General features: G+C 54.2%; 51 protein-coding genes (1 of these 51 running past the window's edge). 29 read left to right on the forward strand and 22 right to left on the reverse strand.

Annotation, left to right across the window (positions count from 1 at the left end):
* Positions 1–63 precede the first annotated feature (63 nt).
* Positions 64–1,824: a phospho-sugar mutase gene (locus J2I47_RS18350; protein WP_207366062.1), complete on the reverse strand. Its 1,761-nt coding sequence runs from the start codon at positions 1,822–1,824 to the stop codon at positions 64–66.
* 52 nt (positions 1,825–1,876) lie between these two features.
* Positions 1,877–2,080, reverse strand: coding sequence for a hypothetical protein (locus J2I47_RS27085; RefSeq protein ID WP_510186176.1), 204 nt, complete (start codon positions 2,078–2,080; stop codon positions 1,877–1,879).
* A gap of 52 nt (positions 2,081–2,132) precedes the next feature.
* Between J2I47_RS27085 and J2I47_RS27035 the strand changes: the two genes are divergently transcribed.
* Both J2I47_RS27035 and J2I47_RS18360 read left to right on the forward strand, forming a co-directional pair.
* Entirely contained in the window at positions 2,133–2,249 is a 117-nt protein-coding gene (locus J2I47_RS27035; protein ID WP_207366063.1) for a helix-turn-helix domain-containing protein, read from the forward strand.
* 143 nt (positions 2,250–2,392) lie between these two features.
* Entirely contained in the window at positions 2,393–3,181 is a 789-nt protein-coding gene (locus J2I47_RS18360) for a hypothetical protein (protein WP_207366064.1), read from the forward strand.
* Between the two features lie 226 nt (positions 3,182–3,407).
* Here J2I47_RS18360 and J2I47_RS18365 read toward each other — a convergent pair whose 3' ends face one another.
* The 4 genes from J2I47_RS18365 to lepA form a co-directional block, all read right to left on the reverse strand.
* On the reverse strand, positions 3,408–5,078 hold the full coding sequence (locus tag J2I47_RS18365) for a D-alanine--D-alanine ligase family protein (RefSeq protein WP_207366065.1): 1,671 nt from the start codon (positions 5,076–5,078) through the stop codon (positions 3,408–3,410).
* Between the two features lie 149 nt (positions 5,079–5,227).
* Positions 5,228–6,466, reverse strand: a complete 1,239-nt coding sequence (locus J2I47_RS18370) for a NupC/NupG family nucleoside CNT transporter (protein WP_207366066.1) — start codon at positions 6,464–6,466, stop codon at positions 5,228–5,230.
* 202 nt (positions 6,467–6,668) lie between these two features.
* Positions 6,669–7,307, reverse strand: a complete 639-nt coding sequence (locus tag J2I47_RS18375) for a hypothetical protein (RefSeq protein WP_207366067.1) — start codon at positions 7,305–7,307, stop codon at positions 6,669–6,671.
* A 60-nt stretch (positions 7,308–7,367) separates the two neighbouring features.
* The gene (gene lepA / locus J2I47_RS18380; RefSeq protein ID WP_207366068.1) at positions 7,368–9,155 is read right to left on the reverse strand and encodes a translation elongation factor 4; all 1,788 of its coding nucleotides are present in this window, start codon (positions 9,153–9,155) and stop codon (positions 7,368–7,370) included.
* Between the two features lie 335 nt (positions 9,156–9,490).
* Between lepA and J2I47_RS18385 the strand changes: the two genes are divergently transcribed.
* The 5 genes from J2I47_RS18385 to J2I47_RS18405 all read left to right on the forward strand — a co-directional run bounded on the left by J2I47_RS18385 (position 9,491) and on the right by J2I47_RS18405 (position 13,479).
* Entirely contained in the window at positions 9,491–9,862 is a 372-nt protein-coding gene (locus J2I47_RS18385; RefSeq protein ID WP_207366069.1) for a VOC family protein, read from the forward strand.
* Between the two features lie 98 nt (positions 9,863–9,960).
* Positions 9,961–10,410 carry a MarR family winged helix-turn-helix transcriptional regulator gene (locus tag J2I47_RS18390; RefSeq protein WP_207366070.1) on the forward strand — a complete coding sequence of 150 codons (450 nt, stop codon included), beginning with the start codon at positions 9,961–9,963 and terminating at the stop codon, positions 10,408–10,410.
* Positions 10,411–10,514: 104 nt separating this feature from the next.
* A complete protein-coding gene (locus J2I47_RS18395; RefSeq protein WP_207366071.1) occupies positions 10,515–12,737 on the forward strand; it encodes a DUF5916 domain-containing protein in 2,223 nt (740 codons plus the stop codon).
* A 132-nt stretch (positions 12,738–12,869) separates the two neighbouring features.
* On the forward strand, positions 12,870–13,040 hold the full coding sequence (locus tag J2I47_RS18400) for a hypothetical protein (RefSeq protein ID WP_207366072.1): 171 nt from the start codon (positions 12,870–12,872) through the stop codon (positions 13,038–13,040).
* 106 nt (positions 13,041–13,146) lie between these two features.
* Positions 13,147–13,479: a DUF6169 family protein gene (locus J2I47_RS18405; RefSeq protein WP_262899029.1), complete on the forward strand. Its 333-nt coding sequence runs from the start codon at positions 13,147–13,149 to the stop codon at positions 13,477–13,479.
* A 19-nt stretch (positions 13,480–13,498) separates the two neighbouring features.
* Here the strand turns inward: J2I47_RS18405 and J2I47_RS18410 are convergent, their stop codons facing one another.
* The 6 genes from J2I47_RS18410 to J2I47_RS18435 form a co-directional block, all read right to left on the reverse strand.
* Positions 13,499–13,738 carry a hypothetical protein gene (locus J2I47_RS18410; RefSeq protein WP_207366074.1) on the reverse strand — a complete coding sequence of 80 codons (240 nt, stop codon included), beginning with the start codon at positions 13,736–13,738 and terminating at the stop codon, positions 13,499–13,501.
* A gap of 146 nt (positions 13,739–13,884) precedes the next feature.
* Complete coding sequence (locus tag J2I47_RS18415; protein WP_207366075.1) at positions 13,885–14,976, reverse strand: Gfo/Idh/MocA family protein; 1,092 nt, start codon at positions 14,974–14,976, stop codon at positions 13,885–13,887.
* Positions 14,977–15,505: 529 nt separating this feature from the next.
* Entirely contained in the window at positions 15,506–16,396 is an 891-nt protein-coding gene (locus J2I47_RS18420) for a sterol desaturase family protein (RefSeq protein WP_207366076.1), read from the reverse strand.
* A 180-nt stretch (positions 16,397–16,576) separates the two neighbouring features.
* The gene (locus tag J2I47_RS18425) at positions 16,577–17,662 is read right to left on the reverse strand and encodes an AI-2E family transporter (protein WP_207366077.1); all 1,086 of its coding nucleotides are present in this window, start codon (positions 17,660–17,662) and stop codon (positions 16,577–16,579) included.
* A 108-nt stretch (positions 17,663–17,770) separates the two neighbouring features.
* Positions 17,771–18,967, reverse strand: a complete 1,197-nt coding sequence (locus J2I47_RS18430; protein WP_207366078.1) for a class I SAM-dependent rRNA methyltransferase — start codon at positions 18,965–18,967, stop codon at positions 17,771–17,773.
* A gap of 55 nt (positions 18,968–19,022) precedes the next feature.
* Positions 19,023–20,822 (reverse strand): purple acid phosphatase family protein, encoded by a 1,800-nt coding sequence (locus J2I47_RS18435; RefSeq protein WP_207366079.1) that lies wholly within the window; start codon positions 20,820–20,822, stop codon positions 19,023–19,025.
* Between the two features lie 186 nt (positions 20,823–21,008).
* Between J2I47_RS18435 and J2I47_RS18440 the strand changes: the two genes are divergently transcribed.
* The 3 genes from J2I47_RS18440 to J2I47_RS18450 are packed head-to-tail and all read left to right on the forward strand — an operon-like array spanning position 21,009 to position 22,702.
* Positions 21,009–21,884 carry a sugar phosphate isomerase/epimerase family protein gene (locus J2I47_RS18440; RefSeq protein WP_207366080.1) on the forward strand — a complete coding sequence of 292 codons (876 nt, stop codon included), beginning with the start codon at positions 21,009–21,011 and terminating at the stop codon, positions 21,882–21,884.
* 52 nt (positions 21,885–21,936) lie between these two features.
* Positions 21,937–22,233: a hypothetical protein gene (locus J2I47_RS18445; RefSeq protein WP_207366081.1), complete on the forward strand. Its 297-nt coding sequence runs from the start codon at positions 21,937–21,939 to the stop codon at positions 22,231–22,233.
* A gap of 1 nt (position 22,234) precedes the next feature.
* Positions 22,235–22,702 carry a PDDEXK-like family protein gene (locus tag J2I47_RS18450; protein ID WP_207366082.1) on the forward strand — a complete coding sequence of 156 codons (468 nt, stop codon included), beginning with the start codon at positions 22,235–22,237 and terminating at the stop codon, positions 22,700–22,702.
* A 1-nt stretch (position 22,703) separates the two neighbouring features.
* Here J2I47_RS18450 and J2I47_RS18455 read toward each other — a convergent pair whose 3' ends face one another.
* Positions 22,704–23,621: a zinc dependent phospholipase C family protein gene (locus J2I47_RS18455; protein WP_229374786.1), complete on the reverse strand. Its 918-nt coding sequence runs from the start codon at positions 23,619–23,621 to the stop codon at positions 22,704–22,706.
* 222 nt (positions 23,622–23,843) lie between these two features.
* On the opposite strand from J2I47_RS18455, the gene J2I47_RS18460 reads away from it, so the two are divergent.
* On the forward strand, positions 23,844–24,242 hold the full coding sequence (locus J2I47_RS18460) for a Dabb family protein (RefSeq protein ID WP_207366083.1): 399 nt from the start codon (positions 23,844–23,846) through the stop codon (positions 24,240–24,242).
* A 109-nt stretch (positions 24,243–24,351) separates the two neighbouring features.
* Here J2I47_RS18460 and J2I47_RS18465 read toward each other — a convergent pair whose 3' ends face one another.
* The 4 genes from J2I47_RS18465 to J2I47_RS18480 all read right to left on the reverse strand — a co-directional run bounded on the left by J2I47_RS18465 (position 24,352) and on the right by J2I47_RS18480 (position 29,393).
* A complete protein-coding gene (locus J2I47_RS18465; protein ID WP_207366084.1) occupies positions 24,352–26,091 on the reverse strand; it encodes a serine hydrolase in 1,740 nt (579 codons plus the stop codon).
* 182 nt (positions 26,092–26,273) lie between these two features.
* Positions 26,274–27,350: a ferrochelatase gene (gene hemH / locus J2I47_RS18470; protein WP_207366085.1), complete on the reverse strand. Its 1,077-nt coding sequence runs from the start codon at positions 27,348–27,350 to the stop codon at positions 26,274–26,276.
* 60 nt (positions 27,351–27,410) lie between these two features.
* The gene (locus J2I47_RS18475; protein WP_207366086.1) at positions 27,411–28,517 is read right to left on the reverse strand and encodes a Gfo/Idh/MocA family protein; all 1,107 of its coding nucleotides are present in this window, start codon (positions 28,515–28,517) and stop codon (positions 27,411–27,413) included.
* A 120-nt stretch (positions 28,518–28,637) separates the two neighbouring features.
* Positions 28,638–29,393 carry a hypothetical protein gene (locus J2I47_RS18480; RefSeq protein ID WP_207366087.1) on the reverse strand — a complete coding sequence of 252 codons (756 nt, stop codon included), beginning with the start codon at positions 29,391–29,393 and terminating at the stop codon, positions 28,638–28,640.
* A 126-nt stretch (positions 29,394–29,519) separates the two neighbouring features.
* Here J2I47_RS18480 and J2I47_RS18485 point away from each other — a divergent pair, with 126 nt between their 5' ends.
* From J2I47_RS18485 to J2I47_RS18515, 7 genes are all read left to right on the forward strand, one after another.
* On the forward strand, positions 29,520–30,434 hold the full coding sequence (locus J2I47_RS18485; protein WP_207366088.1) for a hydrogen peroxide-inducible genes activator: 915 nt from the start codon (positions 29,520–29,522) through the stop codon (positions 30,432–30,434).
* Positions 30,435–30,890: 456 nt separating this feature from the next.
* Complete coding sequence (gene atpA / locus J2I47_RS18490) at positions 30,891–32,465, forward strand: F0F1 ATP synthase subunit alpha (protein ID WP_207366089.1); 1,575 nt, start codon at positions 30,891–30,893, stop codon at positions 32,463–32,465.
* Between the two features lie 106 nt (positions 32,466–32,571).
* Complete coding sequence (gene atpG / locus J2I47_RS18495; RefSeq protein ID WP_207366090.1) at positions 32,572–33,456, forward strand: ATP synthase F1 subunit gamma; 885 nt, start codon at positions 32,572–32,574, stop codon at positions 33,454–33,456.
* Positions 33,457–33,646: 190 nt separating this feature from the next.
* Positions 33,647–34,390: a LolA-like protein gene (locus J2I47_RS18500; protein ID WP_207366091.1), complete on the forward strand. Its 744-nt coding sequence runs from the start codon at positions 33,647–33,649 to the stop codon at positions 34,388–34,390.
* Positions 34,391–34,467: 77 nt separating this feature from the next.
* Positions 34,468–37,560: a sialidase family protein gene (locus tag J2I47_RS18505; RefSeq protein WP_207366092.1), complete on the forward strand. Its 3,093-nt coding sequence runs from the start codon at positions 34,468–34,470 to the stop codon at positions 37,558–37,560.
* Between the two features lie 428 nt (positions 37,561–37,988).
* Positions 37,989–38,570, forward strand: coding sequence for a DUF4136 domain-containing protein (locus J2I47_RS18510; protein WP_207366093.1), 582 nt, complete (start codon positions 37,989–37,991; stop codon positions 38,568–38,570).
* Positions 38,571–38,685: 115 nt separating this feature from the next.
* Positions 38,686–38,952 (forward strand): hypothetical protein, encoded by a 267-nt coding sequence (locus J2I47_RS18515; protein WP_207366094.1) that lies wholly within the window; start codon positions 38,686–38,688, stop codon positions 38,950–38,952.
* A gap of 23 nt (positions 38,953–38,975) precedes the next feature.
* On the opposite strand, the gene J2I47_RS18520 is transcribed toward J2I47_RS18515, so the two are convergent.
* The 4 genes from J2I47_RS18520 to J2I47_RS18535 all read right to left on the reverse strand — a co-directional run bounded on the left by J2I47_RS18520 (position 38,976) and on the right by J2I47_RS18535 (position 44,785).
* On the reverse strand, positions 38,976–40,316 hold the full coding sequence (locus J2I47_RS18520; protein WP_207366095.1) for a M23 family metallopeptidase: 1,341 nt from the start codon (positions 40,314–40,316) through the stop codon (positions 38,976–38,978).
* An 89-nt stretch (positions 40,317–40,405) separates the two neighbouring features.
* Positions 40,406–41,038, reverse strand: a complete 633-nt coding sequence (locus tag J2I47_RS18525) for a TMEM175 family protein (RefSeq protein ID WP_207366096.1) — start codon at positions 41,036–41,038, stop codon at positions 40,406–40,408.
* 214 nt (positions 41,039–41,252) lie between these two features.
* A complete protein-coding gene (locus J2I47_RS18530) occupies positions 41,253–42,716 on the reverse strand; it encodes an APC family permease (protein WP_207366097.1) in 1,464 nt (487 codons plus the stop codon).
* A 65-nt stretch (positions 42,717–42,781) separates the two neighbouring features.
* Positions 42,782–44,785 carry a fibronectin type III domain-containing protein gene (locus J2I47_RS18535; protein ID WP_207366098.1) on the reverse strand — a complete coding sequence of 668 codons (2,004 nt, stop codon included), beginning with the start codon at positions 44,783–44,785 and terminating at the stop codon, positions 42,782–42,784.
* Positions 44,786–44,973: 188 nt separating this feature from the next.
* Between J2I47_RS18535 and J2I47_RS18540 the strand changes: the two genes are divergently transcribed.
* From J2I47_RS18540 to J2I47_RS18580, 9 genes are all read left to right on the forward strand, one after another.
* Positions 44,974–45,585, forward strand: coding sequence for a DUF6134 family protein (locus J2I47_RS18540; protein WP_229374751.1), 612 nt, complete (start codon positions 44,974–44,976; stop codon positions 45,583–45,585).
* A gap of 95 nt (positions 45,586–45,680) precedes the next feature.
* Positions 45,681–46,961 carry a lytic transglycosylase domain-containing protein gene (locus J2I47_RS18545; RefSeq protein ID WP_207366099.1) on the forward strand — a complete coding sequence of 427 codons (1,281 nt, stop codon included), beginning with the start codon at positions 45,681–45,683 and terminating at the stop codon, positions 46,959–46,961.
* A 71-nt stretch (positions 46,962–47,032) separates the two neighbouring features.
* Positions 47,033–47,407, forward strand: a complete 375-nt coding sequence (locus J2I47_RS18550; protein WP_207366100.1) for an MGMT family protein — start codon at positions 47,033–47,035, stop codon at positions 47,405–47,407.
* A gap of 112 nt (positions 47,408–47,519) precedes the next feature.
* The gene (locus J2I47_RS18555) at positions 47,520–51,200 is read left to right on the forward strand and encodes a PAS domain S-box protein (RefSeq protein WP_207366101.1); all 3,681 of its coding nucleotides are present in this window, start codon (positions 47,520–47,522) and stop codon (positions 51,198–51,200) included.
* 106 nt (positions 51,201–51,306) lie between these two features.
* On the forward strand, positions 51,307–51,819 hold the full coding sequence (locus tag J2I47_RS18560; protein WP_207366102.1) for a DinB family protein: 513 nt from the start codon (positions 51,307–51,309) through the stop codon (positions 51,817–51,819).
* A 96-nt stretch (positions 51,820–51,915) separates the two neighbouring features.
* Positions 51,916–53,388 (forward strand): glycoside hydrolase family 30 protein, encoded by a 1,473-nt coding sequence (locus tag J2I47_RS18565; protein ID WP_229374753.1) that lies wholly within the window; start codon positions 51,916–51,918, stop codon positions 53,386–53,388.
* 124 nt (positions 53,389–53,512) lie between these two features.
* Positions 53,513–54,610, forward strand: a complete 1,098-nt coding sequence (locus J2I47_RS18570) for a DUF4932 domain-containing protein (RefSeq protein WP_207366103.1) — start codon at positions 53,513–53,515, stop codon at positions 54,608–54,610.
* Positions 54,607–55,683, forward strand: coding sequence for a sensor histidine kinase (locus tag J2I47_RS18575; protein ID WP_207366104.1), 1,077 nt, complete (start codon positions 54,607–54,609; stop codon positions 55,681–55,683). Before J2I47_RS18570 ends, J2I47_RS18575 begins: the two co-directional genes overlap by 4 nt.
* Positions 55,680–56,390: a LytR/AlgR family response regulator transcription factor gene (locus tag J2I47_RS18580; protein WP_207366105.1), complete on the forward strand. Its 711-nt coding sequence runs from the start codon at positions 55,680–55,682 to the stop codon at positions 56,388–56,390. Before J2I47_RS18575 ends, J2I47_RS18580 begins: the two co-directional genes overlap by 4 nt.
* A gap of 20 nt (positions 56,391–56,410) precedes the next feature.
* Here the strand turns inward: J2I47_RS18580 and J2I47_RS18585 are convergent, their stop codons facing one another.
* Positions 56,411–56,848, reverse strand: coding sequence for a WapI family immunity protein (locus J2I47_RS18585; RefSeq protein ID WP_207366106.1), 438 nt, complete (start codon positions 56,846–56,848; stop codon positions 56,411–56,413).
* A 237-nt stretch (positions 56,849–57,085) separates the two neighbouring features.
* Here J2I47_RS18585 and J2I47_RS18590 point away from each other — a divergent pair, with 237 nt between their 5' ends.
* Entirely contained in the window at positions 57,086–57,466 is a 381-nt protein-coding gene (locus J2I47_RS18590) for a response regulator (protein WP_207366107.1), read from the forward strand.
* A 133-nt stretch (positions 57,467–57,599) separates the two neighbouring features.
* Positions 57,600–57,671 carry the beginning of an MBL fold metallo-hydrolase gene (locus J2I47_RS18595; RefSeq protein WP_207366108.1) on the forward strand. Its footprint extends 690 nt past the window's final position, so only the first 72 of its 762 coding nucleotides appear in the window; its start codon is at positions 57,600–57,602; its stop codon lies off the right edge, out of view.

Genomic DNA, 57,671 nt, shown 5'->3' on the forward strand with positions numbered 1-57,671 from the left:
GACCTTAGACTTTAGACTTTAAACCTTGAACTTTAGACCTTAAACTTAAAACCCCCTTTCTCTTTACTTCAAATTCAACTCATCAACCACCTTCTGCACTTTGGTTTTGAGGGCGGCGTAGGTATCGTCGAAGGCTTCTTTATTGGGAAGGGGTTCGTTGACACTGACGTAGAATTTGATCTTCGGTTCTGTACCCGACGGGCGGGCAGACACCTTTGTGCCGTCGGCGGTGAAGATTTGCAGCACGTTTGATGATTCAATGCCGAGTTTGCCCGACTCGATTGCCGACGTTTTTCCCGATGCCATATCCAGACGAGTCAGGGCATCATAATCATCTACCCGCACTACGGGCGAACCGGCAATGGTCTTGGGTGGGTTGGCCCGGAAATCGGCCATCATCTGCTGAATTTCTTCGGCACCGGCCTTGCCTTTTTTGGTCAGTGACACCAGCGCCTCGTAGTAGAAGCCCGTTTGCTGATACATTTCCATCAGCAGGTCGAACAGGCTGAGGCCTTTGTCTTTAGCGTCGGCGGTTAGTTCGGCAATCATAGTGCAGGAGGCAATGGCGTCTTTGTCGCGCACAAAATCACCGATCAGGTAACCGTAGCTCTCTTCGCCGCCGCCAATAAACTGTTCCTTACCTTCCAGTTCCCGAATCACCTGGGCAATGTATTTGAAGCCCGTTAGTGTGTTGTAGCAGGTTACGCCATACTGTTCGCACAGCTTGTCGATGAGGTCGGTGGTGACAATGGTTTTGGCCACGAACTCTTTGCTCGTCAGCTTGCCCGCATCTTTCCAGGCCCGCAACAGGTAGTAGATGATAAGGCTGGCCATCTGATTGCCGTTGAGCAATTCGAAGTCGCCGTGGTGATTTCTGGCCCCAGCACCCACCCGGTCGGCATCGGGGTCGGTGGCAATGATGAGGTCGGCGTTTTGGTATTGGGCCTGATCCAGGGCCATTTGCATGGCTGCCTTCTCTTCCGGATTCGGCGACTTCACCGTCGGAAAATTGCCGTCGGGTTTGGCCTGCGCCTCCACCACGCTGACGTTTTTAAAGCCGAGTGCCTCCAGCGCACGGGGCACCAGCGTAATGCCCGTGCCGTGAATAGGTGTGTAGACAATGTTCAGATCAGCCTGCCGGGCAATGACGCCGGGGTTCACCGCGTTCGATTTCACCCGTTCAATATAGGGCGCGTCGATTTCTTCGTCGATGAGTTTGATCTTGCTTTCTACACCCTCAAACTTGATGTCGCTCACCGACTGAATGGCGCTCACCTCGTCTACGATGTTTTTGTCGTGCGGGGCTACCACCTGCGAGCCGTCGTTCCAGTACACTTTGTAGCCGTTGTACTCGGGCGGGTTGTGCGAAGCCGTTACAACCACGCCGCCCTGACAGCCCAGTTGCCGGATAGCAAAAGAGAGTTCGGGGGTGGGACGGAGGTCAGAGAAGAGGTATACCTTGATGTTGTTGGCCGAAAAAATGTCGGCGGCGATCCGGGCAAATTCGGGACTCATCCGCCGGCTGTCGTGGGCAATGGCTACGCTGATATCCTGCCCCGCAAACGACTTGTTGAGGTAATTGGCAAATCCCTGCGTGGCCGCGCCTACCGTGTAGCGGTTCATCCGGTTCGACCCTACGCCGATTACCCCGCGCAGCCCGCCCGTTCCGAATTCCAGGCTGCGATAAAACGAGTCGGTCAGTTCGGTAGTATTGCCACTGTCGATCAGGTGTTGAATGGTGGCTTTGGCCTCGGCATCGTAGGGGCCAGATAGCCAGGTATCCACGTTCTGTTGGGTCGTGGCGTCGAGTTGTTGCGTCGTCATTGGGAATTGAATTATTGAGAGTCAAGAATTTAAATCATTGAAAATCAGAAATTTATCTTTTGCTAAAGCCAGAGTCATTCTTTAATCGGTGCAATTCAGCCTCGGTTTTCTCTGGAAAATGATTGCGCAGACCTCCTTTGAAAAGCTGCCTACTAAACGCTGACAACTCAACTGCCTTCAGTAACCGCTGTTCTGGGGTCATACTACGTAGTATAGCCAGATACTGCTGGTGGTTTGGAGGTGGCTTCGGGTTCATTGCTGCTTGTTCTGCTGGCAAGTTACGGTCTGCCGCCGTAGCCCGCAATCCGGTGGGTAAGGAAGTAAATTTGACGCTGACGATTGATGGAAATGCCCTCTGCCACGCCCTCAATTGCCAACCCGGCGATTTGTTAGCCCACGTGCCGGAAGGAGCCGTGAAGGTGTAGGGTATGACCGTGCAGACATGGACATAAAGGCCCAGCGGGTCTTTATGTCAACTCACCATGTTCCAAGTAATCCTAACGACGCAAGCCCTTTACACCTTGAACCGCAGCAGCGGACCGCTTTAACCGTTGAACTCACTTTCCTCATGCCCCGTTTGCCTCTTACCCTCGCGCTTTGTCTGTTTACACTGAGCCTTTTTGCTCAGAACAGGACCTACACCTACCTGATTTATCATAAACTCTCGCCGGGCCTAACCGTGCAGGACGCCTTACCCGTGGAGCGCGAATGGCGGGCGGTGAATCAGGCCGCGGTGGATGAAGGCAACATGATTGGCTGGTACATGATGGCCAAACAGATGACCTCAAACCCCAATTCAACCGAGTACGACTATGTAACGGTGATCGTGACGCCAACCATGAACATTAAAGGAGGCTCACCGGTGGCGATGACCAAACTTTATGGTGATAGTGTGCAGACGCGCATGGACAACCTGAACAAACGCGACCGCGCTACTGCCCCCGTCGTGAAAATGGAGGTGTGGGAGAACCCCGATGCCTACACGTTCAGCCCCGATTTTACGCCCTCAGCAACGCCCGTGGTGGTGCTGAATTATATGAAGCCCTACGACCCGAAAGCGGCCTGGGCCGACCTGCTCGACCCCATGAAAACCTGGGCCACAAGCCGACTGAAAGACAACTCACTAAGTGGCTGGGCTTTCTCAAGACTTATTCTGCCCAACGGCAGCGAAAAAGGCTACAGTTTGCTCATAGCACAGGTGGGTACCACTGCAACCAGTATAGCTAATCCGCTGGTTATCAATACCGAATCGATAAAAGCCTACACTCAATCCAGGCAAACGTTTGACGTGGTCCGGCAGGAGGTATTTCGTATTATGGAGTTTACAACCCGTCCAAAAACAGCGGCAAACAAGTAACAGTCAGCGCCCTGTTCATACTTATAGTTGATTCAGACAAAAGCCTGACTTTGCCATAATCGCCAACGGTAATACTGAGGTTGATACTGGATTTGGTTAGCCTGTTTAGTGGAAGTTTAAAGTCTAAAGTTTAATGTCTAAAGTTGAGTGACGCAAGAGCATGCTTGCCGCATCGGCGGACCGGTCAGCCAACTTTAGACAGTAGACTTTGGACTTTAAACTTCCATTAAACGTACCGTTCCGTGATGTGCCGTGCTCGTTGGGCAGTCTCCAGCAATAACGGATGGCGTGGCGTAGCCAGGGCCTCCTCCAGTTCGGCGAGGGTGTCTTTGAACAAAAAATGCACCGGCACCTCGTGCGTTTCCATCTTCGATTTCAGGTATACCATCCGGGGCAGCGTGTCGCCCTGGGCGGCGGCGGCGTTGTATTCGCCTTTCGCGCGGGTCCAGTCGTCGTCGGTGGGGCCGAAGTGGATGCGCTGTTCGGGTAGGGGGGTGGCCAGGCGGGCGGCAAGGCGTTCGTCGAGGTCAGCCAGCATTTGTTTCAGCCGGAATGTGTCTTTGCCCGTCCGAATCCGTTCGCGTAGCGATTGCCGGATGAGGTACGTCAGCGAATCGCTCAGGTTCATGCCAATCTCCACCATCTGCTTGAAAATTAGTGACGTAGGCGACATACCTGGAATGGTGTTCGGGTCGTGGAGCAATACGCGTTGCGCCTCCCTCGGTTCGTCGCCACGAGCCGGGCCTTCGGGCGTCAGGAACCCGTCGATGCGTGAATAGACGTTGATACCCAATTTTGTAAATACCTGCTCGACGGCCAGTTGAATAGCCCGGTTGTTTTCCAGGCTAGTCCCTACTGGAATTCGCTTTTTAGCTACGCTGGTGAGGTATTTGGTTTCGTAATCAAACGCTTCGGCGTTGAAGATTTCGGTGGGGGGAAGCGCCACAGCCCTACCGTCGTCGTCCTGAATCACGCCACACGAAAACTCCTGTCCGTTGATGAATTCTTCAAATAGCAGTTCGTCTTCGGCGTTGATAGAGGCCAGCGTAAGCGTGGTTGTTTTGGCGTCGTCGGCGAATCCATCGAGGGTGCTGATGAGTTCGGCGGGGCCGGTGACGTACTCGCCCGTATTCTCGATCACGAGCGGGTAACCGATTGTAGCGCTGAGTGTGGTAGTCCGCTGAGCGTAGTCGCGCTTGGCCTGCTCATCCAGCTTCTCCCAGTCCGACAGGCCGATCTGCGTGGTGAAAAAGCACTGATTCACAGCCCGCTGGAAGAGGGCGAAGTCGTTGTCACGCACAATGGCCACCCCGATAGACGACCCCTGGTGCGGGGCTTTCACCACAATAGGCAAACCCAGGTGGCTTACCAGCGAGGCGAAAAACGCTTCCTGATCGGCCCCTTGCCAGGCGTCGCGGCTGATGGTAGCGGTTTTTTTCTCCTGCCCGTTCACCAGCGCAATGAGGTGATTTTGCAGGATCTTGTTGATCCCCAGCCCCGACCCCAGAATACCGGGTCCGGTGTAGGGCATTTTATGCCATTCCAGCAGTCCCTGAATAGCGCCGTCTTCGCAGTCGGGACCGTGCATGGCCAGAAACGCCATGTCGAAGTGCTCTTCAAACCACTCAGGTTCAATGCGTTCGCCAGGAATGGCTTCGTCGCCATCTTCCAGCGACTCATCATACACCGAGAAACCGTCGAGCTTGGGCAGCGAGTCGCGGATGCCGGCATGTTGCAGGAAATCAGGCTCTACGATATAGAACCGTCCCCAGCCACTCACGAACACCAATACCGGCTCAAACAGGGCTTTATTGAGGTTGGCCAGGGCCGTGCGCCCCCCCGCAAATGATACGTCGCGCTCTCGCGATGGTCCACCAAAGAATATTCCGATGCGCATAAAAAAAGTGAATTGTGAATGAGCGAATGAGTGACGGTCCGGCGTTCCGGTGAGTGAATGTTCTGAACCGCTTCGCGGTGTATAATTAGTAATGCCGAACATTCACTCACCGGAACGCCGGACCGTCACTCATTCGCTCATTCACTCATTTACAAAAGGAGTCCCGCCAGTGTAGCCGACATGTAGCTGGCTAATGTGCCACAGATGAGCGCTTTAAAACCCAGTTTAGCCAGGTCGGTGCGCCGTCCGGGAGCCAGTTCGCCAATGCCACCGATTTGGATGGCGATAGACGAAAAGTTGGCGAACCCGCACAACGCGAAGCTGGTGATGGCAATGGTTTTAGGATCTAGCGTTGACTTTATCTTGACCAGCTCGATGTAGGCCACAAACTCGTTGACCACCATTTTGGTACCCATCAGGGCACCGGCGGCTTCTACATCTTTACCCGGTACGCCCATGGCAAAAGCAAACACCGAAAACAGTTTGCCCAGCAGGTAGTTCAGGCTCAACTGCGGAAACCCGGCTATGCTACCTGCTTTACCCAACAGCATGTCAATCAGTGCGATAAGGGCGATAAAACCAATCAGCATGGCAATCACGTTCAGGCCTACTTTCAAGCCTTCAGACGCCCCGCTGGCAATTGCATCGACGAGGTTAGCGTGTGATTTTTTGATTTCCAGCTTTACAACCCCCTGTGTGGTAGAGACTTCTGTTTCAGGAAACACAATTTTCGAGATCACCAGCGCCCCCGGTGCGGCCATGATACTGGCTGCCAGCAGGTAGGGGGCCGGTACGCCCAGCGAGATATATACGGCCAGTACCCCGCCCGCAATACAGGCGAAGCTACCCGCCATGGAGGCCAGCAACTCGGAGTTGGTCATGGTGGGCAAATAAGGCTTGATCATGATCTGCGCTTCAACCTGCCCCACAAACGTGCTGGCCACGTTGGAAAGGGCCTCGGCCCCGCTCACGCCCATGAGCCATTTCATGACCCGCGCCATCAGGGCCACAATACGCTGCATGATGCCGAGGTAATAGAAAATGTTGACCAGCACCGCCACGAAGATGATGGTGGGAATCACCTTAAAGAAGAAGACGAAATCGTTGCCATTGCCAAATGCCCGCGACATCAGCCCTGTTTTTACGAGCGGACCAAAGACAAATTCGGCACCACGGTCGGCGTTGAGCAGCGTTTTGTTAACCAGAAAACCGAGATACTCGAAGACCTGCTTACCAGTTTCGGTTTTCAACACAAACACGGCCAGGCCAAATTGAAGGGCCAGTCCAACACCCACAGTGCGGTAGTTGATGGCTCGGCGGTTGTTCGACATGGCGAAGGCAATGCCTAAAATGAGGGCAATGCCCAGTAATCCGGTAAAACGCTCCATGCGGTGATTGGCGGTACGAAGAAGAGAGGCCCGTTGCGGCGTATCCGCTTGTTAATGGGCGGGCGAAGATACAAAAAACGGTCGGTCTGAAGACGGACCGGGCGAGGGTATTGCCGATAAGCCTATGGATTCACGCTCCAAGTCCTGATCAGGTTTGCGGGATTAACGGGGAGCCTGATGAAATCGAGACGAGCCACAAACTTTATTTATTTATCTGTAAGTCAGCCACATATACGCGCCAGCTAATCGCGCTGATCCAGCCTAGTACAGCCAGAAACGTAAATTTTTGAACAACAGGTAACCAGTTGAGGTGCCAGGGTAAGTGGTAAATGACGTTATTGAGCAGGACCAATAACAGACAGATACCGCCTACTGCCAGTAACTTAACATACCGCCCTTGATACAGACCAAGCAAGGTGAGCAGAAATGGAGGCAGGGCCAATATGCCGGTGAGGTTGATGGCCGCGTCGTGGTAAGCCGAGGCGACAAACGGGGCTACGAGCATGGCCGTTACGCCGGGGTACTGCATTAACGTTCGAAGCTGTCGCGGTTGCGTAAACAAACGGGGTAACGTAAGCCAGAAAACGGCGAGGCTTACGCAAAGCACCAGCATGGCTACCGTAGCAACTGGCGCAGCGGGGTTTGCCTGACCATTTTTGGCAATCTCGCCGGTCAGGTCGCACCAATAGTTGGTGAGCCAGTTGAAGCCAACGGCAGTAGGGTGGGCGTTGGAACCGCCCGGATATAGCACCGTGGCCCATCCGTATAGCCCCAGAAACAAACCGATACCCAGCAAGGGTACTAGTGACAGGCGAAAACGATATAGGGAAGGAACTGCCATCGTTTAACAGAAACCCCATTGAGTGCTCAATGGGGTTTCTAATATCGCTTTACTGGCTGATTAATTAATCTTCAACACGGCCATAAATGCTTCCTGCGGGATTTCGACGTTACCGACCTGGCGCATCCGTTTCTTACCTTTTTTCTGCTTTTCCAGCAGCTTGCGTTTCCGCGAAATATCGCCGCCGTAGCATTTGGCCAGTACGTCTTTGCGCAGAGCGCTCAGCGTTTCGCGGGCAATGATTTTCTGCCCGATGGCCGCCTGAATAGCAATTTCAAACTGCTGACGTGGAATCAGTTCGCGGAGCTTTTCGCACAGTTTCTTGCCCCATTCATACGACTTACTCCGGTGTACAATGGCCGACAGTGCATCGACCTTGTCACCGTTGAGCATCACGTCGAGCTTCACCATGTCCGATTCGCGGTTATCCATGAACTCATAATCCAGCGAAGCATAGCCGCGGGAGATGGTCTTGAGCTTGTCGAAAAAGTCGAAAACGACTTCGGCAAGGGGCATTTCAAACTGCAGTTCTACGCGGTCGGCGGTCAGATAGACCTGATTCTTCAGGATGCTCCGCTTGTCCATGCACAGGCCCATAATGCCGCCCACGTAGTCGGCCTTAGTAATGATCTGCGCCCGGATGAATGGCTCTTCGATGTAGTCGATCAGGTTGGGTTCGGGCATATCGGCGGGTGCTGATACCTGCCGAAGCTCGCCTTTGGTGGTCATAACCTCAAACCGCACCGAAGGCACGGTGGTGATCACGGTCATGTCGAACTCGCGTTCCAGGCGTTCCTGCACGATTTCCATGTGCAGCATACCCAGAAAGCCGCAACGGAAGCCAAACCCCAGTGCCGCCGACGTTTCGGGCTCCCACACCAGGGCCGCGTCGTTGAGCTGCAGCTTTTCCATGGCCTCGCGCAAATCTTCAAACTCGCTTGTTTCCACGGGGTAGATGCCCGCAAAGACCATTGGTTTCACGTCGGCAAAGCCCTGAATAGCCGCCGCAGCGGGGTTGTCGAAGCTGGTGATGGTGTCGCCCACCTTCACTTCCTTGGCCACTTTGATGCCCGAGATGAGGTAGCCCACGTCGCCGCACTCCATCCGGTCGCGGGGTTCCTGCTCCAGACCCAGAATACCAATTTCGTCGGCATTATATTCCTTGCCGGTATTCATGAACTTTACTTTCTCACCCTTACGGATCGACCCGTTTTTGATGCGGAAAATAACCTCAATACCCCGGTAAGAGTTGAAGTGTGAGTCGAAAATGAGGGCCTGCAACGGGGCGTTAGGGTCGCCGGTTGGGGGCGGAATACGCTCGACAATGGCCGCCAGGATTTCGGGTACGCCAATACCTTCTTTGCCCGACGCTGGAATGATGTCGTCGCGGTCGCAACCCAGCAGGTCCACCATCTCGTCTTTAATCTCTTCGGGCATAGCACCCGGCAGGTCGATCTTGTTGAGAACGGGGATGATGACGAGGTCGTTGTTGAGCGCCAGATACAAGTTTGAAATCGTTTGAGCTTCAGTGCCCTGCGAGGCATCAACCAGCAACAGCGCACCTTCACAGGCGGCAATGGAACGCGACACTTCGTAGCTGAAATCGACGTGGCCGGGCGTGTCGATCAGGTTTAAGGTATACTTCTCGCCTTTGTGGAAGTAATCCATCTGGATGGCGTGGCTCTTGATGGTGATGCCACGTTCCCGCTCCAGGTCCATATCGTCGAGCAGTTGGGCTTGCATATCGCGGGCACCGACGGTTTGGGTAAACTCCAGAAGCCGGTCGGCAAGGGTACTTTTGCCGTGGTCGATGTGGGCGATGATGCAGAAATTTCGAATGTGCTTCACGTTGAAAGAACGGGGGTTGTGTCTGATTTTGAAGGTGCAAAAATACGAAGAAACGAGGAAAGGAAGCGGGAAGCCGCAGGGGCAGTTAAGCAAAGGCCTGACGGGCTGTAGCCAGCGCTACAATCTATCGGGCGTTTGTTCGATACGATTCAGACTTGATCTACCGCTGAATCAGCAGTCGCAGTGTAGTACGCGCCTGTCTGGTCGGGCTAGTCGGCATCAGATAGCATACCTGAAAGCATAGGGCGTTGCTGTTAAGCGTTTTAGCTTCTAGATGGAACAAAAACAGCGATATTCTGTTAATTTAGTAGTCGTGACTACTAAATTAACAGAATATGTCATTAGCAACCCAACTTGGCTTTATCTCGCTCCAGGTCAGTGATCTCGATGCCTCACGTCAGTTTTATACGGACGTGCTCAATTTTCAACCCGCTCCCCAGTCACCGCCCGACGCCTGCGTTTTTGTTACCCAGCGCGGGGCCAGCTTCGCCATTCGTAAACCGCTGGTCGACCTTCAGGCAACAGACAAACTGGGCTGGGGCGTGGGCCTCTGGTTTGCCGTTCCCGAACTGGATGCTTTTCTCCAGCGCATCGAAGGAAAAGCCACCCTGGTGCGGGGCGTTCAGCCATCGCCTTTCGGCAATACCGCCATTATCGCTGACCCTGATGGCTATTGGCTGACGCTGCAAGAAAGCAAAGCTGCATGAGCCAGGCCCGCTATTGGGTGGTGGTAGCCAGCCGCGACTTTCGAGATTCCTACCGCCGATTTTATGCGAATCCGATCGGCCATGATTGATGACAAGCCATGAGTGACTCTCCCGTTTTCGCCTATACACAACCCGAAGAAAACAACGGTTATTTGCTTTGGCAGGTGAGTATGCGCTGGCAACTGCAAATGCATCAGCAACTGGATGCGGTGGGCATTACGCTCACTCAATTCTCGCTGTTGGCCGGGTTGTATTGGCTTAGTTTGCAGGGCGAACTGGTCACCCAGCAGCGGCTGGCGAACTATGCCAATACCGATAAGATGATGACGTCTAAAGTGTTGCAGACGCTGGAAAGAAAAGGGCTGGTTCAACGGCTCGATAACCCCCAGGATGGCCGGGCGAAACAACTGCGACTAACGGAGCCTGCCGAAGCATTACTGCGGCAGGCGAACCACATCGTCGAGCAGGTTGATACCGCTTTTTTCGCCCCTATCGAGGCCAGCAACGCGCTTTTTCAGCAACTTATGCGCCAATTGGCCCGACTGTGATTGACGAGCCAGCCGCCATGTTTGGGCCATAATCACCACTACCAGCCAGCTAAAAGAAGGTGGACGGGCAAGTCAGTCAGATCATTAGGTACCTTTGTACCCGTATGTATCGACGACTACTCTTTATCCTCTTCTTTCTGCCTTTTGGTCTTAACGCTCAAACGCTGCACGTATCCCCAACCGACTCGATCATTCACCTCGATGGGCTACTGACGGAGGGCATCTGGCAACGGGCGGCTGTGGCGGGTGATTTCACCCAAAACTTCCCCAACGACACGGCACGGGCCTATAACGACACGCAGGTACGCATGACCTTCGATGCTACCCACCTCTATGTGTCGGTGGTTTGTTTTGATAAAAATCCGGAGAAACGCTACACGGCTTCGTCGCTGAAGCGCGATTTTGAGTGGGACCAAAATGACAATTTCACCGTTTATATCGACCCATTTGGTGACCGGATCAACGGCTTTACCTTCAACGTAACACCCTATGGTGTAGAGCGCGAAGGGCAGATGTTTAACGGTGAGCGTGTAGCTGCCGAGTGGGACAACAAATGGCGCTCAGCGGTGAAGGTGCTGCCCGACCGCTGGCAGGCCGAACTGGTCATTCCGTTCAAAAGCTTCCGATATCGTAAAGGAGCGTCGTGGTTTCTGATGAACTTCGCCCGCCACGACCTGAAAAACAATCAGCGCACGGCCTGGCGACGCGTGCCGGTGGCTTACCGTATATCGGCGCTGGCCTTTGCCGACACCGTTCGGTTTAGCCGCCCCCTGCCCGACCCTGGCCCCAATATTTCGCTTATTCCCTACGTCAGTTCGCGCTACTCCGATGACCTGGGTGAATCCCGCAATGCATCGGGCAACCAGGTTGGAAAGCGAACGTTCAGGCAGGGTATCGGGTTCGACGCCAAAATTGGCATCACGCCCTCACTGAACCTCGATTTGACCGTAAACCCTGACTTCTCGAACGTAGAGGCCGATCAGCAGGTGACCAACCTCAGCCGGTTCGAGATTTTTTACCCCGAACGACGGCAGTTTTTCATCGAAAATCAGGACCTCTTCGCCAGTTTTGGCTTCGAGCGGAATCGACCGTTTTTCAGTCGCCGGATTGGCATCAGCTACGATACTACCACGGGTGTGATTGTGCAAAATCCGCTGCTGTACGGCGCGCGGCTGAGCGGTAAAATTGGCAAAGAATGGCGTGTAGGGCTGCTGAACACGCAAACCGCCAGCCAGCCTGAGAAAGGCATTACGGGACAGAATTACACCGTGGCAGTACTGCAGCGGCAGATTTTTGGCCGCTCCAACATGTCGGCTATTTTGGTGAACCGGCAGGGTATTGGTGCCCTGCCCGACAGTATGCGCTACACCCGGCTGGCAGGGCTGGAGTACAAACTGCAAACGGCAGATAACCGCTGGAGTGGCAAACTGTTCTACACCCGTGCGTTCCGTGCCGCGCAACCCGGCGAAGCCCGCAACGGTGTAGACATTGACCAGGATGCCTACACCCACGGGGCTAACCTCAGCTATGCCAGCCGCAACCTGACGGCTACCTGGACGCACGAATACGTGGGGCAGCAATACAAGATCAACGACGTTGGCTTCGTGAACCGGCAGGGGTTTTGGCGGGTGGTTCCCGAACTACAAGGCACGTTTTATGTGCCGGGCAACCGCAAGCTCATCTCGCACGGCCCCTTCACCGATCTGATGCTAATTCGTAATAACGACGGCCGCTTAACAGACCGCGAGTGGAACGTAGGCTATAACGTCCAGTTTCGCAGCACCGCCGAAGGAGGCATGGGCTACTACGCCTACTATACGTACCTCTTTTTCCCCTATGACCCCACCAACTCCGACGGCCGCGAATTGCCCGAAGGTTCTGGTTTCGCCACGCGCGGATTGTTTGGCTATTTTGCTACCGACAAACGTAAGTTATTGAGCGCCACTGCTGACTTCTACTCGGGTGGATATTACAACGGGCAGAATACCAACGTTACAGCACAAGTGCAGTATCGGTTTCAGCCCTACGGTTCGCTAAGCGTTTACAGTGAATACAACAACATTCGGTTGCCGGATCCGTATAAATCAGCGCGATACCTGCTGGTAGGCCCCCGGCTCGACGTGACGTTCTCGCGGAAACTGTTCTGGAGTACCACCGTGCAGGTAAACAGCCAAACCGATAATACCCTGTTGAACACCCGCCTGCAATGGCGCTACGCCCCCGTTTCGGATTTGTTTGTAGTCTACCAGGAGAACTACTTCCCCGGCTCACTCACCAGCAAAAACCGGGCATTGGTCGTAAAGCTGTCATACTGGTTTAATGTATAAGGAAGAAAAGGAGGAGGAAGCGGTCCGCCGTCGCGGAACGGGACAACGGTTGGTGTAGCCTGTTGGTGTAGCAGGAGAGCAGAAAAACGTTATTGGTAACCGGAGCGTTGTATTTTTACGAACAACTAATCAATGAAGCAGGCCATGGAAACGAAACCGAAAGTTCATGATTTGGGTAAAGCCATTCAGCGTATGAAAGCAGATAAGGAAGCCATTAACAAGCGCTTAGACGAGCACGGTACGCTGAAAAATTTTACTGGTGTCAAGATTATCCAACCTCCCAAGTTACCCGCTGAGCAGTAATGGTAAAGACTTTTACTTTGTAACAGACGATGCTGTTTCGTATGAAATTTACCTCACATCCGGAGAGGATTATATTCCCGATGAACACTTCTCTACGCTTGTTCGGATGGTTGGTTTTAGACCACTAAACAAAACATTAGCTGCGAAATCAGGTGCCGATGCACGCATTCATCAGACAATTATTAAGGCCCTGTCTTTGTATTTTCAGGAACAGCCTGACATTGTGCTGGTCTACGTCTCCGACATGATGGACGGCAGGCAACGGCAGCGCAGCCTGCTCTTTGACCGCTGGTTTCGGGAGTTTGGCGAAGGATATACTAAGCTGGATTATACCGACAATACTTATACTTACTGCGGCATGATTTTCCGCGAAGGCCACTCTTACACGGCTGATTTGCAAGAGGCTGTAGACCTGTACGTCCAGGATAAAGAAGCCTGACAAACGGACCACTTGTTGGTTAATATACTTCCGTCAAGTAAGGCAGGTAGGGCTCTAACTTATCCGTTGATTTAAACGCGCTGACCTGCAAAATGCGGTTGGTGTAGGCGTCGTGGCGGATTTCGACGTAGAAGCTGTCGAGGCTATACAGCAGGAAAATGAACTCGTCTTCGTACCGATTCGCCAGCACGCTGCCCTCGAAATACAGGGCGTTCAATTGGTCTTCGGTGTCGAGGCTGGTAAAGTGGGCGGGGTCCATACGGTGTCGATTTAAGGCGAAGATAGGCGTTGTGATGGATATTGAACGCTGGATTTTGGAGTGCGAACAAGAAAGCAAACACAACAAAACGGCTCTTACTACCTCAAATCCAGCGTCCAACGTCCAAAAACTAGCGTCAATTTTTTTTACAAAGTGACCCGCTTTCCTTCTTTTGCCGCCTTATAAATAGCCTCTACGATGCGAATATCAGCCAGACCTTCTTCGCCGGGGACGAGCACGGGCTTGTTCTGCATGATCGCCAGGGCATCGTCGTCCATCTGCATCATTTGTTGGGTAGGGGCTTTATAGGCCACATTGGTGCTAAAACCGTTGCTGCCTACGCCCTTCACCCCATCATAGGCCGAGTAAGGTTCCATTTCCAGGAAGCCCTTCTGACCTGTTACGTTCAGGAAATTCATGTTCATGCCGTAGCTGGATTGTACCGCCGCCCGCGCTCCACTCGGAAACTCCAGCTGCGCCATGCTGGTCTCGTCGAGGCCGTTCTTGTAGACCTCCGGGCGGGTGGTATACTGCTGGGCGGTGAGGGCAATTGGCTCCTCGCCGGTGGCAATGCGGGCACCCTGAAGCACATACACGCCCATGTCGTACATGACGCCGCCGCCCATTTCTTTCTTCTGTTTCCAGTGGTCGGTGCGGCCATCGTAGTACCCCGCCGAGCAGCTTACCATCTGGATTTTACCGATGTTGCCGTCGCGCAGAAATTTGCGGTACGCCTGGGTGTTAGGTTCATGGTGCAGCCGGTAGCCCACCGTGAGCACGCGCTTATTTTTCCGACAGGCATCAATCATGTTCTGGCACTCCTTCGCCGTCACGGCCATGGGCTTTTCCACCCAGACGTGCTTACCGGCTTTAGCCGCCCGCACCACGTATTCTTCGTGCATGGATGGTGGCAAGACCACATACACCACGTCGATGTCCCCATTGTTGGCGATCTGATCAAACGTCTGGTACGAATAGATGTTTTTGTCGGGGATGTTGTACTGCTTTTTCCATTTTTCGGCCTTAGCGGGGGTGCCCGTTACGATGCCCGCGAGGTAGCAGTGTTTGGTCATTTGCAGGGCCGGGGCCAGCAAATCGGTGCTGTAGTAGCCCAGCCCCACCAGGGCCACGCCCAGTTTGTCTTTCTTAGGTGAGGTTGCCGCCAGCAGCGTGTGCGGCGATACAATGGTTGAGACAGAAGCCAGCGACAGGGTCTGAAGAACGGTTCGACGAAGCATGGAGAAAGAGTTTATGGCGAAAGTGTGAAGGTTATACCGAAAAGAGTGTCAGCGGGTTGATTTACCAGTTTGCTAGTTCCAAACGACTTGCGGGATATCAGCCGCTGGTTGGGTAGCTTAGGCCCAGCGCGCCGCAACGTTGGTGGAAAATAGGCTGGCTCTATGGCGGTTTTAGCCCTAGCGGGGCGTAACATGCGGATACGGTAGCAAAATCCTAGGCAAGGATTCATCTTCTGCATATCCGCATGTTACGCCCCGCTGGGGTTTGGCTAATTTCTCCAACGCCTATTTCTACCGACGTTACGGCCCGCTGGGCCTAAGCTACCCCGATCAGCAGCCACTACCTACAGGCCATTTTGAACCTGTGCTATACCTCATTCAAACCCTTTCCGCTCAGGATTTGCGGCATGGATTTGTCAACCCTAGCTTCCCGCGTTTTGGTTTGGTGCCGAAAGACCAAAGGTTGGAAAGATCGCCCTTACGTAAAACACCTGTTGGTTGACATACTCTTTTGTGACCCATCAAGGCACTACTTACTCTGTTCCATGCCACTTAGAGTACTTGTCTGCCGAACGTAGTTGCCGGGGGGAGTGCCAGGCTCGCCAACGGGTTGGCGGTAGGGCTGGAAGGGTACTTTCAGAATGCTGCCAATGTGGCTGTGTTCGTGGGCGTCGGGGTGGGTATCTACGCCGTAGATGAGGTCTTTTCCCGCCCGTTCGGCATGGGTTTGGAAGAGGCGGTCCCAGATCGAGAAGATGTTACCGTAGTTGGTGTTCGAGTAGGGCAGTACGTAGTGGTGGTGCACGTGGTGCATGTTGGGCGTGACGATCAGCCAGTTAACGGCCCGGTCGGCCCAGCGGGGTAGCTCGATGTTGGCGTGGTTGAACTGCGACAGGATCACCGACAGGGCCTGATACAGAAACACCAGCCACATGGGTGCCCCCACAATCAGTACGGCCAGCGTGGTAAACAGAAACCGGATCACGCTCTCGCCGGGGTGGTGGCGGTTGGCGGTGGTGGTATCTACGTAGTGGTCAGAGTGGTGCACGACGTGAAACTGCCACATCCATTTTACATGGTGTTCGGTCCAGTGAGCTAGCCAGGCACCAATCAGATCAAGCAGGAGCAGGCCCACCACGGCCTGTGCCCAGAGTGGCATGGCTACCCATTGCAGTAGCCCCACATGACTGGCTACCGTCCAGTCGCTGGTTTTGACCAGAATAAACGCCAGCGAAAAGTTAACGAGGATGGTTGTGGCCGTAAAGAACAGGTTGATACCCGCGTGTTTAGGCTTGTGGTAATCGAAGCGAATCAGGGGCACAATGCTTTCCAGTAACCAGAAAAAAGCAATGCCACCCACCAGAATCAGGCTGCGGTGGGCCGACGGTATGTGTTCAAAGTATTGGACAAGACGCTCCATTAGGTTCTGCGATTCGTGAAACTAAACCACAAAATACGAATAAAAAAGGAGTGTAAGGTGTAAGGTACAAAGTGTAAAGTCTAAGGTCTAATGTCTAAAGTTGCTTCGCGCACTACCCGATACGTGCGCGAAGCAACTTTAGACATTAGACCTTAGACTTTACACTTTATACCTTACACCTTACACTCCTTTCGCCGCCTTCACTTCGGCGCGGGTTTCTACTTTGGCTTCGTCTACCTCCGCCTCCTCGCGTGACTCCCGATTTTGATTGGCAAATACCTGCATCAGCACGATAAAGAACGACAGGATGGTTGGCCCGATCACCAGCCCCAGAATGCCGAAAATGGGTACGCCGATCACAATACCTGCCAACGTAACCAGCGGGTGAACATCGCCCATGCGTTTGGCCAGCGTAATCCGCAATAGATTGTCGATGTTGGTGATCACGATGGCCCCCACTAGCAGAATACCTACACCCTGTGATGTATTGCCCTGCGAAAGCTGAATCAGGCCCGCCGGTGCCCACACCAGGGGTGTGCCCAGCACGGGAATAAAAGACATGAAAAAGGCAACGGTACCCCAAAAAGCGGCATCGGGTACGCCGAAGATCCAGAGCGTCAGGCCTGTTAAGATACCCTGCACAAACGACACGATCACCTGGCCTAATACGTTGGCGTTGACGTTATTACGCAGCTGTTCGCCCAGGTCTTTCATCGTATCGCGCTTGAAAGGCAGGTAACGGCGCAAGCCTTCCTGAAACGTCTCTTCTTCCGAAAACATGTAGTAGAGCGTAAACAGCATCAGGCCAATGATAACCAGAAAATCGAGCAGACCACCCGCCAATGACGGGAGCTGCCGTGAGGCCAGGGTACCCCCTTGCTGCAAAATCTTACGGATGTTTTCCTGACTGGTTAGCTTAAAATTCGTCAGGTTTTCGGCCTGTTTCACCAGTCCCAAAATCTGGTCGGTATGCTGCGAATAATATTGAATCCGGTCGATGAGCAGGAAACTGAGCACCAGAAAAGGCAGGATGATGGCAAACAGTGAAAACAGGATAATACCTACAATCACCAGCGTTCGGTTCCACTTCTTTCGGTAGACAAGTCCATAGAAGGGAGATCGAAAAATAACGTAGAGAATCCCCGCCCCAAAGAAGGCCGAGACGTACCCCTGTAGGCCAGCAATAATAAAGCCGCCCAAAACCAGTAAGCTGGTAATGAGCAGGATACGTTGCTGTTTAGGCGTATAGATTGGATAAGATGACATAATATGTACAATGTATAATGAACAATGTACAACAAGCCTCTTGCGTGGGTTTATGCCAGCGCAAAGCCATCATACATTGTTCATTATACATCGTACATTAAAATTTGTTTAATCCACCCACAGCACCAGTCCTTTCAGGTAGCCACCCTCGGGGTGGAAAAGACTCACTGGGTGGTCGGCGGGCTGGCTCAGGTGGTGGAGAACCCGTACCTGTCGCCCGGCCTCGATGGCCGCGGCCACGATGGTGTTGTAGAACAGCTCCCGGTCTACCACCTGCGAACACGAAAAGGTGAAGAGAATGCCACCCGGTGCCACGCGCTTCAATCCTTCCACGTTTAGCCGTTTATAACCCTGCACCGCCCGGTGCCTCGCCGACTGGCTCTTGGCATAGGCGGGCGGGTCGAGCACCACTACGTCATACTGATGGTCATGCTCCTTCAAATAATGCATCACGTCGTCGGGGATGGCTTGATGGGTACTCGAAAAGTCCCCATTCACCGCTACGTTCTGGTTGGTTAGCTCAATGGCTTTCTGCGACACGTCGACCGAGTGTACGAGTGAAGCTCCGGCGGTGAGCGCGTAAACCGAAAAGCCACCCGAATAGCAAAAGGCGTTCAATACACGCTTACCCGGAGCATAGCGGGCCAGCAGTTGGCGGTTGTCGCGCTGATCAAGAAAAAAGCCTGTTTTCTGGCCCGTTACCCAGTCTACCAGAAATGTATGACCATTTTCAATCACCGGGCGGGGAGTTTCGGCGCGGCCAAAACGGTAGCCATTTTGCACACCAGCGGCGTAAGCATCGGGCAGACTTTCGGCGCTTTTATCATAAACGGCTACGAGTTCAGTACCAAAAACGCGTTGCAGAGCCTCTACGATCTGCTGCCGCTGGCGGTGCATACCGATGGAGTGCGCCTGCAACACCGCTACTCCGTCATACATGTCGATAATCAGACCCGAGCAGCCGTCGCCTTCGCCATGAACGAGGCGGTAGCAGTTGGTTTGGGCGGGAATCAGCGCGGCCCGAACAGTCCGGATCTGGGCTAGTTTTTGGATCCAGAAATCGACGTCGGGTACTACGGGCAGGCCGTTGGTGTGAGCGGCAAACGAAAACAGTCGTACCAGAATGCTGCCGTCGTGGAAATGCCCTGTGCCGAGGTACGTATTGCGGCTGTCGACTACGTCAACTATGTCACCGTCTTCGAGGTGTTCGTCGCGTTTGGCTACGGCGCCCGAAAACACCCAGGGGTGAAACCGGCGCACAGCCTCATCGCGGCCTTTCTGGAGAATAACTTGGGGGTATGTCATTGATGCAAAGATAGGGGAATGTCAGACGGAGCGATTTGCTCCGTCTGGCATTCCCCTAAAAGCCAGCAGACAACCTGGCGCCGGGGCCGTAAAAAATTCGTTTGCCGGGCAGGTATTTCACCCGCCCGGCAAACGCTTGTGTATTGGTGGGTATGGTGATCAGGTGGCCGATATGTACGATGTCAGCGCGGGTGGGTACGCGGTTGGCCGACCAAACGGTGGGGTCATTCCAGTTGCCATCGCGAACGGTGCTAAGATCGCCACCATACGTGCGGATGGTGTAGGTGTCGCGTAGGCATTGCTTGCTGTCGGTAACCACATAGGTTTGTATGGTACCGGCTGGCGGCGTCACAACTACCGTCCGGCTGTTGGCAAATGTGTTGCTGGCAGAGTCAGTCCATTGGTAGTCGGCTACGAATGAGGCGGTTAGCGTGGCAGACTGGCCTGCTGCAATGGTCAGTGACTGTGTTCTGCCTGCGTCTTTCATCAGCGTAAATTGGTCCGTGACCACACCGAAAGTGGGCGCGTTGGCCTGAATAAATTTGGCATCGAGCCGGTTGTCTTCTACTTCCATATAAAATGACCCACCCACGTTTTTTTCCGTAAACGCCATCACGGGGTGGTTGCCCAGCGCCGCATTATGGCCTAACTGCCCGGCAGACCCCGACACCACATAGACCGTTCCCTGTTTCTGTTTCCCTGATTTCCGGAGGTAAGGGCACGAATTAGCCGACCCGTCGTAACGCCCCGAACTGGCATCGGCAGGGTAGCGGAAATTGGCAGGGTTGGCCGCAAACTCTGCCATGGGGCCGCGGTGGTCATGAATCGGGTACGACCGTTCGTAGACATGACTATGCCCCGTTACCACCATATCCACGCCGAACCGCTCCAGAATGGGGTTTACCCGCTGGCGAATGGCAATTAGATCACTCTCCGTTTCGGAATTATGCGACCCCTGGGTGTAGGGTGGAAAATGCAGGTAGACAATCGTCCACTTTTTGGTATTGGCGGTCAGGTCCTGTTTCAGCCAGATGGCCTGTGGGTGGCTGAGGGTGTCGTCGTATACCTTCTTTTCTACCCCGCCAACGGTTCGGGTGCCGTAGCCGTCGAGCATGACGAAGTGAATAGGCCCATAATCAAAGGAATACCATTCCCGCGTGCCCGACGCCAGGCCACCTGCCTCAGCGTTGGTGGGTAGCGTGAAAATAGAAAAATACGGTATGGCATGGCTGGCGGCGTTGGCTGCACTATTGATATAGTCATGATTGCCGGGAATGGTAAATAACGTAGTGTTTTTCAACAGGTTATCGCGGTAGGGCTGGAAAAAACTGGCCTGATACTGCGGGTCGTCACCGTCATAAGCGTTGTCGCCAATGAGCATCCAGAGGTCGGTGGGGGTAGTGCCGCGGTAGTTGATAAAGCCATTGCGGACGTTGACCTGGTTGGTATTCAGCACCCCACAGTCGCCGAAAGACGCAATACGCAGGGGGCGTTTGGTTGTGGCGGGTGGGTTGGTCTGAAAGAAGTTGGCGGCGCTCTGTTCAAGTACCGCCGTAGGGGTGCCCACACTGTAATAGTATCGCTGGTCGGGCAGGAGGTTTGTCAGTCGCAGTTCGTGTTCGGTGGTGCTGGCCGTTTCGCTGGCTACCCCCGTCAGGCTGGTAGTGGTCAGGCCATACGTAACGCGACCCACGCTGGCCAGGTCGGTGCGCCAGCGGATGGTCATGGCCGTTTCTGAACCCATTTGCAGATAAGGTCCACGCGTAATGACTGGCGTTTGGGCCAGGACTGTTTCAACAAAAGCAGCCAGTAGTAGCGGGACGATTGCTGTAAACAGGTATTTTTTAAGTCTCATTATGCTGACAATCAATTGGTTGATTCTAAAAAACGATAATCAGGCAATAGTACGTACTAAGTTAGGCGCTAACCCGTAGACAACACGCCTCAGACGGCCCACCTAAACCTATAACCAGTATCCCGCATCCAATGGTCAGTAATTAGATCATCTCATTTTTACGCTTTACAGCCTAAATCAAACTTTATGCAATCAACTAGACGTGACTTTCTGAAACAGGCTGGCCTGCTTTCGGCCGGTGCTGTGGCACTATCTTCTTCCCTAACCGATGCGGTTGGCGGTTCATTCAGAACCTACGGCCTGCAACTCTATAGCGTGCGCGACGTACTGCCCAACGACCCCAAAGGTGTGATGACGCAATTGGCCAAAATGGGCTATAAGCAGTTTGAAAGCTACCAGGGGCAGCAGGGTTTCTTGTGGGGCATGGAACCCGCCGCCATGAAATCCTTCCTCGACGGCATCGGCGTACGCATGGTGAGTACCCACTTCGACTTCAAAGGGGCTTCGGAAAACCCCGACACCCTCAGCAAATACATCGATATGGCCAACGGTGCGGGCCTGAAATACCTGCTGTGCCCGTACATTGGCCCCCAAAAAACGTGGGATGACTGGAAGCGCGTAGCCGATAATTTCAACCGGGTAGGTGAGGCCGTACGTAATTCGGGAGCCGGGCTAAAATTCGGGTATCACAACCACGACTATTCGTTCAGAACGCAGGACGGAAAACTGCCACAAGAGTACCTGCTGGCTAACACCGACCCCCTCAATGTGATGTTTGAACTGGACATGTGCTGGAGTGAAGCCGCTGGTCAAAACACCGTAGATCACCTCAAGAAGCACGGCAGCCGCTACGAGCTTTGCCACATCAAAGACTATAAACGCGAGGGCACCAAAGTAGTACAGCAAAACCTGGGCGAAGGCATTGTGAACTACAAAGCGATTTTGAAACAGGCCCGCAAAAGTGGCATGAAATATTTCCTGGTCGAGCAGGAAGAATACCCCAAATCGCCCCTTGCCAGCATGGAGGTGGATTCAACCTACATGAAAATGCTGAAGGTGTAAGTGGTTTTGCCAGAGCAGGTCGATATACGACCTGCTTTTTTACCTTTACTACATGAACACGTCACGAATCATAGTTTACGTCAACCGCCAGTTAGATGGGGTCACTTTTGGCCTTGATCCCCTTTCTCGCAAACAATTACACGCGGCTTACCCTAAAAAATCGCCGGGTGGAAGTGTATATGTTGGCTATGATTCGAAGGCCGATTTTGAGTCTTATCACAACCGGGTTGAGCCAGCTATACTACCCATCTTATTAGGAATGAGCGAACAGGAGATTGTTCAGTTGGGTGAAATCGATTTTATAGACCCCAAAACCAACGAACTACTGTTTCGATACATCAATGAGTAAAATGTTTAACAACTACATCGGCAAAGCGGGTCAGCTTTATGTGATGTCCGAATTGTTGATGTTGGGCTGGAACGTTGCCATCCCTGAAGTTGATAGGGGTGATGACATTTTTGTCGTAAAAGATAGCGACGGTGATTTAAGGCGTGTGCAGGTAAAGACAGCTTCCGCAAGAGAAACGAAACAGGGTTATATCGCCCAGTTTCTGTTACCCCGCCTGCAACTCGTTTCTCAGCCCACGCCTGAGTTGTATTATACGATGCTTATTCGCCGACATGATCGTTGGAGCGAATTAATTGTACTAACACGTAGTGACTTGGCTGATTTGCTGGCTGAGCAATTAAGACAAGTAGGTTTATCAAAAGCAATTACGTTGACACTGAGCCTGATGAACAATTCCGTCTTCTGTCTCAAAACACCTTTGGAGATCCCCCACCGCCTAAAGGACCTCTTTGTAAGAGTACATCATTAAGTTAATTTTCCTCCCGTGCCTTGAACAGCCGCCTGAGCCAACTCTGTTGCTCGGCGGCTGTTTCGGTTTGTTCGGTGTCGTCGTCGACCTGGCGGGCTAGTTTTTTCAGGTCGGGTTGGCCGGCATCTACCCAACAGGTATACCAGAAGTCGCCCACCATTTTGATGGAAGCCCGCATTTGTCGCTCCACCTGTCCGCGCAGGCGTTCGTGGTAGTGTGCCGAAAACGCCGCCGAATACACCTTGATCGTTTGCCCATTGCGATCCTCAAAATTCCATTTGCGCGATTCGCCCAGTTCAGCGGTGAGGTTGCGCTCTATCAGCAGCACAGAATCTAAGGCGGCGTGGGCGTCGAAAACGGCCCGCCAGGCTCGCTGTTGGGGTTTCTCGAGGTATTCGGCGGAACCAACTACCCAGTCATAGTTTGTAGAGAATAACTCTGGTAGCCGCGATTCCCAGAAGCCGTGGATACCCGTTTGGTTGGTGAGTTGCCCGTTGTAGTTGCGGGTAGTATGCAGTGGCACGTTGGCGTCGGCAATGTAGTGGCCAATGTCGGCGGAGAGGCGCAGGATTTTGCGGACGTTTCGCTCCTTAAAAGCTTCGGTCAACTGGTACTTGACGAGTTGAATGTGCCAGGGTACAATGCCGTGCATAGCCAGCGTGTCGGCCCCAAATTTCGCTGCCGCCGCCGACCATGACCGGGGTAGGGTCTCACGGGTGGTATCAGCATACACGTCAAGATCGATAAAGTGGCGCGGCGCTTCGTCTACTACCGCGTAGCGACGTTTGTCGGGATTCACGGCATTGTCGGTCAGAAACTGAATACGGCTTTTGTAGAGCGGCATCATTTCTGGCGGCAGGGTGAAGACGGCCATGCGGTTGATCTGCTGATGGGCAAAGAACCCCCACTGCGGTGCCATGCGCAGAGGCTTCGGCGTGACCCACGCATGGGCGGGTGTCAGCAGCAAAAGGGGTAGGCAAACGATGGTTAAAAAATATTTTCTTAGAAAAATACCCAACCAAATACTATTCCTGTACATTTGTTCAGTCATGGTATTATTTGAAGATCAAATAAGATGTATCAAATAAATGTATGACAAATAACAAAGAAAATTCTGTCTAACTTCATAATTGCCAAAGTAATGCAACGCGAATCTAAAGGATACGCCCTCATCCTAGGCCTGTTTTGTATCCTCGGTTTATTAATCTACGGTGCTTATTCACCCGCCCGCAAAGCCCAGAAACAGCAGATTTTCTGCTTTTCTTTCGTAAAAGACGTAAAAACGCAAGCTGTTGAGAAGCATATGCGCGATTTTGCGGCCCTAAAGCACGAAATTCCACAGGTGGTTGGCTACACGGCCGGGAAGACATTTGTGGCCGGGACGACCAATCAGGACTATGACGCCATGCATTACCTGACGTTTCAGAGCGAAGCCGATATGAAAGCTTTCGCCCAAAGCGAAGCCTACAAAACATTCGTTAACGAGAACAAAGCCAACTGGGCCAAGACCCTGGTAGTGAATGCTGAAATTCAGCCATAAATGAGTCTAAGGTTTAAAGTCTAAGGTTTAACGTTGCTTCGCATTCTACCTGGCTAAGCGCGAAGCAACGTTAAACCTTAGACTTTAAACTTTAAACTTAAACCTCGCCTCACCGCACCCGTTTGCCGGGAACGTTGCGGCCACCCTGATGCAACATCAGGCCATCGACTTCGCCTTTGTCATTTTTGATGAATGACACTTGGGCGTCCACCACTTTGTAATAGAATTCAGTGGGCGACTGGGCGTAAATCTCAAATTTTTCCTGACCTGTAGCCTGCGCCATCAGCCGGTTGTTCTCACGTGAGACCGTAATGGAGAACGACGGGGCCAACTGATATTCGCCCACCAGCATGGCCAGTTGAGCCGTATCGACGGCTATGGCTGTTGGAGTAGGCATCGCTATCGGTTCGCCCAGTTCACGCAGCTTCTCAATTCCACCCGTATTCCGCGGGTTCAGTTCAACCGACTTTTTGTAGTCACGGATAGCCTGAGCCTTGTCACCGGCTGCCATATAAGCTTCGCCCCGGCTGTCGTATACGTTAAACGAGGCGGGGAATGCTTCGGCATTAAGATCGAAGACTATAATGGCTTCCGGTAGTTTCTTGTTTTGCAGCAGTTCATATCCCAGCGCGTTGATAGCCCCTTCATTCAGGTCGTAGGTCGACTTGTTCGCTTTCCATTCGGCGAATTTCTGCCGCACCGTGGCCACCGGGTCTGTTGAGATTGACTGACGAAGTAAATCAGCAATGAGCTTCTTGGGTGCTTCGATGGGTTGGTCGTAGAGGATGCGGAGAATATTCTGGCGCATATTATTCAGCGGTGCCCCGCCTGTGTTGTTCAGCAAAACAATCAATTGTTTATCGCGGGGTGCTCTGGTAATCAGCGTGTTGAAGCCATTAATTCCTCCGCCATGGCTGATAAGTAACAGGCTGTCTTTGCGTTCGCCTACTTTGGTGTTGCCCACCCCCCAGCCATAGGCATATTCGTCCTTAAACGGCGTAAACATCGTAGCCTTGCCAACCGCCGATAACAGCTTGTCTGTATACAGCGCCTGATCCCACTTGTACAGATCCTCTACTGTTGAGTAGAGCGAACCAGCCGCATAAGGTATCGACATATCGAGATAAGGGGCGTTTACGTAGCCACCACCCGCTTTTTCGTAGCCTGCCGCGCGTTTGGGCATGATCGGGGCGAACAGATCATAGCCCGTATCGCGCATTTGCAGGGGCGAAAGAATGCCTTCCTGCAACACCTGGGCGTAGGATTTTCCTGTTACCTTTTCAACCACCACACCCAGCAAAAAGTAGCCTGAGTTGCTGTAGGAGAACTTGCTGCCCGGCTCGAACTCCAGCGGCATGTCCTGGAATTTTTTCAGGAACTCCGTCGGGGTAAATGGTTCGCGGGAAACAGTCTCGAAAAACGTTGGGAAGTTGGTGTAGTTGGGCAGGCCCGACGTGTGCGTCAGCAGGTGGTGCAGGGTGATCTTGCTACCGGTGGCCTTGGGGTAGTTGGGTAGGTAAGTAGTAATAGGCTCGTTCAGTTTCAGCTTACCCTGCTCTACCAGTTGCATGATGAGCATAGCCGTAAACTGCTTGGTAATGGATCCAAGCCGGAATTTGGTGTCGGGCGTGTTGGCGATGTTCCATTCCATATTGGCCATGCCGTAACCTTTTTTGACGATCACCTGCCCTTTTTCGGCCACGAGTACAGTGCCGTTAAATTGCTTGTTGTCAACATATTGCCGGACAAGCGCGTCAATTTTAGCGGCTTTGGTCTGAGCAAAAGCCAGTATGGTGCCCAGCAGGAATAAGCCAAGCGTAAGCCCGGTGCGTCGTATGCGCGTCTCCATGAGTCGAAAAGGGGATTAATCCAATGATCGACCAAGGTAAACAGACGCAGAAACGAGGGGTAAGGAAATTGGATGAGTGGAAAAATAATAAACCTGCAAGGTCCGAAGAGACCTTACAGGTTGCGTCAGCAATACGCCGATACAACCTGTAAGGCCTTTTCGGACCTTGCGCGTTTACTCTTCTAACAGTTCTTTACCAGGTCAACGACTGTCTCGATCCACAATGGGCTGTCGTTAAGGCTTTCTACGAGCTGCCAGTGTGTACCGCCCGCTTCTTCGAAAATCTCTTTATACTCTTCACCTACTTCGATAGTCGTCTCCAGGCAGTCGGCAACGAAGGCAGGCGAAAACGCCAGCACACTCTTGATGCCTTTGCCCGGCATCTCTTTGATCACGTCGTCGGTGTAGGGCTTGATCCAGGGGTCATTGCCCAGTCGCGACTGGAAACTGGTGGTGTATTTGCCTTCGGGAATACCCAGCGCTTTCACCAGCCGACGGGTGGTTTCAAAGCACTGTGCCCTGTAACAGTATTGGTTATCAGCACGTAAGGAACCGCAGCACTCGCCGAACTTACAGACCGTTTTGCTCACATCGCCCTTGCGAATCTGGCGTTCGGGCAGGCCGTGGTAGCTAAACAGAAAGTGGTCGTAATCATGGGTAGCCATGTACTTGCGGGCAATCTGCGCAAAGCCTTCAATGAACTTGGGGTGTTCCAAAAACCGGTTCACAAACCGCACCTTCGGAATCACCTGCCATGTTTTTAGGATGTCCATCACCTTTTCATAGACCGAACCCGTACTGGCCGAGGCGTATTGCGGGAAGAACGGGAGCACCACAATGTCAGTCAGGGCCATTTTCTGAAACGCATCCAGGGCCGTATCAATGCTGGGACTTTGGTAGCGCATGGCCAGCTTTACCACGTAATCATCGCCGAGCTGGTCCTGAACCAGTTTCTCTACTTTGTAGCCGTAATATTTCAGCGGCGAGCCCTGCTCGTCCCAGAGTTCTTTGTAAATCTTAGCTGATTTGGGCGCGCGAAAGGGAGCTATGATGCCATTCACGAGCACGGTGCGCACGGCGTAGGGCACGTCGATGACGCGACCATCCATTAGAAATTCGCGGAGGTATTTTCGTACATCAGGTACGTTGGGACTGTCGGGCGTGCCGAGGTTGACCAATAATACGCCGGTTTTGCCCAGCGGTTTTTGCCCCGACCCGTTGGCCGTCGACATGGGAGATTGTAAAGCAGTGGCTTCCATAGTTGGCTAACGGAATTTGGTTGGAATGGGTTTGTTCGGCAGGCGATGAAAGGGATCGTCTTAACTGTTTATTGACACGCGTCGACCAGTTTCAGCCGCTTTATAGATGGCTTCCAGGACCATTAAATCCTTCAGGCCCTCTATACCCGCGATGTGGTCGGGGAGTTTTTCGCCGGCCAGCAATACCCTGCCAATGCCGTCGAGTTGCGCCGCCTGCTGGTTGATATCGGGAAACTTCAGTTCGCCCTGGCTGGTTCGGCCCCGGAACGGCCCATAACTCACCGCCGGACTAAGCTCGAAAAAACCGTTATCTGTCGACGCAAAAAACCGATCTATCCCAAAATTATTCGCGCTGGTGGAGGTACAGAAGACCCCGCCCGGAAAATACAGCTGCCACGTGATCGCTTCTTCTACTTCGGTATACAGGTCTTTGTGCTGCACAGGCCCGAACTGCGCCGTGACGGCCACCGGCTCGGCACCCAGCACGTAGCGGCAGCTTTGCACGCAGTATACCCCCAGGTTCATCAGCGGCCCACCCCCCGACAGGGCCTTTTTGAAATGCCAGTCGTTCGGGTCGGCCCCGTCAAGACGATAGCCCAGCGACACGTCGATGTGGCGCACCGGTCCGAATATTTTTTGCTGTCCCAACCGCATAAGCTCCTGGTGATGAGGTTCATAATGCAGTCGATACCCAACCGCCAACTGCACCCCAGCCGCTTTACAGGCCGCAATCATGGCCCGACAGTCGGCGGCAGTGGTGGCCATGGGTTTTTCCACGATCACGTGTTTGCCGGCTTTGGCAGCCCTGATTGTGAATTCTTTATGGAGCGCGTTGGGCAGCACTACATAGACAAGGTCGATGGCTTTGTTGGCTACGATTTCGTCGAAATTCTGGTAGTTGTAGCAGTTTTGGGGCGGAATGTTGTACCGTTTTTGCCAGTCGGCCAGTTTGGCGGGCGTGCCCGAAACAACGCCCGCCAACCGGCAGTACTGCGAAACGGCCAGTCCTTCGGCCAGATAGCCTGCATAACGCCCCAATCCGCACAGGGCTACGTTCAGTTTACGCGATGGGGGTAACCCGGCAAGCGTTGGTAAGGCGGGCAGGGCCATTGCTCCAATGCCCAAACCTACCTGCTGAAGAAATTGCCGACGTAGGAGGTTTTTCATAATGAGTCATTGCGAAGATGAATGGCAAGGCTACGCGAAAAAGCTCCTTTGTGCTGCTTAATTACACCAGCGGCCCTACTTACACTACCAGCGGCGTTAGCTCCTTAAGCACCCTGATCGTTATCGGGGCCGGTCCAGCGAGGTGTAAACCGTTTCCGGCAGGGCGTCGGCTACGTTGATATCGCTCAGTTCGCGGGCACCGCGTTTACCCGACAGCTTAATGTTGCCGTAGGTTTTGTAGTCGGTCCAGGGAAGAATAAAACCCGGCTTCTCATCCGTAAACTTGGGGTAATACGCCCACTGCGACACCAGCCGCGTGGTTTTGTCGACCCATACCTGGTACTTATTCTGGGGGGTATCACCCACGCCTTTAAACGTCAGTTGCAGCAAATCGGCAGGTTGGCCGGCTTCTGTTTTGGCTTCGCCGAGATCTTTCAGCGTCACCCCCGAATCTTTCAGTTTGAAAGGCATCAGCAGCCAGTACGAATCGTTGATCCAGGCACTTTTGGCCCCTTTCACAAACTTGGCTACGCTGTCGGGTTGGGTTTCTTCCTTGCCATTACGGAATACACGGCCCTTGTCGGTGTTGATGTTGAGTACTACCGATTGATCATTTTTGAGGTTGTCTACCCGTACGTTGCCCGTCCACTTATCCCAGTGGAGACGACGCACTCCGAAAAACGTCCAGGCAATGTGGCGGGTTTGGTCCCAGGCTTTGCGCCCTCCCTGCGCTGCCATCACCTCGTCGGCTATCTGCACGGCGCGTTTATCAGAACCGGCCATATCGAAGCCGGGCGCGGCGAGGTTATTCTTTTTTTGAGCCAGCAACGGCGTGGTTAATAGGAACATCAACCAGAAAATAGAGCGATTCATCATGACAGAAAAGGCGTTTGTGAAAGTCGATTGCTAAATGAACCGCAAAATAAGGCTGATTGGAGTTATTTGTTCTATCAATAAGATTTAGTTTTGTATTGATATTGTCGATAAACATCCCGGTTATCCATGACCCTTACCCAGCTTGAGTACATTGTTGCCATTGACACTCACCGTCATTTCGCCACCGCTGCCGAGCACTGCCATGTAACGCAGCCTACGCTGAGCATGCAGATACAGAAGCTGGAAGACGAACTGGGCGTGTTGCTGTTCGACCGGTCGAAGCAGCCGGTTGTACCAACTGAGACGGGACAACTTATTGTGGCACAGGCACGTGAGGTATTACAAACGTCGCGGCGGATACCCGAAATGGCCAGGGAGTCGCGCGATGAAGTAGGCGGCGAGTTGCGTCTGGGCATTATTCCTACGCTGGCCCCTTACCTGTTGCCACACTTCATTAGCGCCTTCATGAAACGCCATCCCTCGGTAACGGTCCACCTGCAGGAGATGCTGACCGATCAGATTACCGAGCGTCTGCGCAACGGCCTGCTCGACGTGGGCATAGTGGTGACGCCCCTGCGCGAAAGCACCATGACAGAGCTGCCTCTTTTCCGCGAACCGTTTACTGTTTATGCCGCCGAAGGCCATCCACTGCTGGAAAAGACCCTGATCTCGCCGCCCGATCTGGCTGCCGAAGGCCTGTGGCTGCTCTCAGAAGGGCACTGCTTCCGGGAGCAGGTACTTAACCTCTGCGGAGCCAGCCGTATTCGCGAGGCACCGTTGCAATACGAAACGGGTTCACTCGAAACGCTGATCAAGCTCATCGACCGGCAGGGTGGATTTACGCTCCTGCCCGAACTCGCCACCCTCGATCTGGAGCCCGTCCGCCAGGCCCGTATACGCCGTTTTGCGGGTGAACAACCCGCCCGCGACATCAGTCTGGTTATGCACCGCAGCTTTCTGAAGCGCAGCCTGATCAACGCCCTGCGGCGCGAAATTCTGGCGCATCTACCTCAGGCAGCCTTCAGGCAGACTCCAGGCTGACACATAGATATGCCCTCACGACTACAGAATGGATGACAAAGCCGTGAAATACCGGGGTGATTAAGAAGTCAATCGATGTATGAGAGGTAATGCCTATAGTTTCTGCATCCCAATCCGACTCAGGCCACTATTAAATGCCTTCCAAATCATCGTTTTTCCATTCGCACCGATGTCTACTGAATAATGATCTTCAATTCTCACCATATCCAGGAAGTATACTGTGGTATACCCATCTGATCAATCGATTGGGCCAAAATTGACTGGTTGGGCTGCTCAGAAAAAAGTAGGCCCCCACAACTGACAGTACCCGTCAGGTGACTACTATATCCTTGTTCTGAAATCTTAGAAAAGTATAAGAAACGGATGCTTTGTTGGCTTCTAATCGGTGTTTTATCAAATTTTAACCCTACCTTTGCGGCCAGAAATTGATCTCTAACTAACGATTACTCAGACTATATGGTGTCCGTAAGACCCGATGAGGTATCAGCTATCCTTCGCGCCCAGCTTGCTGGTGCGCAGACCGAGGCTGAACTCGAAGAAGTGGGTACGGTGCTGCAAATCGGCGACGGTGTGGCGCGTATCTACGGTTTGTCTAAAGTACAGGCCGGTGAATTGCTTGCCTTCGATAACGGCTTGCAGGCACTTGCCCTGAACCTCGAAGAAGATAACGTCGGTGCGGTACTGCTCGGCGATTACTCAGAGGTGAAGGAAGGTGATACCGTAAAGCGCACCAGCCAAATTGCCTACGTTAACGTGGGTGAAGGTATTCTGGGCCGCGTAGTGAACACCCTCGGTCAGCCCATCGACGGTAACGGACCCATTCAGGGCGAAACCTTCGAGATGCCCCTGGAGCGCAAAGCACCGGGTGTTATCTACCGGCAGCCCGTAACCGAGCCCCTTCAGACGGGTATCAAGGCTATCGACGCCATGATCCCCATTGGTCGGGGACAGCGTGAATTGATCATCGGCGACCGGCAGACGGGTAAGACCGCTGTGGCCATCGACACGATCATCAACCAGCGCGAATTCTACGACAAGGGCGAACCCGTATTTTGTATCTATGTAGCCTGCGGTCAGAAAGCCTCGACGGTGAAACTGATTGAAGCGACCCTGCGAAAAGCTGGTGCGATGGACTACACGGTGATCGTGGCTGCCGCCGCGTCAGACCCCTCGCCCATGCAGTTCTTTGCGCCCTTCACCGGTGCGGCTATCGGCGAATATTTCCGCGACACGGGCCGTCCTGCACTGGTCGTGTATGATGACCTCTCGAAGCAGGCTGTAGCCTACCGCGAGGTGTCGCTGCTGCTGCGTCGCCCACCCGGACGTGAAGCCTACCCTGGCGACGTGTTCTACCTCCACAGCCGTCTGCTGGAGCGGGCCGCCAAAATTACCCAGAACGACGACATCGCCCAGGCCATGAACGACCTGCCACCCAGCTTGAAAGGCAAGGTGAAAGGCGGTGGTTCATTGACGGCCCTGCCCCTGATTGAAACCCAGGCTGGCGACGTATCGGCGTATATTCCAACCAACGTGATTTCGATCACCGACGGGCAGATCTTCCTGGAGTCGAACCTGTTCAACGCCGGTATCCGTCCCGCCATCAACGTAGGTATTTCGGTATCGCGGGTGGGTGGTAACGCCCAGATCAAGTCGATGAAGAAAGTGGCGGGTACACTGAAACTGGATCAGGCGCAGTTCCGCGAACTGGAAGCCTTTGCCAAGTTTGGTTCAGACCTTGATGCTTCGACAAAGCTGACTATCGACCGGGGCCGTCGGAACCAGGAGATGCTGAAGCAGCCGCAATATTCGCCCGTGCGGGTAGAGCAGCAGGTGGCTATCATCTACGCCGCCACCAACGGTTTGTTGGATAAAGTGCCCGTCGAAAAAGTAAAGGAATTTGAGTCGGAGTTTGGCATGATGCTGGAAACGCAATACGCCGATGCCCTGACCGACCTTCGGAAAGGTAACCTAAGCGAAGCCGCCACCACGGCGATCCGCAAAGTAGTCGCTGATCTGACGGCGAAATATTAAAATGTGTTCAAAGTTCAAGGTCTAATGTTCAAAGTTGCTTCGCATTCGCAATGGCCGGACGCGAAGCAACCTTAGACATTGGACTTTAGACTTTAGACTAAAAGTTATGGCCAACCTAAAGGAAGTACGCAACCGGATCGTGTCGGTGAATTCGACGCAGCAGATCACCAAAGCCATGAAGATGGTGGCGGCGGCTAAGCTGCGGCGGGCGCAGGATGCCATCACGCAGATGCGTCCCTACGCGCAAAAATTGAGTGAAATGCTCGGTACGGTGTCAGCAGGTGCCGAATCCGCTACCGACAGCCCTTATAAGCAGGCCCGTCCCGTGCAGAATGTGCTTATGATCCTAGTCACGTCTGACCGGGGGCTGTGCGGCGCGTTTAACACCAACGTAGCAAAGGCTGCTGTAGCCCGTATCAATGAGCAATACGCCGATCAGGCCCGTCGGGGCACGGTGCAGGTAATGGCCATTGGTAAGAAAGGTGCCGAAGCTATGGCCCGCCGCGGTTTTACCGTCAACACCAACCACGTCAACACGTTTGGCAACCTAAGCTTTTCAACCGTTCGGGAAGCGGCTGAAGAGGCTATGGATGGGTTTGTGAAAGGCCAGTATGACGTGGTGGAAGTAGTGTATAATGAGTTCCGCAACGTGGCTACGCAGATTATCCGCGTGGAGCAGATGCTGCCCATTGTGTCTACGCCCGCTCCGGCTGGTGTAACGGCCAATGTAAATTACATTTTCGAACCAGGTGAAGAAGAAATCGTGACAGAATTGATTCCGAAAACGCTGAAGATCCAGTTGTACAAAGCCGTACTGGAATCGAACGCCTCGGAACACGGTGCCCGGATGACAGCGATGGACAAGGCCACCGACAATGCCGGTGAACTGCTGAAAGAGCTGAAACTGATCTACAACCGGACGCGTCAGGCGGCCATCACCAAAGAGATCCTCGAAATCGTGGGTGGTGCCGAAGCCCTGTCCAGTAATTAGTCCTTATAAACACGGTACCCGTATGAATGCCAACCCGCGACCTACCCGGTCGCGGGTTTTTTGTTGGTATGGCTTCATGAACCGAGTGATCCTGTTTGCCCACCGTTTATGTAATTATCCGCAGTCTCGTTGCAGGTATTGCTTATTTTGAGACCGTTAATTAATTGACAAACAAACGAAACCATTTTACATGAAAAAGCTGCTTGTACTTTTCTTTTGCGTGGCCGGTTCGCTGGTGGCGCGGGCACAAACCGCCGACGAGGTAATCGACAAATATTTTGCTCAGACTGGGGGTAAAGACAAATGGATGGCCATCAAAAGCATGAAAGCCACTGGCAAGGCCAAGGTGCAGGGCATGGAACTACCCCTGACAATGCTCCAGAAAGCACCCAACAAAATGAAGGCCACGGCCACGTTTCAGGGTATGAGCTTTATTCAACCCTGTTTCGACGGGAGCACCGGCTGGAATACCAACCAGATGACCATGAAGCCCGAAAAAATGGCCGCCGAAGACAGCGAGAACATGAAAGACGAGGCCATGCTGGAAGATCCCTTTCTGAACTATGCCGCCAAAGGCTACAAGGTGGAATTACAGGGTAAGGAAACCATTGAAGGAACCGAATGCCACAAGATGAAGCTGACCCGCAAACCCACCATGGTCGACGGAAAAGCCGAAGAAAACGTAGCCTATTATTTCTTCAGCGTGGCCGACAACGTGCCCATTATGAGTCGGACAATAGCCAAAAAAGGCCCTGCCAAAGGCACGCCCGTTGAAACATACATGAGCGATTATCAGGAAGTGGCTGGTGGTATTTTCATGCCCTTCACGGTGACGACCAAAACGAACGGCAAAGAGATGATGTCGATGGTGATGGACAAGTATGAGACAAACGTTGCCATCGACGACGCTGAGTTCGCTTTTCCCAAACAATAGGCTACCTACCTTTTAACGAACCCATTCCGATGCCATCGCTCTAAACGATGGCATCGGTGTACCAGACAAACCCTGGCATGAAAACACGCCACTACCTTTCGCTGCTGGCCCTGCTGATAGTCAGTACCGGCACCCATGCTCAAACCGCTGTTCCACTGAAAGGCAACGAGTTATTTGGCTCGTTGCGCGCGCGGCACATTGGCCCGGCCATCACTAGTGGCCGCATTGCCGACCTGGAAGGCCACCCCACCGACGGGCGCGTGCTCTACGTGGGCACGGCCGGTGGCGGCGTCTGGAAAACCACCGACGGCGGTGTGACCTACAAGCCCGTTTTCGATAAAAACAGCCAGTCTATCGGGGCCGTGGCGGTCGATCCCAACCAACCCGATCAGGTGGTGTGGGCCGGCACCGGCGAATGCTGGACGCGCAACAGCGTGTCGGTGGGCGATGGCGTGTACAAGACCGTAGACGGAGGACAGAACTGGACCAACATGGGCCTGACCAAATCGGAGCGGATCAGCGCGGTGAAAATCGACCCGACCAATACCAACACCGTTTATGTAGGGGCGATGGGTGCCCTCTGGGGCCCAAGCGCCGAGCGGGGGGTGTTTAAAACTACCGACGGCGGCAAGTCGTGGGAGAAAATCCTGTTTGTGGATGACAACACCGGCTGTTCTGATCTGGCCATGGATCCCAAAGACCCCAACGTGCTCTACGCTGCCTTCTGGGAGTTTCGGCGCACAGCCTGGTCGTTTAATTCGGGCGGGAACCAGAGTGGGCTATACAAATCAAGCGATGCGGGCAAGACCTGGGCCAAAATTCACACGGGTTTCCCCACGGGTAAGCTGGGCCGGATTGCCATTACGGTGGCCCCGTCGGTGCCAAACCGGCTGTATGCGGTGATCGAATCGGAGACAGCCGAGGGCAAGGGGCTGTACCGCTCCGAAAACGCCGGTGCCTCGTGGCAGCGCACCAACGGCGATTTTGAGCTAACCGTGCGGCCTTTTTATTTCTCGCGCATTGTGGTCGACCCGCGCAATCCCGATATTCTGCTGAAAGGTGGTCTGAGCGGGTCGATCAGCCGCGACGGGGGCAAAACGTTTACCACGCTGGGTAGTATGCACTCCGATGTCCACGATTTCCACTTCGACAACCAGAACTCCAACATCATTTTCGCGGCTACCGACGGGGGCGTGTACCGGTCTTACGACGGCGGTAGTGTGTTTGAGATGGTGAAAGGGCTGCCCGTTTCGCAGGCGTATCAGGTGAGCGTAGACAACAGCAAGCCCTATAAAGTGTACTGCGGGTTGCAGGATAATCAGTCGTGGTACGGCCCGTCGGAAAGCCCCGGTGGTATCGAAAACCGCGACTGGCACTGCGTCGGGGCGGGAGACGGCTTCCGGGTATACAGGCACCCTACCAAGGCCAACATCCTGTATTCCGAAATGCAGGGGGCCGAATACATCTGGCGCTATGATACCGAGCGGCGGCAGAGCAAAATTGTGAAGCCTTACGCCAGCGCTACCGACCCCAAACTGCGGTTCAACTGGAATACGGCCCTGCAAATTAGCCCCAACAAGCCCGACCGGCTTTATGTGGGCAGCCAGTTCCTGCACCGGTCCGATGATATGGGTGAGACCTGGACCAAGATTTCGCCGGATCTGACCACCAACAACCCCGCCAAACAGCAACAGGAGGGGTCGGGCGGCCTGAGCGCCGATAACTCCGGAGCCGAAAACCACTGCACGGTGTTCAGCGTGGCCGAATCATCATTGGACGAGAACCTGATCTGGGTGGGTACCGACGATGGCAACGTGCAGGTAACCACCGACGGCGGCAAGAACTGGAGTAATGTAGTGGGCACGGTGCCGAACCTGCCTAAAAACACCTGGGCTTACCATGTAGAACCCAGCCGTTTCGACAAAAACACCTGCTACGTGGCTTTTGAGGGCCATTCGTCGGGCGATATGGCCACCTACGTCTACAAAACCACCGATCTGGGTAAGACCTGGACAAGCATTACTACCCCTGATATCAAGGGTTTTGCGCGGCACATCAAAGAAGATCTGGTGAACCCGAACCTGTTGTTTCTGGGTACCGAGCAGGGACTGTACGTGACGGTAGACGGTGGGCAAAACTGGTCGGCGTTCACGAATAATATGCCCCCGGTGGCGGTCATGTACATCGCCATTCACCCCGACGAGCACGACCTGGTGCTGGCTACGCACGGACGTGGCCTCATCATCATCGACGATATCAGCCCGTTGCGGCAGGTGACAAATGACTTGCTGACGAAAGACGCGGCATTCCTGAAAACGCGCCCCACTGCCATGCGCGACGAGGGCGGTTTCTCGGAAGGTGGCGACGCGGGCGAATTTACGGGCGAGAACCCCAGCCGGTCGGCCAAGATTGTGTACTACCTCAAAAAGCGGCAAACGTTTGGCAAAATGACGATGGAGATCATGGACGCGTCGGGCAAAAAAGTAGGCGATATCACGCCGGGCAAAGCGAAGGGTATCAACATTGTGGAGTGGAGCTACCGCCTGAAGCCGCCCAAGGTAGCTACGGGTAAAACCCTTTCGTTTGCCGGGTTCACCGGTCCGCGCCTGCCAGCGGGTACCTATACGGCGAGACTAACACAGGGCACCAACACCTACGAAACGCCCATCACGCTCCTGCCTGACCCTACCAGCATGCATTCGGTGGCTGATCAACAGGCTCAATACGAAACCGTTACGCGGCTGTATGCCATGACCGAGCAACTGGGCTACCTGGTTGATCAGATCAACGCCATGCAGAAAGCCGCCGATGAACAACTGACCAAAACACCTACCTACAAAAAGCTCACCGACCCGTTGGTGAAAGAACTAACGGCGCTGAAAGAGAAGCTGGTGGTGCTGAAAGGCGATAATTATGTGGGTACCGCCGAACCGCAGTTGCGCGAAAAAATCGGTACGATCTATGGTCAGATTGCGGGGTACTACGGTCGCCCGTCGGGGGCGCAGCTGGCCAACGTGACGGTGCTCGACGACCAGTTGAAAGCAGCGCTGGCTACGTTTGAACGTATCAAAACCACGCGGTATAAAGCCTTCACCGACCGCCTGACAAAAGACAAACTTCCCGAAATTTCGCTCCGTTCGTTCGACGAGTATAAGAAATCAGATGGGTAGGGAATTTTTTGTCATCCCGACGAGAGGAGGGATCTACTCTCCTTCAGGCATATCGTGAGACAGGAAAGTAGATCCCTCCTCTCGTCGGGATAACAAAAAAACACCCTGAGCCTGTCAGGCACGACTAGCGAAGCCTACAGCGAGAAGCTTTGAATGTAAGCCTGCTCTCTTAAAAATCAGATTATAATTTCGGAATGATTCTGCTCTTTCAGTAGGCTCGATAGTTAACTCAACGCATTGATTATTAGGGACTTATTTTGGCAGAAACTGTGTGATAGGCCCGGTAAAAAATGAACCGCAGCAGGCTGATTTTGGTTATGTAAGTGCCACACAATAGCGACCATTGGCGTACCGTTAATTACGTGTTAGCCTGCTGAGCACCAGCTGTTTTGTATGGCCGACCGACTACTTCTTAACACAACTCATCTATGAATCTCAAGCACATAATTGCCGGTTTGTTTGTGGCGGGGACCATCGCATCTTGTGCGCCCGCCATTACAGTAAAGTATGACTACGACCCCAAAGTGAACGTTCGGCAGTTTAGCACCTACCGGATTGAAGCTGACCGGCAGCGTAATGCTGACCCCATTGTGGGCAGTAACCTCAATCAGCGCCGTATTGCCGAAGCCCTCGACCAGTCGTTGCAGGGGCTGGGCTACAAGCCTACCGAAGACATCGGTGCTGACCTGATCGTGCGCTTTTTTACGGATTCGAAAGACCGTCAGCAAATTCAGTCCAACAACATGGGTAGCCCCTGGGGTTGGGGTGGCTGGGGCTACGGCGGCTACGGCAACCAGGTCTATTCGCGTCAATACGAAGAAAACCGCGTGGTGGTGAACATCTACGATTCCCGCACCAACAACATTGTTTGGCAGGGCTGGGCAACAGGCCAGTTAAACACCAAGAAAAACGAGCGTAACCGCGACATGGCTTTCCGCGAAACGGTGGTAAGCATCATGAAAAACTTTCCGCAGAGTGCCGGACAAGACTACGGTGCTTCTACCCGATAAGTCAGTTATATTTTGGTAACTTTTGGCCCCTTATCTAGTCTATAGATAAGGGGCTTTTTTGTTTCTGTTCAAACCCATTTGTGATACTACTGCCGGAGCAGGGCAAGCATTTGTAGTGATACCATCAACGATACAGAAAACGACGGTACTGGCGCTGTTAGCAGCCTGTGGGCTATTAACAGTGAGCGTGTCGGCTTTGCTATGGGTAAACAGCCGCCGCGTGGCCCATTACAACGACGAGATAAATGACCTCCGCCGCCACGTGGCCACCGCCGACGGGCAGGTACAACGGCTAAGCCAAAAACTGGAGGATTGCCTCACGGTCAAAAAATCACATGACAGCGCACGCAAAGCGCTTCCACTGACAAGGGGCTGGGAGTAGACTAGTGGCAGTAGGCAGCGGTATTAATTTACCCCTGGCCGTAAGAGCCAGCCGGTTTGGCCGGCGGTTGTTCTGATAAGCCAAAAATTAGGTACCTGCCCCAACACCGCTACGGAACTACCTGCCGGTAAGGTCTGTATTACCGCCGCGCGGGGGTGGGCTTCGTCCAGCAGGGGCATGGCGGCGGGTAGCTGATCTGTGCGGAGTGGTTTAGCCAGCACCTCAACAGTCTCACGGGCCACATAGCCTGTCTGCCCCGTAGGCAGCCCCACCCGCAGCCAGTTGGCAGTGCCGCCCAGAATGGTAAGTGGCTGCTGACGGGCCAACTCACGCAGGGCGGGTGTGTCGCTGCCGGGGGCCAGCCGGAGTGATGCCTTGCCGGCGCTGATCCGTACTGAATCGCCGAGCAGAGCCGGGTTAATCAGTTCCTGCTGGGCTGGACCACGACCCAACCGCACGTAGGGTAGGGGATCAACGGCCCCATCGGCATACGTATATACACCAAAGTGTAAGTGTGGACCGGTAGTGCGGGCGTTGCCGGTGTTGCCCACAAAACCGATCGTGTCGCCAGGGTTCACACGCTGCCCGGTAGCGACATTGAAGCGGTCTAAATGAGCGTAATAGAGCCGCTGCTCCCGGTCATTGTCGGTCAGGAAAACAACGTTGCCGCCCAGCTCGTTCTGGCCAACCCGCGAAATAACCCCGGCTACCGAGGCAATGGCCGGGGTGCCCTTGGGCGCAAAAATGTCGATGCCCTCGTGCCGGCGACGGCCCCCATCGCGGGGTACGCCAAAATAGCTGCTGATTTGCTTGCTGCTGCGTCCCTGCACCGGAAACTGCAACACCGGATCGCGGGTGATGGCCAGGGTATAACGACCCGACCGGAGTAGTTCGGGCTGCACGCGGATAAGGTACGTCTGCGTACGGCGGGGTTCCCAGACCAGTTCGGCGGGTGCGTTGGTAGTATCTGTTTTGGCCGACGCGACGGGGCTGGTCCTATTCCCTTCCAGCGCAAACACGTCCACAAACACCCGCACCGGTTCGCGCCCCTGCACGCTGACCCGAATGGTGAACTTGTCGCCCCGAACGCCCGCCATCCGGTAGCCCACGGCCAGGGGCTGACCGGCGCTGAAGTAGCCGCTTTCGCGATAGGGCACGCTGATGGTGAGTGAGTCGCGGAGGGCGCGTTGAGCGGCTCTGGCCCAATCCAGCCCCAGGGCTGTGTGGTCAAGCTGCGCCGTTTTCAGCGACTGTTCGTAGCGTTCGTGGGCTGATGGGGTGCGAAACAAGCTGCTGCCGGGACCACTGCCCGTGCAGGCTGCCAGCAGCGCCAGCAAGCTCAGGTAGGTTAGTTGTGTTTTCATAGGAGGTAGACGTTGGACGTCAGACGCTGGACGTTGGACGGTGTTCTTAGAAGTCCAACATCCAGTGTCCAGCATCCAACGTCCATTGCTTAAACGACCCGTTCGCGGTGGTATTTCAGGCGGGAGAGATAGACGACCATGCCGAACCCAATGAGCAGGCTGAGATAGGGCGACAGCAACGATGACAGCGCCGCCACCACATAGGTGATGATACTGATTACCAGACCCATTCGTACGGTTTGTACTTTCACGTCGGCGGCGGGGCGTTTCAGCAGGTAATAATCTTTGGTGGCATGTGCCCACATCAGGTAGAGCGACGCGCAGATGCCCGCAAACAGAAACATGTAGACGAACCCCGCCAGCGTCATGGCCTCGGTGGCAATGTAGTTGGACATGAGTGAGGTCGTAAACGGGATAGTGCTCACCAATAGCAGGTGCAGCCCGTTATAATACATAAACCGGCTGTCGCTCCGCCGAATCACGTTATACATCCGGTGGTGGTTGACCCAGATAATGAAGATGGTGGCGAAGCTCAACCCGAAGGCAATGTAGGCGGGCCATTGTTTAAAGAGAGCATGCAACAACTGCATATTGCCATAGTCGCCCTCAGGATGGCGCGGTGCTTTCAACTCGAACGTCAGCAGCGTGATATCAATGGCGAAGACCCCATCGCTGAAGGCCTCCATCCGCACAGTCTCGTTTTCCTGAAAGGTGTTGTTCATGTTGGAGAAACAAGAATAGACCGCTGATGGCGCAGATTGGGCTGATTTACACGAATTTTTTTGGACAGGATTATCAGGATTTCAAGATTGACAGGATTTCGCATTTGCCCCACTGATTTGTTGTAGAACAATCAAAACCCTGTGGATCCTGCTAATCCTGAAATCCTGTCCAAAAAAATTCGTGTAAATCAGCCCAATCTATGTTATCAGCGGTCTATTCTTGTTTCCGTTTCGTCCAGTAATACACCGGCACGCCCAGCCCGGCAATCAGGAGACCCATGCCGGTGTTGAAGCGGGTGGTGGGGTTATAGAGCAGGATAAGGCAGATGGCCGTGCCCGCCAGCATGTAGATGGCCGGAACCAGTGGGTAGCCAAACGCACGGTAGGGGCGTTCGGCGTTGGGTTCCTTGCGGCGCAGGATAAACAACCCGCCGATGGTGACGATATAGAAGCAAAGCGAAGTAAACGTGCAGTAGTCCAGCAGGTCGCCGTAGGTACCTGACAGACAAAGCAGGGATGCCCAAATGCATTGCAGCCAGAGCGCCCGGCCCGGCACGGCGTTTTCGTTCAGGTGCGAAGCCTGCCTGATGAATAGCCCGTCTTTAGCCATGGCGTAGTAGAGCCGTGCCCCCGCCAGAATCAGCCCGTTGTTGCACCCAAACGTGGATACCATAATGAGTACGGCCATAATAGCCACGCCAATGTTGCCGAAAATGGTCGACACGGCGGCGGTGGCTACCCGGTCGGCGGTGGCAAACTGAATACCCCGGCCCACAATGTCGGTAGCGGTGGGCAGGCCTTTCAGCGGCAGCAAAGACAAATACGACAGGTTGGCCAGAAAGTAGATGGTGGTTACGATGAGCGTGCCAAAAAACAGGGCCAGCGGAATGTTGCGACGCGGATTTTTGATTTCGCCCGCGATGAAGGTTACGTTGTTCCAGGCATCAGCCGAAAACAGCGACCCCACCATGGAGGTGCCAAAGGCCAGCAGCAGGGCGAAACCCGCCAGGGGCAGCACCTCGCCCGTGGCCGACGTGGTCGACGCGGCCCAGGCGTTGGTGAGGTTGGCCGAGAGCAGGCCGCTGCTGAGCCCCAGGGAAATGCCCACCACAATCAGCCCCAGCAGCGCAATGAGTTTGGCCGAGGTAAACACGTTCTGAATCAGCTTCCCGCTTTGCACCCCCCGACTGTTGAGCCAGGTGAGCAGCACCAGACTACTGATGGCATAGAGCGACCCCAGTGTAATCTTGACCGGCCCCAGCGCCAGCAACACGTTTTCGGGACCGAGAGCGGGCATGAACACCGCCGAGAACTTAGTGAACGCCACGGCCACGGCGGCAATGGTACCCGTTTGGATAACGGTGAAAACGGTCCAGCCGTAAACGAAACCTGTCAGGTGCCCGTAGGCGCGCTGGATGTAGATGTATTGGCCGCCGGCTTTGGGCATCATCCCCGCCAGTTCACCGTAGCTGAGTGCCGCTGCCACGGTGAGCACGCCCGTAAGCACCCACAACATAAGCAACCACCCCGACGAGCCGAGATTACGGGCCATCCCCGCCGTGACAATAAACACCCCCGACCCAATCATGGATCCGGAGACAATGAGTGTGGAGTCGAGCAGACTCAGCGAACGGTTAAAATCGGTAGAAATAGGTGTCGTATCAGTCGGTTGCGACATAAAAGGATAGGTAGTAGCCAGAGAAGTGCCTTGCAAGATAAGGAAAGAGTGGCACTGCCCACTCCCTACCGCACCCGTACGCCCACACTCGCTTCATCGTCTTCGCCGAGGCCAAAGGCGTTGCTGTGCGACGAATCGAGGTCGGGCTGGTTAGCGGCGGTGATAAGGGCGCGGAGGAGCTGCTCACCCGCGCCTGCTACTACAAGGGGCACTGTCGTTATGGTCAGTTGGTTTAGGGCCACCGCAACAGCCGGGAGGGTAACGGTCTGTCCTACCTGCGTGAAACCACTGCCAGCAGCCAGTTGCCAGCCCGCGGGCAGGGTCAGTTGCACCACCACGCCTGTGGCCCCCAGCGCCCCCCGGTTAGCCACCACTACCGACAGGTTAATTGCCGCCCCTGATGTGGGTGATCGAAGATCAGTTTGCAGACCAAGGCTCAAATCGGCCTCACTGGCACCGGGCGCGGGTTGGTTAAGTTGCACAGGCGGCAGAATGCGGAAGATTGGATTAGGCGAAACGTAGACCGAATTTCCCGTCTCTTTGGTTCGCAGATCAACCGTGGCAGCGTCGTCATCGCCGTCGGCAGTGCCGGAGTTAAGGTAGCTGTCGGGATCATTCTGGCTCGACTCGGTAATCTGGGCAGCAGTACGGTATATGCCCGGAGTCGTAACCTGAGCACTGAATGAGAACGTGGCCGACCCCGCTACCGGTACCGTACCCACGGCTATGTTCACTGCTCCGCCATTGCTCGAAACGCCCCCCTGCGCACTACCCAGAAAAGTCATGTTGGGTGGTAACAGGCTTTGGGCTACTATATTGTCGGCTACTTGCGGTCCGCTGTTTTTCACGGTAACTGAAAAAACAACGGCCTCGTTGACCCGTGGTGTTCGCTTGTTCACCGCCATCGCCAGCGAGAGGTCGGCAGCCGGCAGGGTGGTGAATGTACTGGTGTAAGGAGGTGGCGTTTCGCTGCCATCGGCACATAACACCGTACTACGGGCTTCGTAGGTTGTGTTGGGCGTCAACCCCGTAATGGTCAATGCCGTCGACTCGGCCGTGGTAAAGGAATTGGGCCAGGTGGCACTGCCTGCGGTCCGGTACTCGATCCGGTATAGGACCGCAGGCCGGGTAGCCACGTTGAACAGAACCGACGTGGCGGCGGGCGTGATGCCATAGATGTAGGTAGACGAGCACTGCGTGGTAAAATTGTTTACCGCCGACCAGCCACTGGGTGTGCCGCTGCAAATCATACGTACCTGCCATTCATAAGTGGTGGCGTTGACCAGCCCCGTGATGGTATAGAAATTACCCGTTATAGCAGGCCCTTCAGTCCATGCTGCGTTGCTACCCGCCACCCGCCATCGAATGCTGTAGCTATACGGTTGAATGTCGGCCCAGTAAACGGTAGCGGCCGTTGCACTGACGTCTGAACCATAGATCAGACCCGGAGGTGAACACTGGGCTACAAACAGGCGGGGACTGGTAAACGCCGACTCATCGGCGGGTGAACAAATAGCTTTGATGCGCCATTCGTAGGCCACGCCGGTGGTTAACCCCGTTAGGCTGTAGCCGTAGCTCGAACCGCCGTTGGCGGGTAGTGAGAGCGAGTTGGGCCATGTTGCCGTGCCTGCCTGTCGCCAGTGCAACACCGTACTGACCGGGTAGGGTTTATTCCAGGCGAGGTCGGCGGTAGTGGGGCCGATGGTCGGTTCGCGCAGATCGTACGGGAGTTGGCAGGCCAGCGTAGTGAAACCGGCAATGGTCGAATAAGCCGACTGGCTACCATCGGCGCAGAGCGCCCTCACCCGAACCTCGTAGGATGTGGTGGCATTTAATCCGGTTAGCTCGTAAGAGTTATTATTGATTGTCAGGGAGTTAGGCCAGGTAGCAGCGCCTGTTATCCGCCAGTCGAGCTGATAAGCGGGACTGCCTACATTATCCCAGGCTAGCTGAGCGGAATTCACCGACGGATAGGCCGTATAAATGGATGGCGTGGTGCAGGCCAGGGTGTTTTTCCCGTAGGTCGTTACACACAGAAATGGCCATATAAGTGCAGATAGCACAAGCATACGGTAGCGTAAACCATTGATCATGAGGTAGTAACTTAGGTGAAACACGGACGATGAAGCTACTAAAATAGCGAACACGGTAGGCATGCACCGGCCAATCTATGTATTTGTTACTGCCGTATTTATGGGAATAGAGCACCCGGCCAACGTAGTTGTTCTTTGGTTTCACTAGCCGCTTTCCCCCCATTATGCCGCAGTTATCAGTTCTGACTTTATTCTGGTTGCTTGGTCAACAACCCCTGTCTGCGCAGCAGCGCCCCATCGAGACACGTCGGTTTGCCATAGATATAGCCGGTGCCCGTATTGGTAGTATGACAGTGACGCGTCAGCTAATGCCAGGTAATGAGGTGATCTATACGCAAATCAGCGACGTGCGGGTTAACTTCCTGATCTATAAAGTGAAGGTGTATTACAAGGTCGTAAGCCTGTTTCGGCAGGGGCAAATGATCAATGCCACCGTTGATGCGCAAACCAATAAGGGCAACTATGCTTCACGTACTGTCTGGAAGGGCGATCATTACGACATCGAAGCTAATCAGTATAAATACACCCGTAAGAGTACAGAACCACGAAAGATTGATTATACCGTTACGATGTTGTACTTTAGCGAACCCACTGGCAAACAGCGGGTCTATGCTGAGTATTTTGGTGATTATTTTAATCTTACTTCCGCGCTTCGGTCCGACTATAAAGCCAGACTGGACGACCGGGAGGATGAGTATATTTACGAAAAGGGCCGTTTGGTGAAAGTGATTAAGAAAAACGCCCTGAAGAATTTTGTGATACGCCCGCTGGACTAAGCCGAGGATGAGGAGCGCGACAAGAGGAATGGTGAAACAGCAGCCGGGGAAACCCACCAGTGCGAAACCTAATAAGCCTCTTAGGCGATCCATAAATGAAACACCTCTTACTCTTCAGGGCAGGCTTTGGCCTGTTGGCAGGTCCCGCCGCGATGGCGCAACCGCTATCCAACGCCCAAACCTTTGCCACCGATGATGACCTGCGCTTTTGCGGTGAACAACTGCCTCAGTATCTGCCCACGGTAGCCCAGCGCTGGCAGAAGACCCTTAGCCGCCGTGCCCGCTACGCCGACGATCTGCTGGAGATTCAGAAGCAGGCCGCCGTTATTTTTCCTATTATCGAGCCTATTCTGGCCCAATACGCCGTTCCAAAAGACATGAAATACCTCGCTCTGGTCGAGAGCGAACTGAACGAGCATGCGCTGTCGCGGAAGGGTGCCGCCGGAATCTGGCAACTGATGCCACAGACCGCCCGCAAACTGGGCCTGAGCACCCGCCGCCGTAACGATGAGCGCTATAATCTGGTGAAAGCCACGCATGCCGCCTGCCAATACCTCTGGGAATTGTACCGCCAGACGGGGTCATGGATGCTGGCCGCTTCGGCCTACAACGCCGGGCCAACTTACATTGCCCAACTAGCCAAGCAGTTTCCGACAGAACATCCGCTGATGCTGCCCTTCGCCAAAGCCGAAACACAAGCCTATGTTTACCAGGCTATTGCCTACAAGGAATTATTGTCCCGCCCGGAACATTATGCCGATCTGCTCACCAGCCGGGCGGTGCTGGCGCTAAGCCAGCGTGTAGGTGTGGTAACCCCCGCCGAGCGGCAAACGATCCTGGCGGCTATTGAGCAACCTCACCCCGAGGCAGACGAACAGGTAGCCGAAACCACTACGGCTGCTTTTCTGCCTGCCAAGGCCGTTGTTATGTTGACCCCCGAAACGCCCGCCGCCAGCCGCCCTGCCGAGGTTCGTTTGACCGACGTCCGGCCTGTGGCAACAACAGCGGCAACCGCGCCCAGACCGGTTGCTGAAGCGGCCCCGCCTGCGGCCCACCACTGGCCGTCGGTACGTACGCGTAATTTAACCAATGAGCGTGTTACGGAAGGGCAACAGTTTGTTTTTGAAGTAGTTAACGCGCAGGAGTTCGACGGACAGACGCTGTCGGTTGGTGATCTGGTGTATGCCTATGTTGAACTCATTGAACCCAACTCGGGCCGGGTTTACCTCCGTGCCGACCGGGTGGTGTCGTCGCAAACGCGCGAAACGCTGCCGCTAAAGCTGGTGGCCGTTGAGAAAAGCCGCCAACGTGGTGTGCCCATGCCCATGCGCGATGCCGTGGCGTCAGGCTGGCAGCTAACCTGGGAGAAACTGTAACAGACTGGTTGTTGCCTTGTATCATGGGCGTAGCACTTCCGGGTGCTGCGCCTTTTTTGTACCTTTAACGTATGGCCGATAAACGCAAGATCACTACTGCCGATGGCTTGGTGGCTGACCCGCCCCGCGATTATTTTGAGGACGTATATGCCGTGGTGCGGCAAATACCCGTGGGGCGCGTGACTACCTACGGAGCCATTGCGCAGTACCTGAGCTTACGGGCCGGGGCGCGTATGGTAGGCTGGGCCATGAGCAGCAGCCACACGCATACCGACGTACCCGCGCACCGGGTCATCAACCGGCTTGGCATTTTGTCGGGCAAAAATTTCTTTGGCTCACCCACCCGTATGCAGGAATTGCTCGAAGCCGAGGGCATCCGCATAGAGAACGATCAGGTGGTCCGCTTTAAAGAGCTTCTTTGGGACCCTTCTGTAGAACTGAACTGATTTACGATGGACGACTTACGATGTACGATTGCTTGCTTTCGCCAGAGCATGACTACTCTGGCGAAAGCAAGCAATCGTACATCGTAAGTCGTCCATCGTAAATTCCCTGACTATGACCACTACCCAACCTTTCGACGTTCGCCATACTGTAGATCAGTTGAATCTGATCGGTCTTACCGTTGAGCATGACGGGTCGGTATCGTATGTGAACCCCTATACCCTTCGCGTCACGGCCTGGTCGATGGACGAGGTGATTGGCCGGAATTTTTTCGACGTACTCGTACTGCCCGACGACCGGCCCGTGCTGGAAGCACTCTTCCGGGAAGCACTGCAACGCGGCGGATTTCCGGAATCGCGTGAAATTCAGCTACTTACCCGAAGCGGGTCTACGCGAAACGTGCATATTAACTCGTTTATCCCGAACGGGGTAGGGGGGCGGCCCGACGCGTTTACAATCATTGGCGAAGACCTGACCAACAAGCGGCGGGTGGCGTCGGCGTTGAGCAACACCAACGCACAACTTCAGGATCTGGTCGACAATACGAGCGACCTGATTCAACTCATCACCCTCGACGGGAAGTTCATCTTTGTGAACAAAGCCTGGCGCGATCTGCTGGGCTACAGCGCCGATCAGATTGCGCAGCTTACCCTCCGCGATGTGCTCCACCCCGACTACGTGAAGAGCACCATCGACCGGTTGCAGCGTGTGCAGGAAGGCGAGCCCAACCCATCATTTGAGACCGTTTTCCGGAGCCGCGATGGCCGCACGCTGTTTTTGTCGGGCAGCGTCAACTGTCGTTATGACCAGGGCAAACCCACGGCGTTTCGCTGCATCCTGCGCGACATTACCCAAAAAATACGCGCCGAAAAGGCCCAGCGACTGTATTACAGCATTGCCAGCTGGACGCTGAACACGCCTAACCTCGACGATTTCTACCAGCGCGTACACCGTGAACTGGGCAACATCATCGACGCCAGTAACTTCTTTATCGCCCTTTACGACCAAAGCAAACGCTACCTCACCTTCCCGTATTATGTAGACGAGTCGTTTCAGGGTAGTGTACGGTTCACCAAAAAACGCCTTGGCAGCGGCCTGACAGAGTACACGATCAACGCCAACAAGCCGCTGTTTCTCTACGACACCGACATTCTGAGGCTTGCCGACGAGCACCAAATTGACCTCTACGGGCAGCAGCAGCCCAAGGTTATGCTCACGGCCCCGCTGCGCATTGGCGATGAAATTACGGGTATCATCGGCGTGAAATCCTACGACGATGCCAGCCTGTATGGTCCGCGCGATCTTGAACTGCTCGAATTTATTTCGGGACAGGTGGCCCTGGCCATTGCCCGCAAGCAGGCTGAGGCGGCGCTGAACAAGCAGACCGCCCGACTCAATGCTATTTTTGATAGTAGCACGTACCTGATCTGGTCGGTGAACAAAGCATTGCAGCTTACCTCGTTCAATAAAAACTACGACAGGCTCATTCAGCAGATGACCGGCGATACGCCCCGGCTGCATGTCAGCGCCGAAAAACAGGGCTGGCGGGCCGTTGGCGACGAAAACCAGCGGCTGCTCGACGACCGGTACCGGCTGGCGTTTCGGGGGCAACCGCAGAATTTTGAGATGCGGTTTGAACTGAATGGCAAAGAAACTTGGCTTGAACTGCACCTGAACCCCATCCTGCTGACGGGCGGTGTTATCGAAGAGGTGTCGGGTATTGCGCGCGACATCACCACGCGGAAGGGTGCGCAGATGAACATTGAACGTTCGGAGGAAAAATTCCGGGGCATATTCGAAAACCTCCAGGACATCTACGTCCGTGCCGACCGGCAGGGCCGCATCACCATGATTAGTCCGTCGGTGTTTAAACGCAGCGGCTACACGCCCGACGAAGTGTTGGGGCAAGATGCGCTTCAGTATTTTGTGGACCCCAGCGTGATTCGGCGGGCACTGTTCAAACTTGTTCGCACGCGGTCACTGCGGAATTTCGAGGCCACGCTCCGCCGAAAAGATGGTACCGAACGGCAGTTTATGTTCAACATGCTGCTGCTGAAAGACGAAGATGGTCGCTACTCGGTCATTGCCGCCCTGGCCCGCGACATCACTGAACTCAAGCGGCAGTCGGCGGAACTGGTGAAAGCCAAAGATGAAGCAGAGCGGTCATTGAAGGTGAAAGAGCGTTTTCTGGCCAACATGAGTCACGAAATCCGCACACCCATGAACGGCGTAATTGGCATGGTCGACCTGCTCAACGACACGGTGCTCAACGACGAGCAGCGCGACTACGTCCGCACCATTCGCCGGTCGTCGGAGACGCTGCTGAATATCCTGAACGACATTCTTGACCTCTCGAAAATTGAGGCGGGCAAAATGGTTCTGCACGAAGCACCGGTAGCCCTGGGCGAAGTGTTTGAGAAACTGATTGCCTTGTTTGGGCAGCAGGCCAACGCCAAAGGCAACCGGCTGTTTTATACCCTCGGTCCCGACCTGCCCCAGTTTGTGATTGCCGACCAGACACGCCTGCTCCAGATTCTATCGAACCTGACATCTAATGCCCTGAAATTCACCGAAAACGGTACTGTTGAGGTAGCCGCGTCGCTGGTGAGCAAGCGGGGGAAATTCAACCGCATCAAAGTTGAGGTGAAGGATTCGGGCATCGGTATTTCGCCCGAAAACATCGGGCTGCTGTTCAACTCGTTTAGTCAGGTCGACACCTCGTCGCGCAAAACGTTTGGTGGCACGGGCCTGGGCTTGTCGATCTCGAAAGAACTGGCCAGCCTGATGAAAGGGGAGGTGGGTGTAGAGTCGACGGTGGGCATGGGCAGCACGTTCTGGTTTACGGTGGAAGTAAAAGAAACGGCCATCAGCCCTACGCAAAGCCCCGCCGAAGCAGCCGCCGACATGAAAGTGACGGACTTTTTCACGGACTACAAGCCCATTGTGCTGCTGGTTGATGACAACGTGGTGAACCGCAAAGTGGCCAGTGAAATTCTGCGAAAAGCGGGATGTGTGGTCACCAACGCTGCCAGCGGTCCCGAAGCTATCGAGAAAGTTACAGACAGCTACGCCCCCGATGGCACCCCCTTCGACGTGATTTTCATGGACATCCAGATGCCCGACATGGACGGCGTGGAGGCCACCAAACACCTGCGTGAACAGTATGGCAAACGGCTACCCAAAATTGTGGCCATGACCGCCTACTCCATGCGCGAAGACCGCGAGCGCTTCCTTAGCCAGGGCCTCGACGACTACATTGCCAAACCCATCCGCGCCCAGGGCCTCATTGCCAAAGTGAGCGAGTTGGTGAAGATTGTAGAGCCCGCACCGGAGGACCGGCAACATCTTGCGGCTCAGACACGTCAGCAATTGCCTGCGAGGGATGCTGACGTACAGCAGACCGCAGCGCCTGAGCCGCAAGATGTTGCCGGTCCGCCGGTGCGGGCTCTACGTCCTTACGCCGACGTACCTGTGATCGACCTCGACATACTGGAGCAACTTCGCGACATTGGCGGGGCTGAACTGGTGGAGAGCGTATTCGATGATTTCGTGACGGAGGCTACCGAACTGGTGCAGGAGTCGCTCAGGGCCTTTGCCGCGGGGGATATTGCCACGGTAAAAAGCCATCTGCACACCCTGAAAGGCAGCGCGGGCACCGTAGGCGTGGCCCGGCTGGCCCGCATTGCCCGCGAGGCCGAAGGGAAACTGAAAGTGCAGGATACCAGTCAGTTAGCGCAGGAACTCGACGCCCTAAAAGCTGCTTTCGACGAATTCATGGCCACGCCAAGACCGTGATATGATTTACGATGTACGAATGACGATTTACGATTTTTGCTGACGCATAGTTACAGACGCGTCAGCAAAAATCGTAAATCGTCATTCGTACATCGTAAATCACAGCGTGAACAAATCAGACATCGCGGTTATGCCCGCCTACTTCGACCGGTACGTTAATCTGGCACCGGCTATTGACATTATTGACGCGCTGAGTCAACAAGCGTCGCTGGAAAGCGTTTTGCCCGCCGCGCTGATGACCGATCTAGGCGATTATGTTTATGCGCCGGGCAAATGGACGGCCAAAGACATTGTGCAGCATCTGATTGATACCGAGCGTATTATGGCCTACCGTGCCCTGCGCTTTGCCCGCGCTGACAGTACGCCGCTGCCCGGTTTTGAGGAAGATGATTTTGCCCGGTCGGCCCGTGCCTCGCGTCGGACCATTACCGATCTGTATGCCGAATTTGAAGCCGTTCGGCAGGCCACGCTGGCTATGTACCGCAGTTTCGACGACGAGATGTTGCAGGGAACGAGCATCTGTGCTGGTCGTGACTTATCGGTGCTGGCGTTGGGGTTTGTGCTCGTTGGCCACCCGATACACCACGCCAACGTGGTTCGGGAACGGTATAGTAGGTAAGGTACCACGGACTTCGGTCCGTAAGGAAAACTCATACGGACTGAAGTCCGTGGTACGATTTTGATCCCTCCAACTATCTGTAAATCAGCTCCGACTATGAGCAATTCTTACCTGCCCAGGCAACTAGCTGTTGCCCTGTTTCTGATAATTATGAGTGGCTGGTTTGTAGCTGACTGCCAATCGTCGGGCGGGCAGGCCACGCCTGTGACACCGGTAGTGGTGACGCCAACGCCCGCTGTGAAATCAGACGTCGCCCTATATGTGACCACGCCTGATCAGAGTCAGCTGTTTCTGAAGCAGAACACTAATCTGGTTTTCAGCACCACTGCTGCCTCCACAGGTGCTGTGATCGAGGTTGATTCGACGCAGACATTCCAGAGCATCGACGGGTTTGGCTTTACCCTTACCGGCGGCAGCGCCATACTGCTGAACCAACTCAAACCCGCCGACCGCACCGCCCTGTTGCAGGAATTGTTTTCGCCCGAAGGCAACGGTATCGGTATCAGCTACTTGCGCATCAGTATTGGTGCATCTGACCTTAGCGACCACGTCTTTACGTACAATGACCTCTCGACGGGACAGACCGATCTGACTATGGCCAAGTTTAGTCTCGATCCGGAGCGGGTGGACCTGATTCCCATTTTGAAACAGATTCTGGCCATCAACCCCGACATCAAAATTCTGGGTTCGCCCTGGACACCGCCATCGTGGATGAAGACCAACGGTAGCTCAAAAGGCGGAAGCCTGAAGCCCGATTACTACGATGCCTACGCCCTGTATTTCGTTAAGTACATTCAGGGCATGAAGGCCGAAGGTATTCCCATCGACGCCATCACGGTGCAGAACGAGCCGCTGAACCCAAACAACAACCCCAGCTTGCTGATGCAAGCCGACGAGCAGACGGCGTTCATCAAAAAGAGTTTGGGACCGGCGTTTCAGAAAGCGGGTATCAAAACCAAAATCATCCTCTACGACCACAACACCGACCGCACCGACTACCCCCTCGCCACCCTGGCCGACGCCGCTGCCCGCCAATACGTCGATGGGTCGGCGTTCCACCTATACCTGGGCCGGATTGATGCCCTCACGCCAGTACATAATCAGCATCCCGACAAGAATATCTATTTCACCGAACAATGGACGGGATCAAAAGGAACGTTTGGCGGTGATCTGGGCTGGCATGTAAAGAACCTGCTGATTGGGGCCACCCGCAACTGGAGCCGCAACGTGCTGGAGTGGAATCTGGCCTCGGACCCCGCCCAAAACCCGCATACCGACGGTGGTTGTACCGAGTGTCTGGGTGCATTAACCATTGGGGCCAGCGTGAGCCGCAACGTGTCGTATTACATCATTGCCCACGCCGCTAAGTTCGTGCGGCCCGGCTCGGTCCGAATTGGGTCAACCACACCGGCCAATCTCCCGAATGTGGCGTTTAAGACGCCCAGCGGCAGTAAAGTGCTATTGGTGGAAAACGAAAACACCAGTAGTCAGACGTTCACGATCAAGTTTGGCAGTAAGACCGTACAGACCACATTGCCCGCCGGCGCCGTGGGGACATATGTGTGGTAGGCAATCAGTATGGACTTGCCTCGAAAATAGGCGTTAGTCACGGAAAGCAGGGCGTTGGTCAATCGGTTTTGGCTGTAAACAACGCGCCGATGTAGGTTTGGTCAACACTAAACCGCATGCTGTTATGACCCTGAAATTACTGACTGGTATCCTTGTAATCAGCGTGTTGCCTGCTTACGTCGTCGCACAGATGGTCCCTTCTCCGCCTGCCCGCCTCAGTGCTACGGTGCATCCGGGCATTGAATTGTTTACCGTGGTACAACTGCTGGCGGGCAAGTATCCGATGCCCAACAAATCGGCCTACGCCAAAGAAGTAGAGACCTATTTTACGCCCTATGCCAACCACCCGGCGGTGAAGCAGGCACGGCAATTAAAAAAGGTATACTCCGACTTGCCCGAACTGGGCTACTGCTTCGACAACTTCCCCGTCGTTCGCATTCATTACCCCGAGCAGGCTAACTGGTATACACTGAACGGTAAAGACACCATTCAGATTTATATGCGGCTCTGCAAGCAGTTTTACGAGGACACCCATTTCTGGAATTTCTTCCAAAAACACCACGCCGACTATGCCGCCTGGGCCAGGCCCGTGCAGGAAAATTTTGCCCGGCAGGGGCTGGTTGCCAAGCTGGACTCGTTCTACCGCACCCAAACCAAAGCTGCCAACTGGACGGTCTGCCTCGATCCGCTTAATAGCTGGGGTGCTCACGCCATTATGCCCAAAAACCTTAACCCACGCTACGCCGACTATGTGGTTTATAACGTCGGCTTTTTCAACCGTGAATCGACCGATGCCGGTAGTCCGGTTTTCGATATTGGCGCTGAGTCGGTCAATATAGTCTGGCATGAGGGCAGTCATATCTACACCCATGTGTTGCAGAAGCAGTATGCCGTTGCTATTGAGAAACTTAGCTACCTGCTTAACAAAGGTGACCAGGGCATGAAGCGCAATAACATCAGCACCTGGAGCCACTGTTTCGATGAAAATCTGGTGCGCGGCATTGTCATTGCCCTGTTCCGCCAACACCGCAGCCCGAAAGAAACCCGCAAGCAGGCCGCGCAGGAAATAGTGAGTGATTTTCAGTACGCAGGCGACATTGCCGACGTGATTTCGGACCGGTACATAGGCAACGGGGCTTACCGCGACTTCAACCAGTTTTTCCCCGAAATCCTGACGTACTTAGCCAAAAAATACCCCACTGCCGAACTGACCAACCGATGAATTTCAGTCGCTATTCTCCAAGCCGCCGGGCAGTACCCGAATGGTCCATTCACTGGCTCATCTGGACATTGCTGACGGTTAAAGACATAGCCGAGATGTATGGCAGGCCAACTTATCCGGTGCCCAAAACGGCTGTGGCTACCTACTGGCTGCTGGGTATCGGCTACATGCTCATCAACGCGCTGGCGTTTTATTTGCCCATCTGGCTCGTGGCAAAACCGCTGCTGACGGGGCTGCTGAACTGGCGTCAGTTTGGCCGGGCCGGGCTAGGTTTGCTGGCTACGTTGGCGGCGGTTACGGCTTTCCGATACGGGCTGGAATTTTACCTGTTCAAACCCGTTCTGGGCTTCGATAACTACCAGCGAAACACCGCTTTCACGTTAGGTTGGTTTGTCGGAAACAGCGTTGGTTATTATTTCGACTACATCGCCTATGGCCTGCTTTACGCGTTTTTTCGGCAAAATTTTGTGAACGAACGGCGAAGGCGTGAGGCCGAGCAGGCTCAAACGGCGGCTGAACTGGCCTTCCTGCGGGCGCAGTTAAATCCTCATTTTCTGTTCAATACCATCAACGACATCTACGCGCTGGTCTACCAGAAATCCGACGCCGCGCCGGGTGCCCTGCTGAAACTGTCGGAACTGCTCCGGTACGTGCTGCACGAGGCCCGCCACGACCGGGTGCTGCTGGCCAAAGAGATTGATTACCTCAACGGACTGATTGAGCTACAGCGCATTGGCAGCAAAGGCACTATTTGCCTGGACTACCAGACAGACGGTCATCTCAACGGGCAGACTATTGCGCCAATGCTGCTGATTTCGTTTGTAGAGAACGCATTTAAACACGGTGTGGTCGACAACCCAGATCAGCCTGTTCAGTTGCGCGTAGACCTGACCGCAACGACGCTGGATTTTAGTTTGTATAATGCCAAAAACCAGCAGCAAAAAGACCATACGGGGGGCATTGGCCTTGCCAACGTACGGCGTCGACTCGACCTGCTCTATCCACACCGGCACACGTTGCAGGTGGCTGACGGCCCCAATGAATACCATGTAAATCTCCACCTCGACCTATGACCCCGCCTATCCGCTGCCTGGTGGTCGATGATAAACCGCTGGCTGTCGACATCCTGACCGACTACGTATCGAAGGTGCCGTTTCTGCACCTTGCCGGGGCTACCACCAATCCACTCGACGCACTGAATCTGCTGAGCGAGCGCCCGGTCGACCTGATTTTTCTGGACATTCAGATGCCACAGCTAACAGGGCTTCAGTTTCTGAAAGCCATGCATGGCCGCGCTCAGGTGATCCTGACAACCGCCTATGCCGAATATGCGCTCGATGGGTTCGAGCATGACGTAGTCGATTACCTGCTGAAGCCTATTTCATTCGAGCGATTTTACCGGGCTGTGCAGAAAGCCCAAACATATCTCCGGCTTAGCGGTGAGCCACTGATCGACGCCCGCCCGTTTCTGTTCATTAAAACAGAACACAGGATGCAGCGTGTTGATATTGACTTGATTAAGTATGTTGAGGGGCTGCAGAATTACGTAGTGCTGCATACGCCGACGAAAAAAATTATTGCCCGCCAAACCATCACCAGCTTAGAAAATGCCCTGCCGGCAGCGGCGTTTGTGCGGGTGCATAAGTCGTTTATTGTGGCGTTGGCGCATATCCATACCGTTGAACGCAGCCGTATTCTCATCACAAAAACTGAAGGGGGCACGCCCACGATCATCCCCATCGGCGATGCATACCGGGACATGTTCTACAAACTATTGTAAATACGCTACTAATGGGTCACCTACTCGCGAACGGGGAATTTGTCGAGCTGGCTGGCCAGGTCACGAATGGCCAGGATCAGCTCATCGCGGTTGGGCGTCACGGGGAGCCAATAGGGGCGGCTGTCTTGATGCCAGGTTGGTTTGGCTTCGTTGGTAAGGCCAATGCGAAACAGGTAATGTTCCTTGTTGTCGGAAAAATTACTGAAGCTCAACGTTGGTTCGATAAACGTGAGCCGGGGAGCCGGATCCGCCTTATCGACCACCGACTGCATCCAGTCGCGGAGCATTTCCAGTTCCCAGGTCGATAGCAGGGTGAGTGTACGCGTAGAATGCTGGTCGCCTTTGCTGGTTACCATGCTCACAATGAGCCAGTTGCGTTTTAGGAATTGAGCCGAATCAGAGTATTCGTAATCAATTACGTTCAACTCAAATTCGCCTTGTGGTCCGGAAAGTTTCATGGCTTTATAGAAAAAAGAGGAAGGTTCCGCCACGATTGTCACTGCTGTTAAAACCAGCAATCCAGCCTATATAAATACCTGTAGGGCAGGTCGTTTTGGGAGATAAAGCTAACCAGAAATGTCCAAAATTCCTACAGATGTTGGCATTTGCTTTACGGGGTAATTTTGGCAGTCCTTGCGTGATGGTCTGCCTTTTTGCCTTAATTTCACCGTCTGATAACGAACCTTTAGCTACCCATGGCAACCTCAAAACGCGTATTAATTGCCGAAGACAGTTCTGTGATCCAGAATTTAGCCAAGAAGATTTTGGAGTTTCAGAACTACGACATCACGGCTGTTAAAAATGGCGAACAGGTCATGCAAATTCTTGACAGAGAAGATTTTTCTATCCTCCTGTTAGACATCAACATGCCCGTCATGGACGGTATGGAATGCGTGCAGAAAGTACGCGCTCTGCCCAACGCGGTCAAAGCCTCGGTGCCCATTGTGGCCATCACCGGCAACGCCCGCAACTACACCGAAGAAGAATTTAAAGCCGCCGGTTTCAACGATGTCCTGGTGAAACCGCTCAACTTCGACCGCCTGGTTGAAGTGGTTAATCAATTGACGGATAAATAACAATTAGCGAATGAGTGATTGAGTGACGGTCCGGCGTCCCGGTGAGTGAATAGCCTGGAACGCTTCGCGCAGTTCTTTAGGCTATTCATTCACCGGGACGCCGGACCGTCACTCAATCACTCATTCTCTCAGTATGATCGTCACCCTCCTCGGCACGGGCACATCGTCGGGCGTTCCGCTGATTGGCTGCGACTGCGTTGTTTGT

This window comes from Fibrella rubiginis, assembly GCF_017353185.1.
In the GTDB taxonomy this organism is placed as follows: Bacteria; Bacteroidota; Bacteroidia; order Cytophagales; family Spirosomataceae; genus Fibrella; species Fibrella rubiginis.

Bases quoted from the DNA above. Each gene is read 5' to 3' on its own strand.
- J2I47_RS18360 (WP_207366064.1), top strand. From the start codon at position 2,393: ATGCCCCGTTTGCCTCTTACCCTCGCGCTTTGTCTGTTTACACTGAGC.
- J2I47_RS18500 (WP_207366091.1), top strand. From the start codon at position 33,647: ATGAAAAAGCTGCTTGTACTTTTCTTTTGCGTGGCCGGTTCGCTGGTG.
- J2I47_RS18550 (WP_207366100.1), top strand. From the start codon at position 47,033: ATGGCCGATAAACGCAAGATCACTACTGCCGATGGCTTGGTGGCTGAC.
- J2I47_RS18430 (WP_207366078.1), bottom strand. From the start codon at position 18,967: ATGACATACCCCCAAGTTATTCTCCAGAAAGGCCGCGATGAGGCTGTG.
- hemH (WP_207366085.1), bottom strand. From the start codon at position 27,350: ATGGAAGCCACTGCTTTACAATCTCCCATGTCGACGGCCAACGGGTCG.
- J2I47_RS18420 (WP_207366076.1), bottom strand. From the start codon at position 16,396: ATGGAGCGTCTTGTCCAATACTTTGAACACATACCGTCGGCCCACCGC.
- J2I47_RS27085 (WP_510186176.1), bottom strand. From the start codon at position 2,080: ATGAACCCGAAGCCACCTCCAAACCACCAGCAGTATCTGGCTATACTA.
- J2I47_RS18460 (WP_207366083.1), top strand. From the start codon at position 23,844: ATGCAACGCGAATCTAAAGGATACGCCCTCATCCTAGGCCTGTTTTGT.
- J2I47_RS18410 (WP_207366074.1), bottom strand. From the start codon at position 13,738: ATGGACCCCGCCCACTTTACCAGCCTCGACACCGAAGACCAATTGAAC.
- J2I47_RS18415 (WP_207366075.1), bottom strand. From the start codon at position 14,976: ATGCTTCGTCGAACCGTTCTTCAGACCCTGTCGCTGGCTTCTGTCTCA.
- J2I47_RS18465 (WP_207366084.1), bottom strand. From the start codon at position 26,091: ATGGAGACGCGCATACGACGCACCGGGCTTACGCTTGGCTTATTCCTG.
- J2I47_RS18545 (WP_207366099.1), top strand. From the start codon at position 45,681: ATGAAACACCTCTTACTCTTCAGGGCAGGCTTTGGCCTGTTGGCAGGT.
- J2I47_RS18555 (WP_207366101.1), top strand. From the start codon at position 47,520: ATGACCACTACCCAACCTTTCGACGTTCGCCATACTGTAGATCAGTTG.
- J2I47_RS18525 (WP_207366096.1), bottom strand. From the start codon at position 41,038: ATGAACAACACCTTTCAGGAAAACGAGACTGTGCGGATGGAGGCCTTC.
- atpA (WP_207366089.1), top strand. From the start codon at position 30,891: ATGGTGTCCGTAAGACCCGATGAGGTATCAGCTATCCTTCGCGCCCAG.
- J2I47_RS18540 (WP_229374751.1), top strand. From the start codon at position 44,974: ATGCCGCAGTTATCAGTTCTGACTTTATTCTGGTTGCTTGGTCAACAA.
- J2I47_RS18385 (WP_207366069.1), top strand. From the start codon at position 9,491: ATGTCATTAGCAACCCAACTTGGCTTTATCTCGCTCCAGGTCAGTGAT.
- J2I47_RS18375 (WP_207366067.1), bottom strand. From the start codon at position 7,307: ATGGCAGTTCCTTCCCTATATCGTTTTCGCCTGTCACTAGTACCCTTG.
- J2I47_RS18530 (WP_207366097.1), bottom strand. From the start codon at position 42,716: ATGTCGCAACCGACTGATACGACACCTATTTCTACCGATTTTAACCGT.
- atpG (WP_207366090.1), top strand. From the start codon at position 32,572: ATGGCCAACCTAAAGGAAGTACGCAACCGGATCGTGTCGGTGAATTCG.
- J2I47_RS18570 (WP_207366103.1), top strand. From the start codon at position 53,513: ATGACCCTGAAATTACTGACTGGTATCCTTGTAATCAGCGTGTTGCCT.
- J2I47_RS18440 (WP_207366080.1), top strand. From the start codon at position 21,009: ATGCAATCAACTAGACGTGACTTTCTGAAACAGGCTGGCCTGCTTTCG.
- J2I47_RS18575 (WP_207366104.1), top strand. From the start codon at position 54,607: ATGAATTTCAGTCGCTATTCTCCAAGCCGCCGGGCAGTACCCGAATGG.
- J2I47_RS18590 (WP_207366107.1), top strand. From the start codon at position 57,086: ATGGCAACCTCAAAACGCGTATTAATTGCCGAAGACAGTTCTGTGATC.
- J2I47_RS18580 (WP_207366105.1), top strand. From the start codon at position 55,680: ATGACCCCGCCTATCCGCTGCCTGGTGGTCGATGATAAACCGCTGGCT.
- J2I47_RS18395 (WP_207366071.1), top strand. From the start codon at position 10,515: ATGTATCGACGACTACTCTTTATCCTCTTCTTTCTGCCTTTTGGTCTT.
- J2I47_RS18445 (WP_207366081.1), top strand. From the start codon at position 21,937: ATGAACACGTCACGAATCATAGTTTACGTCAACCGCCAGTTAGATGGG.
- J2I47_RS18485 (WP_207366088.1), top strand. From the start codon at position 29,520: ATGACCCTTACCCAGCTTGAGTACATTGTTGCCATTGACACTCACCGT.
- J2I47_RS18455 (WP_229374786.1), bottom strand. From the start codon at position 23,621: ATGGCACCGCAGTGGGGGTTCTTTGCCCATCAGCAGATCAACCGCATG.
- J2I47_RS18425 (WP_207366077.1), bottom strand. From the start codon at position 17,662: ATGTCATCTTATCCAATCTATACGCCTAAACAGCAACGTATCCTGCTC.
- J2I47_RS18370 (WP_207366066.1), bottom strand. From the start codon at position 6,466: ATGGAGCGTTTTACCGGATTACTGGGCATTGCCCTCATTTTAGGCATT.
- J2I47_RS18365 (WP_207366065.1), bottom strand. From the start codon at position 5,078: ATGCGCATCGGAATATTCTTTGGTGGACCATCGCGAGAGCGCGACGTA.
- J2I47_RS18400 (WP_207366072.1), top strand. From the start codon at position 12,870: ATGAAGCAGGCCATGGAAACGAAACCGAAAGTTCATGATTTGGGTAAA.
- J2I47_RS18435 (WP_207366079.1), bottom strand. From the start codon at position 20,822: ATGAGACTTAAAAAATACCTGTTTACAGCAATCGTCCCGCTACTACTG.
- J2I47_RS18450 (WP_207366082.1), top strand. From the start codon at position 22,235: ATGTTTAACAACTACATCGGCAAAGCGGGTCAGCTTTATGTGATGTCC.
- J2I47_RS18510 (WP_207366093.1), top strand. From the start codon at position 37,989: ATGAATCTCAAGCACATAATTGCCGGTTTGTTTGTGGCGGGGACCATC.
- J2I47_RS18405 (WP_262899029.1), top strand. From the start codon at position 13,147: ATGGTTGGTTTTAGACCACTAAACAAAACATTAGCTGCGAAATCAGGT.
- J2I47_RS18505 (WP_207366092.1), top strand. From the start codon at position 34,468: ATGAAAACACGCCACTACCTTTCGCTGCTGGCCCTGCTGATAGTCAGT.
- J2I47_RS18520 (WP_207366095.1), bottom strand. From the start codon at position 40,316: ATGAAAACACAACTAACCTACCTGAGCTTGCTGGCGCTGCTGGCAGCC.
- J2I47_RS18565 (WP_229374753.1), top strand. From the start codon at position 51,916: ATGAGCAATTCTTACCTGCCCAGGCAACTAGCTGTTGCCCTGTTTCTG.
- J2I47_RS18350 (WP_207366062.1), bottom strand. From the start codon at position 1,824: ATGACGACGCAACAACTCGACGCCACGACCCAACAGAACGTGGATACC.
- J2I47_RS18390 (WP_207366070.1), top strand. From the start codon at position 9,961: ATGAGTGACTCTCCCGTTTTCGCCTATACACAACCCGAAGAAAACAAC.
- J2I47_RS18475 (WP_207366086.1), bottom strand. From the start codon at position 28,517: ATGAAAAACCTCCTACGTCGGCAATTTCTTCAGCAGGTAGGTTTGGGC.
- J2I47_RS18585 (WP_207366106.1), bottom strand. From the start codon at position 56,848: ATGAAACTTTCCGGACCACAAGGCGAATTTGAGTTGAACGTAATTGAT.
- J2I47_RS18480 (WP_207366087.1), bottom strand. From the start codon at position 29,393: ATGATGAATCGCTCTATTTTCTGGTTGATGTTCCTATTAACCACGCCG.
- J2I47_RS18535 (WP_207366098.1), bottom strand. From the start codon at position 44,785: ATGCTTGTGCTATCTGCACTTATATGGCCATTTCTGTGTGTAACGACC.